This window comes from Sinorhizobium sp. 22678 (assembly GCF_052044265.1).
Classification (GTDB): Bacteria; Pseudomonadota; Alphaproteobacteria; order Rhizobiales; family Rhizobiaceae; genus Sinorhizobium; species Sinorhizobium meliloti_A.
Genome location: NZ_JBQEMS010000011.1, coordinates 104,685 through 161,000, shown reverse-complemented (window position 1 = coordinate 161,000; position 56,316 = coordinate 104,685). Strand labels below are relative to the sequence as shown.

The window sequence follows — 56,316 nt, the reverse complement described above, 5'->3', positions numbered from 1 at the left end:
GTCAGCAAGATTGCAGCGGCTTACCTCGCATCGGTGCTGTCAGACGAGGCGATCAAACGGGTGGGAATCGGATTGGGCCGGACTCTGGCTGCCAGCTTTGCCGAGATGGCTAGTGTCGAGCGCCCGAATTTGGAAGCGGTGTCGATCACCGGATCTCTGACGCGTTCGCTGGCTGCGAATAGAATGGATCCAATCCAGTTGCTCACCAGGAAGATACGTGGCGACGTATACTTCCTCCCGGTGCCTTACCTGGCCAGCAGCGTCGAAGAAAAATCCGTTTTCCTGTCCCAGCCAAGCGTTCAGCAACTGATGGAAAAGGCACGGGCATCGGATCTGTTCGTCGTCGGCATAGGCTCGCTTGGGAGAGAGGACCATTTGTTCGCGAATCAAGTCATCACCGAAGCCGAGTACGACGAACTCGTGCGCACGGATGCGGTCGGCGATCTGATGGGCCGCTTCTTCAACATAGATGGACAATTGTCCGAACTTGAACTCGGCGACAAGGCCGTCGGGATCTCTCCGATCGAGGTTTCGGGCCGCCGGGTCATTGCCGTCGTGTGCGGGGAGACAAAGACCGAAGCGACACTCGGCGTACTGCGGAGCGGACACGTCAATGAGCTTATCATCGACGAGCATCTCGCGCGGCAGGTTCTCGTCGGCAATCAAGGCTGAGCTCAATGGGACAGCAAAGAGCAGTTCTGATCGTCCTGGATTCGCTGGGTATTGGTGGCGCAACTGACGCGGACCGTTACGGCGACGAAGGCTCCAACACGCTCGGCCACATCGTCGAGGAGGCGAGCCATGGCAGAGCCGATCTCGCCGGCATTCGTCAGGGCCCGCTTATGCTGCCCAATCTGGCCGGGTTAGGGCTGTTCAAAGCAATGCAACTTGCCACTTGCGGCGAAGTCTCGAGCGAGCCGTCTCGCGGAGCATGGGGCGTGGGCGTCGAGAGCTCGAAAGGCAAGGACACGACATCAGGTCATTGGGAGATTGCGGGAACTCCGGTCAACGAGGAGTTTCACTATTTTCCCGATCGGGTGCCCACGTTCCCCCCGGAGTTGATCGATGAGATTGCCAGGCGCTTCGGCCTGTCCGGCGTGATCGGAAACAGGCACGCATCAGGCACGCAGATCATCCAGGAGCTAGGAGCAGAGCATGTCGAGAGCGGTAAGCCAATATTCTACACTTCGGCCGACTCGGTGATTCAGATTGCTGCCCACGAAGCGACTTTCGGGCTGGACCGGCTGTACGATCTCTGCCAATTGACGCGGCGCTTGGCCGATCCGCTGGTGGTGGGCCGGGTCATTGCCCGACCGTTCGTCGGGATGGAAGGTGCCTACATACGAAGCCCGAACCGTCGAGACTTTTCCATGCCGCCATTCGATGAAACGCTGCTCGACCGGCTTGTTCATGCGCGCCGGGCGGTGGTCGGTGTCGGAAAGATCAGCGACATTTTTGCGGGGCGTGGGATTTCGGAATCCCGAAAGGCAATTGGGATCGAAGGCACGGTGCTTGCAACGATACAGGCCTTCCGGGGGCTGCGGCCGGGAGGCCTGGTCTTCTCGAATATCGTCGAGTTCGACAGTGAATATGGGCATCGCCGGGACGTGGCGGGTTATGCACATGCTCTCGAAACGTTCGATGCGCTTGTCCCCGATCTCCTGAACGAACTCGGCGAAGGCGACCTGCTCATCTTGACCGCCGATCACGGCAACGATCCGACGTGGCGAGGGACGGACCATACCAGGGAACGAACGCCGATCCTCGTGGCCGGTCCGGCCCTGCGTCCCGGTTGCATCGGCATCAGGCGCTTCTCGGATATCGCGGCGACGATCGGGACCCACCTTGGAGTAACAGCGACCGCCCACGGCACGAGTTTTGATTGGAAAGGGGAAAGCGACCTCCGTGCGTGACACGAGACCTACTGCACGACCGGCTTCAACTTGAGTTTGTCGAGCACGTCCTTCGTGGTGAGCTCGGGGGAGGTGCAGCGTGACATTCCGGAGGTTGCCGGAGATCGAGCCAAATCAAAGGAATCAGAGCACAGTTATCCGGTTATATGCAGATAGGGGCTGCGTTTTTCGCATTGGCTCCATCGGCCAGGACGAGGAGCGGCATCTCATGCCGAATTGCGCGGCGGGCGCTTGCCGGCAAAAAGGTCCGTATGGCTACGCAGGAAACGTGTCATCCGGTCTACGACGGTTCGGATGTCGCGCCTGTAGCGATCCTCGTTGTTCATGACGATCCACTGCCGGTGTCTGAGCGGCTCGATCTCGTCTCCCACCCGCTCGAGCAAGGGATCGAGATCGCCGACGAAACAGGGCAGCACCGCCCGTCCCGCCCCAGCTCGCGCGAGGTCCAGCAATGAGCGAGGCCGTGTGACGGTTGCAACGATCCGGCCCGGCGCATGCTCGTGCGGCCATCTCAGATAGGCCGATATTGCATCCTCTTCGGCGACTGCGACCCAGCGTTCCACTCCGCCCGGCGCGTTCTTCTGCCGGTAGGCGGCATAGGCGACTTCCCCCACCGGCCGCGCCGCAAGATAGCTTTCCTCCGGTTCGAAGGCGCGGATGCCGATATCGCTTTCGCGATAGGCCAGATTCGCTCGCGCCTCGCCGATCGTCAGAGAAAGGCCGAAAGCGTCCCTTTCCGTGCAGATGGCGGGAAAATTCTCGGCAATCAGCCAGGAGACCCATGTGCCGGCCGCGATGCGGACAACGGTCGCCCCCTCGCCCTCCTTCTGCCAGCTTGCGACCTTGCGGGCCGCCGCCTCCATTTCCTGCAGCTGTTCGAAGAGAAAGCGGCCGTCTCCCGTCAGCGTGTAGCCGGTCTGGCTGCGGATGAAGAGCGAGCGGCCGGTGCGCTCCTCGAGCTCCAGCATCCGGCGGCCGACCGTCGCGGGGCTGAGCCCCGTCGCCTGCGCCGCCCCGGTCAACCCGCCGGTACGCGCCACCGTGACGAAGCAGCGGTATATGTCCCAGTCGGTGTTTTTCATAGCTGAAAAACATATAGGGAAATCGGCTGTATGTAAAACAATTCCGGATGCATAAAAAAGGGGATGCCCAAGAATGAAGGAGCATCACCATGGATATGATGGCAATGGCACTGCTGTTCGATATGGCTTCGAGGAACCGTCCCTGGGACGAGAGGTTCGAACCCCCACCGCAGAGCCGTCGGCGGCCCTTCGCGAAACGCCTGCTCGCGGCAGTGTTCCGCAAGCGGCAACCGGCGGAGACAAGCGATGGTTGCGGCGGCAGCTTTACTGTTTCCTGCGCCGGCGGCGCCAAATGAAAGCGCCGCGCATGCGGGATGCGCGGCGCCCTTCGAAGCGTTTAAACCCGATTAGGCCGCCCGGTAGCTGTGGTCGGCTGCGGCCGCCGGCTCGAGCCGGAACTGCTCGACGAGCATCATCAGCGTATCCGCCTGATTGGCGAGCGCCCGGCTGGTGCCGGTCGCCTCCTCGACCATCGAGGCGTTCTGCTGCGTCATCTGGTCCATCTGGTTGACGGAACCGTTTACCTCGTTCAGGGCCGCAGCCTGATCGCGGCTGGCCGTGGCGATCATCTCGACATGCTGGCTGATCGTGACGATCTCGGCGCTGATCGAGGCGAGCACCGCGCCCGTTTCCTTGACGAGACGTGAGCCGGAACTCACCTCTTCGGTCGATTTGTCGATCAGCCCCTTGATCTCTCGCGCCGCCTCGGCCGAGCGCTGCGCCAGTTCGCGTACTTCCTGCGCGACGACGGCAAAGCCCTTGCCCGCCTCGCCGGCACGCGCCGCTTCGATACCGGCATTGAGCGCCAGAAGGTTGGTCTGGAAGGCGATATCGTCGATCACTTCGATGATCTGCTCGATCTGACGGGAGGCCGCCTCGATGCGTCCCATGGCGGCGACGGCGCTGGTGACGACCGTTGCCGAACTGTCGGCGCTCCGCTTCGTATGAGACACGGCCTGGTTCGCCTCGTGCGCCCGCTCCGCCGAGGAGCGTACCGTCACGGTGATCTGGTCGACGGCCGCGGCAGTCTCCTCGAGCGAGGCGGCCTGAGCCTCCGTCCGTTTCGACAGCGCGTCGGCGGACCGATGCATGTCGGCGCCACCCTGCTGGATCGCCTGGGCATTGGCGCGAATCTGCGCCAGCGTGTCCTGAAGGCGGACGAGCGATCCGTTGAAGTCCAGCCGCAACTGTTCGAGGCGGCCGGCGAAGGGCACCTCGATCTGACGCGACAGGTCTCCCTGGGCCAGGCGTCCGAGTCCGGCTGCGAGCTCGCTCACCGCAAGATCGATCTGCCTGTCGAGCTCGCGCTTCTCCGCATCGTTGCGGCTGCGCTCGGCTTCCGCGCGGGCACGCTCTTCGGCGCTTTCCGCCTCGATGCGCACCTTGGAGAGCGCATTTTCCTTGAAGACGCCGAGAGCACGCGCCATGTCGCCGATCTCGTCGCGGCGCGTGCCGCCGTCGATCGACGTATCGAGCGCGCCGTCCGCCAACCGCCGCATGGCGGCCGTGATCTGGCCGATCGGCTTTTTCAGCGTGAGCGTGAGCGCGATACCTGCCAGAAGCGCGATCACGACGCCGGTGATCGTCGCCGCAACGGAGATCTGATTGGCTTCCGCGCGTTCGCTGCCGGCGGCGACCTTCTGCTGCTCGGCAAAACCGGTGAGATCGCTCCAGATCTCGTTGATCGCGGCGCCCGCGGCCTCGAATTCGACAGTGCGCTTATCCGAGATCTCGACCAGCGCAAGGCCATCCTTCTTCATCCCCTCGATGATCGGCAGAAGTGCGCCGGCGGCCTGATCGAAGAAGGTCATGCCGCTCGCGATGCCGCGCAGAGTGGTGAGGTTGGACTGGACTGCAAGGAACTTGTCGAGGAGTTTTTTGCGGCTTTCCTCGCTCGTCGTTCCGAGAAATGCCGCGGCGGCGATCTGGATGTCCGTAAGCGATGTGGAGAGCCTGCGTGTCGCGGTCAGCACCGACTCGGTGCCCGCGATCTTGCCGTCGAGCTCGCTGAATATCTGCGTCGCCTCGCGCATCTTGCCGACCGAAGCTGCCTCCAATCGGAAACTGGCGGTGCGGAAACGGTCGACATATTTGGAAAGGCCGGCGAGCGTTTCAGGGCCGGGCGGCGCCTTGATAAGGGCGCCGATCGTCCCGGAAGCAGAATTGACGGTTTCGGCAAGAGATTTCTCGCCCTTCGGCAAAAGCACGAAGATATCCCGTTGCGTGCGGCCTATGGCCGGGTAGTGGCCCTCTGCGACCTTGAGCTTCTCCTCGACCGTTATCGCCCCGCTAACCTCGGTCGCGAATTCGGCATAGAAGCGGCTGGCACGCATGAGTTTTTCGGCGTTGCGCAGCATCGTCTTCGCCGCATTCTCGTCCTTGCGCACCGCGTATTGCAGCCGGTTCGCCTCGTCGTTGATCTTCGCCTGTTCGGCCGCCAGGCGCTCCAGACCGGCCCTCGTCTCGGCCCGGAGCTTCTGCTCGCCTTCATGCAATGTCCAGAGCCCGTCGATGCGCGTCTCGATGTCGCTGGTCGCGGCAATGGCGGCAGCCAGCTCGTCTTGGCCGTTTCCGCCCGCAACCTGCGCCGCAGTTTCGGCCAGAACTTCCTTCTGCGTGACGATTGCATCCTTGAGCATCCGGCGACTTTCGTCGGTCGTCCGCTGCAGGAAGCTGTTCATCTGGGCATAGACGTCCTTGAAGCCGCTCAGCGTCTTGAGGACGCTGTTCGAAATCTCCATGCGGCCCTGCAGCAGTCCGGAGGCATAGAGTCCGGTTATCCCGACGGCCGAGATGCTGACGACGAAGGGCAGGATGAAGAACAGAACCTTCGTCTGAATCTTGAAGCGGGCAAGTATCCTGTCGATGAGCATGGAAAACACCTTGGCTACAGCGCGCGTTCGCCTCCCCGATGGCTCGAAGCGCTCCGGGGCGCGTCAGGTGAACGCACCAAAGGCGCTCGGGCGCCACCCGATGCGCAAACAGGCTGATGTTTTTCGGAAAGTCATGCGGCGCACGCCGCCAGCCCGCCAGCAGTCATTGCGGGACCGCGCAGCCGGCTTGGCGGCGAGGACCTGGCGGTGCTCATTTGCTCGCCATAATCGTTTCAAACGATTAAGAATTCCATAAGCGGAATTGGCCCCGTGCGGACGGAATACCGGTCCCCCGGCGTATCGACGGGGCTCGTCGGAAGCGACGCTTTAAAGCCAGGAAAAGAGAGCAACGGCCGTGACGGCAAACAGAGCGAGCGTCGCGAGGTAAGCCGTCAATTCGTTCTGCCCGCGGCTTTTCTCTGCGCGGGCTATGGCTATTGCACGGGGACGGCGGCGTTGCTGGTTCATGGCCTCTTGTCCTTGTCGCTGCAGCACCGAGCGTCTCGGGCGCGCAAAGGTCGCTGCAGCACTACGAGTTGCCGGCAAAGACGGTCTGCCTTTGCCGTTACGATCATGGTGCATCCATCCTGCGGCTGAAGAAAGTCCCCGAAATGGAAACAATGTGGTTTCCGCTTGTTGACTTCCGCTGCCTTCGCGGCTGTCGCGCCATGATAAACAGGTTCAGTAATTTCCGTTATATTTCCCTTAAGAATGGCTGAAGAAGCAAATCACCAATTTTGCCGCACGGTTACACGTCTTGACCGGCGACGAAGCCCGACGCCCAGGCCCATTGGAAATTGTAGCCTCCGAGCCAGCCGGTCACGTCGACACACTCGCCGACGAAGTAGAGGCCGGGGATCTCGTTTGCCTGCATGGTCCGGGAGTCGAGCGCACGCGTATCGACGCCGCCGAGCGTGACCTCGGCCGTCCGGTAGCCTTCCGATCCCGCCGGCTTCACCGCCCAGGCCTGGATGGAGCTGGAAAGCGCGTCGATCGCCTTGTCGGAAAGGTCGGCAAGCATGCGCCCCGTCAGCTTCGCTTCGTCCGAGAAGAACTGCGCGAGCCGGCGCGGCAGGATGTCGGCAAGTGCCGTCTGGACTGCCTGGCGGCCGTTCGTCCGGCGCATTCCCTTGAGGATCGAGGCGATATCGATGTCCGGCATCAGCCGGAGGACGATCTCCTCACCCTCACGCCAATAGGATGAAATCTGCAGGATAGCCGGCCCGCTCAAGCCGCGATGGGTGATGAGGACAGCTTCGCGGAAGGCGGCCTTCCCGAACCGCGCCTCGGCATCGGCCGCGACGCCGGCAAGCACGCCGAGCTTGGTGAGCTGCGCCTGGTCGAGTGTCAGGGGAACCAGTGCCGGGCGGGTTTCGACAACTGGCAAGCCGAACTGCTCCGCGATGCGATAGGCAAGACCCGTCGCTCCCATTTTCGGGATGGACTTGCCGCCGCTTGCCACGACCAGCGAGGCGGCGTCGACCGCGCCGGCGCTGGTCGTCACACGGAATCCGGAGGCGGTCCTCTCAACCTCCCCGATGCTGGTTTCGAGCCTCAGTTGCACTCCCGCCGCCCTCATCTCCGCCATCAGCATGCGGATGATGTCCTTGGCCGAATGATCGCAGAAGAGCTGGCCGAGCGTTTTCTCGTGCCAGTCGATGCCATGGCGCTCGACCAAAGCGACGAAATCCTGCGGCCGGTACCGGGCAAGCGCCGACTTGCAGAAATGCGGGTTGCCGGACAGGAAGTTCCTGGGGGACGCATGGATATTGGTGAAATTGCAGCGGCCGCCGCCGGAGATGCGGATCTTCTCGCCGGGCGCCCGGGCGTGGTCGATGACGAGCACCCGGCGCCCGCGCTTGCCCGCCTCGATGGCGCACATCATGCCGGCGGCGCCCGCCCCGATGATCACCACGTCCTGCATTTGCGCCACGGAAGCTCCCTTCTGTTTCCGTATCCTCCTTTCCGGTGAGCAGGGCGAAAGTCAATCGCGTGCATCTAGCTAATTGCCGAACTGCGGCTATGATTGCGCTATCCGAAGCCAAACCCGGTGATTTATGTCTTCCAAGAGAAGTGTTGCCCAAGAGACAGCAAAGGTCAGCAAGAGTTCGAAAATACCCCTCGCCCTGCATGCCGCCCGTGGCGTGAAGACCTGGACCGAAGCGGTCGACTGGCTCAAGATCCGCGGCATCGAAGATATCGAGTGCATCACGCCCGACCTTGCGGGCGTTGCGCGCGGCAAGATGATGCCGACGTCCAAGTTCACGTCCAATACCTCCCTCGCCTTGCCCTCGGCGATCTACCGGCACACGATTTCCGGCGAATATCCGGAAGAGACCGGGCAATTCCGCTATGATTCCCGCGACAGCGACATCAAGCTCGTTCCGGACCTGTCCACCCTTTCCATCGTTCCGTGGGAAAGCGACCCGACGGCCCAGGTCATCTGCGACATCGTCGGCTCCCAGGGCGAGCAGATCAGCTATACGCCGCGCAACGTGCTGAAGCGCGTCATCGAGCTCTACCGGCAGAAGGGCTGGAAACCGGTGGTCGCACCGGAGATCGAATTCTATCTCGTCGCCCAGAACGACGATCCGGACTATCCGCTGCGGCCGCCGAAGGGCCGGTCCGGCCGCTCGATCCTCGGCGGCCAGGGCTATTCGATTGCCGGCATCAACGAGTTCGACGAGCTCATCGACGACATCTACCATTTCTCCGAAAAGCAAGGCCTCGAGATCGATACGCTGATCCACGAAGAGGGGCCGGCCCAGCTTGAGATCAACCTCAGGCACGGCGATCCGATCGAGCTTGCCGACCAGGTCTTCCTTTTCAAGCGGACCATCCGCGAAGCTGCGCTGAAGCACGGAATCTATGCGACGTTCATGGCGAAGCCCATGCAGGGCCAGCCCGGCTCCGCCATGCATATCCACCAATCGGTGATCGATATCGAGACCGGCCGCAATATCTTCTCCAATCCCGACGGCTCACCCTCCCAGGCGTTCTTTTCCTTCATAGGCGGCATGCAGCTTTACGTGCCTCGGACGTTGTCGATGATGGCGCCCTATGTGAATTCCTATCGGCGCCTCACGCCGGACATGTCCGCGCCGGTCAACACCGCCTGGGGCTATGACAACCGGACCACGGCGTTCCGCATCCCTGTCTCGGATCCGGTCGCCCGGCGCATCGAGAACCGCCTGCCGAGCTCGGATGCCAACCCCTATCTGGCGCTCGCGGCCTCGCTCGGCTGCGGCTATCTCGGCATCATCGAGGGCCTGCAGGCGACACCGCCCACTGAACACACCGCCAATGAGGGCGAAATCGAACTGCCGCGAGGGCTGCTCGAGGCGGTTTCGCTGCTCGAATCGGCTCCCGCGCTGGCGGAGGTCTTCAGCGCCGAGTTCATCGCCATCTATGCCGGCGTGAAGCGCGGCGAGTTCGAAACCTTCATGCAGGTCATCAGCCCGTGGGAACGCGAGTTCCTGCTCCTGAATGTCTGATCCGGAACAGGTTTCCATGACCTGGCAAAGCCCGATTTCGCCCGGATATTCCTGGTACGAGGCGACGACTCCCGAGCGGCCCGCCTTCCCGGTCATGCCGGGCTCCCGCAAGGCCGACGTCGCCATTATCGGCGGCGGCTATACCGGCCTGCAGGCCGCCTGCAATCTCGCCCGGAGCGGGACGGACGTCACCCTGATCGACGCCTGCCGCTTCGGCGACGGCGCCTCGGGCCGCAATGGCGGGCAGTTCGGCACCGGGCAACGTGTCTGGGCCGACGAAACGGAGGAGGTGCTCGGCCGCGAATGGGCGCAGCGGCTCTTCGATATGGCCGAGAACGCCAAGCGCTATGTCCTGGGATTTGCCGAAGAGCACGCGATCGACATCGAATTCATGCCGGGCCAGCTCTCGGTCGGCCACAAGGCAAGCCTCGAAAGGGACTATCGCAACCACGTCGAGGCGATGACCGAGCGCTACGGCTATCCGCACCTTTCCTTCATGGATCGCGAGGAAACCGTGAGCCGGCTCGGCTCCAGCCATTACCACTTCGGTATCCGCGACACCGGGACCGGCCACATCCACCCGATGAAGCTGGTTGTGGGGCTCGTCAGACAGGCGGCGCTCGCCGGCGCCCATCTCTACGAGGGAACGAAGGCGCTCAAGATCGAGAAGAAGGGCGGCGCGGTCGTCATCGAGACGACGAGCGGCACGATCACGGCCGACCGGGCGCTGATCGCCTGCAACGGCTATATCGGCAATCTCGAGCCCGTGACCGCGAGCCACGTCATGCCGATCCGCTCCTTCATCGGCGCGACGACGGTGCTGCACGGCCATACTGGGATTCTGCCGGGGGGCGAATCGGTCGACGATTCGCGCTTCGTCGTACGCTATTTCCGAAAATCGAAAGACGGGCGGCTGCTCTTCGGCGGGCGCGAGGCCTACACTGCCGACAATCCGCGCGACATTTCGGCGCACATACGCCGGCAGATCTGCGAAATCTACCCGGATCTCGCCGATGTGGAGATCACTCACGCCTGGGGCGGCTCGGTCGGCATCACCATGCCGCGCCAACCCTTCTGCCGCGAGGTCATGCCGGGAGTCACCACGATCGGCGGTTACTCCGGCCATGGCGTCATGCTCGCCAATTATTGCGGCAAACTCTATGCCGAGCTCGCGCTCGGCAAGTCCACCGAACTCGATCTGCTGAAGCAGCTCAAAATACCGGCCTTCCCCGGCGGAACGCGGTTCCGCTCGGCACTCCTGTTTCTGGCGCTCAGCTGGTACTCACTGCGCGACCGGTTCTAAAGGGAAGGCCCTCCGAGATTCCAGACGGTGGGCGCAAAGTCCTTGAAATGCTGCATATTTCTGTTCCCCGGGCGGTGATGATATAAGGAACGGTGTGTCGGCAGCCGTGCGGCCAGCCATTTTGTTGCGGTGCACCCTAGCCATTTTAAATCGATTAGATTATACCAGCCCAGACCTCAACGAGATCGAGACATCCCATGAGCAGCCAGATCATTCCCGTCGAACCGTTTGACTATGTGGTGTTCGGGGGCACCGGCGATCTTGCCGAGCGCAAGCTGCTGCCGGCACTCTACCACCGTCAGATGGAAGGCCAGTTCACGGAACCGACGCGGATCATCGGCGCCTCGCGCGCGAGCCTTTCCCATGACGAATACCGCAAGTTCGCGAGCGACGCCCTGAAAGAACACCTGAAGGCCGGGGAGTTCAACGAGGCGGAAGTCGAGAAATTCACCTCACGTCTCTACTACGTCTCCGTCGACGCCAAGTCCGAGCAGGGCTGGGACGATCTGAAGAAGCTCCTGGAAGAAGGCAAGGACCGTACCCGTGCCTTCTATCTCGCCGTCGGACCGGCGATCTTCAGCGATATTTCCGAAAAGATCCGCGATCACAAGCTCATCACAAGGAACACCCGCATCGTCGTCGAGAAGCCGATCGGCCGCGACCTCGCTTCCGCGACGGAGCTCAACGACACGATCGGCAAGGTCTTCCGCGAAGAGCAGATTTTCCGCATCGACCACTATCTCGGCAAGGAGACGGTGCAGAATCTGATGGCGTTGCGCTTTGCCAACGCACTGTACGAGCCATTGTGGAATTCCGCCCACATCGACCACGTTCAGATCACCGTTTCCGAAGCCGTCGGGCTCGAGAATCGCGCAGGTTACTACGACAAGGCGGGCGCGCTGCGCGACATGGTGCAGAACCACATCCTCCAGCTCCTCTGTTTCGTCGCCATGGAGGCGCCGACGTCGATGGACGCGGAGGCCGTGCGCGACGAGAAGCTCAAGGTGCTTCGCGCGCTGAAGCCGATCACCGCCTCCAATGTCGAGCAGGTGACGGTCCGGGGCCAGTACCGCGCGGGCGCATCGTCCGGAGGCCCGGTCAAGGGCTATCTCGAAGAGCTCGAAGGAGGCGTTTCCAACACGGAAACCTTCGTCGCGATCAAGGCCGAGATAAGCAATTGGCGCTGGGCAGGCGTGCCCTTCTATCTGCGTACCGGAAAGCGCATGGCGGGCCGCATGTCGGAGATCGTCATCACCTTCAAGCAGATTCCGCACTCGATCTTCGATCAGAGCGCCGGCCGCATTTCGGCCAACCAGCTGATGATCCGCCTGCAGCCGAATGAAGGCGTCAAGCAGTCGCTGATGATCAAGGATCCCGGACCGGGCGGCATGCGGCTGAGGAACGTGCCCCTGGACATGAGCTTCGCCGAGGCCTTTGCGGTTCGCAATGCGGACGCCTATGAACGCCTGCTGCTGGACGTCATCCGCAACAACCAGACCCTGTTCGTGCGCCGCGACGAAGTGGAAGCGGCCTGGCAATGGATCGACCCGATCCTCAAGGCCTGGGAAGCAACCGGACAGCAGGTGCAAGGCTATACCGCCGGAACCTGGGGTCCGAGCCAATCGATCGCGCTGATCGAGCGCGACGGCCGTACTTGGAACGATGCGATCTAGGGCCGATCATGAGCGCAAACATGCACATATTCGAAAATCCGTCCGCATTGGCCGAGGCCCTCGCGGACGACGTCGGTGCAAGGCTCGCCGCCGCGATCGCTGCGAGAGGCACGGCGAGCTTCGCGGTATCGGGTGGCTCGACCCCGAAGGCCTTTTTCCGGTCGCTGTCGCGTCGCGAGCTCGATTGGTCGAAAGTGACGGTCACCCTCGTCGACGAGCGTTTCGTGCCACCGGAAAACGAGCGCTCCAACCATCGCCTGGTTGCCGACAACCTGCTCAAGGACGGGGCTGCGCAGGCGCGTTTCGTTCCGCTCTATCACGCGGCCGAGACTGCGGAAGCGGCGGCGGCGATCGCGAGCGACAGGACGGCAAGTCTCGGCGCACCCTTCGATGTCGTGGTGCTCGGCATGGGCACGGACGGGCATACGGCCTCGTTCTTTCCCGGGGGGACGCGCCTTGAAGAGGCGCTCGACCCCACGACGCCGCGCGGCGTGATCACCATGGAAGCGGAAGGGGCGGGCGAACCCCGCCTCACCTTCACCTTCTCCAGCCTGCAGGATGCCGGCTATCTGGTGCTGCATATCGAAGGCAGCGGCAAGAAAGAGGTGCTTGCCCAGGCCCAGGCGCCCGGCGACGAGGCAGAGATGCCCATCCGGGCCGTGCTTCGGCGGGCCACATCGCCGCTGCAGATATACTGGGCGCCCTGAGGCGACCCGGAAAGCGCCGCAACGCTCCCCGCACGCTGTGGCGCTCAAAGCCGATGATCGATGAAGAAAGGAGTCGCAAGACTCCGGAAGAGGGATGTGTCCATGTCCGCCGATTCCCGCATAGCCGCCATTACCGCCCGCATCGTCGAACGCTCGAAGCCGTACCGCGAGCCCTACCTCGATCGCGTCCGCAGCGCTGCGACGAACGGACCGCACCGGACCGTTCTCGGCTGCGGCAATCTTGCGCACGGATTTGCGGTCTGTTCCCCCGCCGAGAAGGTGGCGCTTGCGGGCGACCGCGTCCCCAACCTCGGCATCATCACCTCTTACAACGACATGCTTTCGGCGCATCAGCCGTTCGAAACCTATCCGGCACTGATCCGGGAGGCCGCGCACGAGGCGGGCGGCGTCGCTCAGGTCGCCGGCGGCGTTCCGGCAATGTGCGACGGCGTCACCCAAGGGCAGCCCGGCATGGAGCTGTCGCTCTTCTCGCGCGATGTCATCGCCATGGCGGCCGGCATCGGCCTGTCGCACAACATGTTCGACGCGGCCGTCTATCTCGGCGTCTGCGACAAGATCGTGCCCGGACTCGCGATCGCGGCGCTCACCTTCGGCCATCTGCCCGCGGTCTTCATCCCCGCCGGACCGATGACCACGGGCCTGCCGAACGACGAGAAGGCCAGGGTTCGGCAACTCTTCGCCGAAGGCAAGGTCGGCCGCGACGAGCTCCTGGAGGCGGAGTCCAAGTCCTATCACGGCCCCGGCACCTGCACCTTCTACGGCACCGCCAATTCCAACCAGATGCTGATGGAGATCATGGGCTTCCACCTGCCCGGCGCCTCCTTCATCAATCCCGGCACGCCGCTTCGCGACGCGCTGACCAGGGAAGCGACGAAGCGGGCGCTTGCAATCACCGCGCTCGGCAACGAATTCACGCCCGCCGGTGAGATGATCGACGAGCGGTCGATCGTCAACGGCGTCGTCGGCCTGCATGCGACCGGCGGCTCGACGAACCACACGATGCATCTCGTCGCGATGGCCCGCGCCGCGGGGATCGTGCTTACCTGGCAGGACATTTCGGAGCTTTCCGATCTCGTGCCGCTGCTCGCGCGCGTCTATCCGAACGGGCTGGCCGACGTGAACCATTTCCACGCCGCAGGCGGCATGGGCTTCCTCATCGCCCAGCTCCTCAGGAAAGGCTTGCTGCACGACGACGTCCGTACCGTCTACGGGCAGGGGCTCAGCGCCTATGCGATCGACGTGAAGCTCGGCGAGAACGGCAGCGTCAAGCGCGAGCCTGCGCCGGAGACGAGCGCCGACCCGAAGGTGCTCGCGACCGTCGAGCGCCCGTTCCAGCACTCCGGGGGCCTTAAGATGCTGAGCGGAAATATCGGCAAGGCGGTCATCAAGATCTCCGCCGTCAAGCCGGAGAGCCACGTCATCGAGGCTCCGGCCAAGATCTTCAACGATCAGGCGGAACTGAACGCCGCCTTCAAGGCGGGAAGGCTCGAAGGCGATTTCGTAGCCGTCGTGCGCTTTCAGGGGCCAAAGGCCAACGGCATGCCGGAACTGCATAAGCTGACGACGGTGCTCGGCATCCTGCAGGATCGGGGCCAGAAAGTCGCGATCCTCACAGACGGGCGCATGTCGGGCGCCTCCGGCAAGGTTCCGGCAGCGATCCATGTGACCCCGGAAGCGAAGGAAGGCGGCCCGATCGCACGCATCCAGGAGGGCGACATCGTCCGCATCGACGCGATCAACGGCAAGGTCGAGGTGCTCGTCGAGGACATCGCGCTGAAAACGCGCGTGCCGGCGCATATCGACCTCTCCGACAACGAATTCGGAATGGGCCGCGAGCTCTTCGCTCCGTTCAGGCAGATCGCCGGCGCGGCCGACCGCGGCGGAAGCGTGCTGTTTCATTAGGGCCCGTTGCGATTCATTTCGAGTTTATGACGGCTTCTGCGAGATCGATAATGGCGTTGAAGCTCTGGTTGGTTTTGTCGGCCCGTATGGCGATGCGCGTCTCATAAGACGCGCGGCGCTGTAGGAAACGTTTTGGAGGACTGCGACGTCTCCTCCCCTCATCCCTGTGCTCGTCACAGGGATCCAGCAGCGCCGCGTCTGCGGCGCGGAAGAGCCTTTCCAGCCCAAGGACTTGGTCTGGCTGGATTCCTGTGACAAGCACAGGAATGAGGGACCGGGATGAGCGGTTGCTACAACCCTCACTTGCGAATATGCGAGGGAATGGTCAACCCGTCACGCAACGAAAAGTTACGTCTTTTTGAGACGCGCCGAGGGACCGCACCTCTCGACCCTCATCCCTGTGCTCGTCACAGGGATCCAGCAGCGCCGCGTCTGCGGCGCAGGAAGCGTTCTTTCAGCCCAAGGACTTGGTCTGACTGGATTCCTGACAAGCACAGGAATGAGGAGCCGGGGGATGTACGGCTCCTACAGCATTCGCTTGCGAATATGCGAGGGGATGGTCAATCTGTGACGCAATGAAACGCGCCGAGGGCGGTGGCTACTCTGAACTGTCTGCGCCGGCGACAGCGCTCCTTGCATTCGCGATCTACGCCGTTGGCCTGATGTTTGCGCGACGCGAGTGGTTTTTTGCAGCCGAGTAACCTGCCGAGACCATCCGCGCACCGGTTCCCCCTGCCCCTTGGGACCGGAGGGCCGCGTCATTCTCAGCGATAGATGTCGAGCGTGCGGTTCCGATGGTTCGGATGGGTGCTGTAGACGAAGATCCGGTTGAGGTCCCGCTCGCTCAGGAGCCGCAGGAACCGCGCCTCGATGATGTTGTTGGCATGCACCCGCCTCAGGAGGCAGCCGATCAGGGGGATGCGGGCGCTCGGTATGTCGAGATAGAAATTCTGCGGCAGCTGGAACTGGGTCAGAATGCCGATCAGGGCGCTGCTCCTGGAGAGCTTGATGATCTCGCAGCGGCGCGACGAGAGATTCTGCATACCCTTTTCGGTGAATTCGATCCGCGCCTCGTTCCGCGTGTCTTCCATCGGGAAATTCGCCTCCCGATCGTACATGAATGACTCTTCCTTGTTGAGAAAGTGCCGGTTGATCACGGGGGCTGCACTGCTCATCGAACTCGCCTTTTCGCATTTCACTGCGACGACGCTAACCCATGAAATTTAACAGAGGGTTCAGGGCTGCAGGCCGAAAATGCCCCCGGCCCTGCAGCCGAACTACGCCCGATAGCTCTGTCCTTTTGTGTCGAAGAGATGCAGCTTCGCCTTGTCGGCCGTGAACCGCACCTTGTCGCCGCGGCCGACGCGGGCGATCCCCGGCATCTTGGCGATGATCGGCTCGTTTTCGACCAGTCCTTCGATGTAAAGCAAGGTCACCTCGCCCAGCGCCTCGACGATCGAGACCGTGCCCTCGAACAGGAAATCGTCGGTCTCGGTCACCTGCAGGTCTTCCGGGCGCACGCCGAAGCTTGCCGTCTTGCCGTTTTCGGAGGCATTCGTCGGAATGTCGAGCGTCACCGATTTTCCGCCCGCGAGCGTGACGGCGGTCTGTTGGCCGGTCGCGGTGATCGTCGCCGGGATGACGTTCATGGCCGGGGAGCCGATGAAGCGCGCAACGAAGAGATTTGCCGGCCGCTCGTAGAGTTCGAGGGGCGCCCCGACCTGCTCGATGTGACCGGCGGAGAGAACCACGATCCGGTCGGCCAGCGTCATCGCCTCCACCTGGTCATGGGTGACGTAGATCATGGTGGTGTCCGACAGCCGCTCGCTGAGCTTGGCGATCTCGATGCGGGTCGCCACCCGCAGCGCGGCGTCGAGGTTTGAGAGCGGCTCGTCGAAAAGGAAGACCTTGGGATTGCGGCAGATCGCCCGGCCGATCGCCACGCGCTGCCGCTGGCCGCCGGAAAGCGCCTTCGGAAGCCGGTCGAGATATGGGGTGAGCTGAAGCATGTCCGCGGCTCCACGCACACGGCGGTCGATCTCCTCCTTCGATTCCCTGGCGATCCGCATGCCGAAGGCCATGTTGTCGTAAACGGTCATATGCGGATAGAGCGCATAGGACTGGAACACCATGGCGATGCCGCGCTTGGAAGGCGGCACGTCGTTGACCCGCTCGCCGTCGATGAACATGTCGCCGCCGGTTATTTCCTCGAGCCCGGCGATCATGCGCAGAAGCGTGGACTTCCCGCATCCGGACGGTCCGACGAAGACGACGAACTCGCCTACCTTGATGTCGAGATCGATGCCGTGAATTACGTCGACGGCCCCGTAGGACTTGCGGATATCTTTCAGCAGCAGGCCTGTCATGGCACCCTCCCTCGGTTCTCAGGCCAGGCGCGCGAAAAACGCGCCCCTGGCCGGCAGCTTGACCTCGTGATCCAGTATCCCCGTGACGAAGCCGTGGCCCTCGAGCGGCTCCAGCCGCTTCATCGGCAGTTCCTTCGTCGCAGCTTCGTCGCTCATGTTGAACAGGCAAAAGATTCTCTCATTGCCATGGCTGCGCAGGAAGCCGAGCAAGGAGCCCCTGGTCTCGACGAATTCGATCTCGCCCTTGGCCAAGGCCGGATGCGCCTTTCTGAAGGCGAGAAAGCGGCGGTAGTGATGCAGCACCGAGGCCGGGTCGCCCTCCTGCACGGCAACCGCCCGCGGAATGTGGCTCTCGGAAATCGGCAGCCACGGCCTCGCGCTGCTGAAGCCGCCATCGGGCAGGCTCTCCCATACCATCGGCGTGCGGCAGCCGTCCCGGCCCTTGAAGTCGGGCCAGAACTGAATGCCATAGGGATCCCGGAGATCCTCATAGGCGAGCTCCGCCTCGGCGAGCGCAAGTTCCTCGCCCTGATAGATGCAGACGGTACCGCGCAGCGACATCAACAGGCTGGCGAGCAACTTCGCATGCGCGTTATGATCGGTAACGCCATCGGCCCAGCGGCTGACGTGGCGGACCACATCATGGTTCGAGAAGGCCCAGCAGGCCCAGCCCTCAGGGGCGGCCCTCTGGAAGTCGCGCAGAACCTCGGCCACGCGCTGCGGCGTCAGCCGATCGGGCGCCAAAAACTCGAAGGCGTAGCACATGTGCACCTTGTCGCCGCCCGAGGTGTATTCGCCTGCGATTTCGAGGCCGCGCTGGCTGTCGCCGACCTCGCCGACGGCGGCGATCGCCGGGAACTCGTCCATCACCGCGCGGAAGCGCTTCAGGAACTCCAGGTTCTCCGGCCGGTTCTTGTCGTAGATATGCTCCTGATAGTTATAGGGATTGACCGCCGGCGCAGTCGAGGCGTTCCGGCGCTCCGGAACGAGCGCGGGGTTGTCGCGCAGTTCGCGGTCATGGAAATAGAAGTTGATGGTGTCGAGCCGGAAACCGTCGACGCCGCGCTCCAGCCAGAAGCGCTCGACGGCAAGCAGGGCCTCCTGAACCTCCGCGTTATGCAGATTGAGGTCGGGCTGCGAGGTGAGAAAGTTGTGCAGATAATATTGCAGGCGGGTCGGATCCCACTGCCAGGCGGAACCGCCGAAAATCGACAGCCAATTGTTGGGCGGCGTGCCGTCCGGCTTCGAATCCGCCCAGACATACCAGTCCGCTTTCGCATTGCTGCGGCTGGAGCGGCTTTCGACGAACCAGGGATGCTGGTCGGAGGTATGTGACAGCACCAGGTCGATCATCACCCGGAGGCCGAGCCGGTGGGCCTCGGCGATCAGCGCATCGAAGTCTTCGAGCGTCCCGAAGATAGGATCGACATCGACATAGTTCGAGACGTCGTAACCGAAGTCCCGCATCGGCGACGTGAAGAAGGGCGAAACCCAGATCGCGTCCGCGCCGAGCCCCGCAATGTGGGGCAGACGGGCGGTGATCCCCTGCAGATCGCCGATGCCGTCGCCATTGGTGTCCTGAAAGGAGCGCGGATAGATCTGATAGATCACCGCGCCGCGCCACCAATCCCTGTCGGGCTCGAGGAGTGAGCTCGTCGTTTCGTTCATTGTCATGCTGTTCAGGATTCCTTGTCTGAAATCGATCAGCCGCCCTTGACCGACCCAGCCAGCAGGCCGCGCACCAGGTAGCGTTGCAGGGCGAAGAAGACGATCAGCGGAACGACGATAGTGATGAAGGCGGAGGCGGTGAGAATTTCCCAATTGCCGCCGCGCGAGCCGAGGAGATTGACCAGACGCCCGGTCAGCACCAGCTTGTCGTCCCCCGCGCCGAGGAAGACGATGGCGACGAGAAGGTCGTTCCAGGTCCAGAGAAACTGGAAGATGGCAAAGGAGGCGAGCGCCGGAAACGACAGAGGCAGAATGATCTTGACGAAAATATCGAAATCGCTGGCGCCGTCGACGCGCGCCGATTCCATGATCTCGCGCGGCAGGCCGGCCATGTAGTTGCGCAGGAGATAGATGGCGAGCGGCAGGCCGAAGCCGGTATGGGCGAGCCAGATGCCCATATAGGTCTTGGCGGACACGCCGAAGAAGGCGCCGACGCCGTTATAAAGCTGCAGGAGCGGAATGAGCGACATCTGCAGCGGCACGACGAGAAGACCGACGACCACGGCGAGCAGGATCGCGCGGCCGGGAAAGGGCATCCAGGCGAGCGCGTAGGCGGCGAAGGCCGCGATCAGAATGGGAATGACGGTTGACGGTACGGCGACGGTCAGCGAATTCAGGAAGGATCTGCCGATGCCCGCAGCACTCAGGACCTCGGCATAATTGTCGAGCGTGAAGCGCGGTGGCGTGGTGGCCGTAAAGAAGATCCGCTGGCCGCGCGAGCCCTCCATCCGCTGATCCGAAACGATCTCGAAACTGCCGTCTGCCTGCACCGTCAGCCTTTCGCCGTCGTTGAGCTCGGCCGTTTCGCCGGGTTTGAATTTGGTGGGTTCGCGGCTGGAAAATCCGAAGGCGGAAACCTCGCCCCGGCTCTCCAGCAGGTTCCCGGAAATCACGAACTTGCCGTCGCGCTCGACCTGGTTCTCGGCCGAGGGCGCGCGGGCGACGGCGTTGCGCGACGAGCTGGAAAGAGCCGTCCACCAGCCGGAAACGGCGAGCTGGTCCTTGTCGCGCAAGGAGGAAATCAAAAGGCCGGCCGTCGGCAGGGTCCAGAGCAGGACCAGAAGCAGGACGGAAAGATGCACGGCCCAGGTGAGTGGAGAACGCCTCGACGGATTCATTTCAGTGCCCCCCGGATTCCCTGGTCGCGTTGCGGATGTTCCAGATCATGATCGGGACGACCAGGATCATGATGACCACCGCGATTGCCGCGCCCCGGCCGAAGTCGCCGCCGCCGCGGAACATCCAGTCGAACATGAGGTTGGCAAGCACCTGGCTCTGCCATTGCCCGTTCGTCATCGCGAGCACGATATCGAAAACCTTGAGGACCAGGATGGTGATGGTCGTCCACACGACGGCGATCGTGCCCCAGATCTGCGGCACCATGATCTTGAAGAAGATCTGCCAGCCATTGGCGCCGTCGATGACGGCCGCCTCGATCGTCTCCTCCGGAATGCCGCGCAGCGCCGCCGAAAGGATGACCATGGCAAAGCCGGTCTGGATCCAGATGAGGATGACCATCAGGAAGAAGTTGTTCCAGAAGGGCAGCGTGATCCAGGCCTGCGGCTCGCCGCCAAGCGCGACGACGATGGCGTTCAGGAGACCGATCTGTTCGGAGCCTGCGGCGCGGTAGTCATAGATGAATTTCCAGATGACGGCTGCGCCGACGAAGGAAATCGCCATCGGCATGAAGATCAGCGTCTTGGCGATATTGCCCCACCAGATGCGGTCGGTCAGTGCCGCAATGATCAGGCCGAAGAAGGTCGAAAGCGCCGGCACGACGAGAAGCCAGAGGAAATTGTTGAAGATCGACTGGCGGAATTCGCCGTCATTGATCATCCAGGAATAGTTGCTCAGGCCGACGAAGTTCTGGCCTCCCCGCCCATGAAGGCTCAGCCAGACCGATTGGACGACGGGGTAGACGAGGTAGAGCGTCAGCGCCAGCAGTGCCGGGGCGAGAAACAGCCAGGGACGAATGCTGTTGGCGATACGCAGGTTGCGCGAGGCGACGGCACCGAACTTGCCCTTGGATGGGAAGATCCAGTCGAGAACGAGATTCGTGCTCCAGAAATAGGCTGCGCAGACCAGAACGCCGGCCACCATCGTCAGAATGGCAGCAATCAACTGCTCCATGACACATTCCTCCCGTCTCGCGCCTTCGCAGGCGTCTGCAGGCGCTTTGCATAACGGCCGCTGCCGTTGTTATCGGGCGGCCCTCCAGCCGGAGGACCGCCGAATGAGGAACAGGCAGACGATGCCCCCACCGTCCGGCTGACCGGATCTTACTTGATGGAGTCCCATGCCTTCTGTACGCCGGCCGCGACGTCGGCCGAGGACTTGCCTCCGACGAAGTCGACCATGCCGGTCCAGAAGGCGCCGGCCCCGATCTTGCCGGGCATCAGGTCGGAGCCGTCGAAGCGGAACGTCGTGGCGTTCAGCAGGATTTCACCCTGTTTCTTCAGCGGCGGATTTCCGTAGACGTCGACATTGACGCTCTTGTAAGGCGTGAGGAAGCTCGTCTGCGCCATCCAGACCTCGTGCGCGATCGGGGTCTTCAGGAACTCGATGAAGGCGCGTGCCGCCGGCGTGTCCTTGGTGATCATCGCAAGGGTGCCTGCGCCGAGCACCGGATTGCCGAGCTCCTTTTTGCTTTCATAGGGCGGCATGTAGAAGAAGTCGGCATCCTCTCCGACGACCTTGCCTTCCGGGAAGAAGGACGGAATGAACGAGGCCTGATGGTGCAGGTAGCACTTCGGCGGAGAACTGAAGAGGCCTTTCGGGCTGTCCCGGAAGTCGGTCGACGCCACCGCCGCTGCACCGCCGTCGACGAAGGCGTCATTGCGCGCGAACCAGCCGAACTCCTCCAACGCACCCGTGACCGACGCATCCGTGAACGGTATCTCGTTCTTCACCCATTTGTCGTAGGTCTCGGCGGGCTGGGTCCGCAGCATCAGGTCCTCGACCCAGTCGGTCGCCGGCCAGCCCGTCGCGCCGCCCGAACCGAGACCTATGCACCACGGCTTTTCGCCGTCTTCCGCGATCTTCTCCGTCAGCGCTTTCAGTTCTTCCATGGTCTTCGGGACTTCGTAGCCGGCATCCTCGAAGTTCTCCGGCACGTACCAGACCAGAGACTTGACGTCGATCTTGTACGGGAAGGCGTAAAGCGCCGGCGTTCCGTCCTTGCCGTTATAGGTGGAGAGGTCGACCCAGGACTGGCCTGCAGCATAATTGTCGAGGAGCCATTGCTTGGTGTCGTCGCCGAGCGGCGTCAGAAGGCCCTTGACGGCCAGATCGGCGATGAGACCCGGCTGCGGCAGGATTGCGACATCGGGCGGGCTTCCCGCCTGCGTATCGATGACGATCTGCTGCTCGTAGTTTTCCGAGGAGGAATATTTGAGCTCCACGCCGGTCGCCTCGACGAAATAGGCATAGACGCTCTTGAACAGAGCCTCGTCCTCGCCGCGCCAGGGGCCGAAGATCGTGAGCGTCTGACCCTTGAGGTCGTGACCTTTCTTGAACTCCTCCAGGCTCGCCCAGTTGAACCTGGAATCCTCTCCCGGCTTGAACTTCAGGTCGGCGGCGCCCGCAGTCCCTGCAAGCCCTGCAAGCAATGCGAATGCGGCCACGCCGATCAGCAACGATCTCTTCACCTCTTGTCCTCCCCAAAAAGAAGCCCGGGCGGACGCCTCGGGCGAATGTCAAAGCGCGAATTCATGGCTCCGCCTAGGAGAAGCATTCAAAGCGCTTTGAGCTCGCTAACACTCCATCGCTGCAGAGAAAGAGTCAAGAGCTTTCCTTCTCGTCCGGAATCGTGCGGGATTTTTGCTCTGCGGCAACGTTTTGCGGCGCAAGATGCTGGTTTTTCGCTTTTTTGAACCCGATCCCGATGATACAGGACATCAGAGGTGCTTGCCGAAGCAAGAAAAATGAAAAAGATATTCAAAGCGCTTTGGAAGGGATTCTCGCCATGCCGGTCAATCTCAAGCAATTGGCGGAACTGCTCGGTCTGTCCCAGACCACGGTCAGCCGGGCGCTGAACGGCTATCCGGAGGTCAATGCGGAAACGCGGGCGCGGGTGCTGGAGGCGGTGCGCGAGACGGGTTACAGGCCCAACCGCGCCGCACAGCGCCTCGCGACCGGAAAAGCCTATTCGATCGGGCTCGTCATGCCGATCGCATCGGGAATCGATTCGGACATCCATTTCGGTGAATTCCTGGCGGGGCTGGCGGAGGAAGCGGTCGAGCACGATTTCCACTTCGTGCTGAACCCCAGTGCGCCCGAAGACGAGGAGGCGACATTCCGCCGGCTTGCGGCGAGCGGCAATGTCGACGCTGTCTTCACCGCCTATATGCGCGCAAACGATCCCCGCATCGAGATGCTGAAGGCTCTTTCCATTCCCTTCGTGGTGCATGGCCGCTCCATCGGCGGTCCCCGGGACTATCCCTTCCTCGACGTGGACAATACCGGCGCCTTCTACGACGCCGCCAGGCTTCTCATCCAACTCGGCCACAGCCGCATCGCCCTGATCAACGGGCCGGAACACCTCACCTTCTCCATCCGCCGGAAGAAGGGGCTGGTGCGCGCGCTTGCGGAAAAGGGCCTCAACCTCGACGATGCGCTCGTCCATCACTCTGCGATGACCGACGAGCATGGCTATCGGAGCATGCAGCGTTTCCTCAAACGGCCGAACCCGCCGACCGCCGTCCTTTGTTCCAGTACCGTGCTGGCGCTCGGCGCGGTGCGCGCGATCAACCAGGCCGGACTCACTATCGGCACCGACATCTCGCTCATCGCCCATGACGACGTCCTGCCGATGCTGAAGCCCGAGAACTTCAGCATACCACTGACGACGACGCGCTCCTCGCTTCGCGCAGCCGGTGCACGCATCGCCAAACGGCTGATCGGCGGCATACTCAATCAGGCAGACTATCCCGAGCAGGAGCTTTGGCGCGCCGAACTGATCGTGCGCGCCTCGACGGGGCCTGCACCGAACACGTAGAGCCGCGATCGTTACGCCGCTTCACCCCCTCCCCAACCCCTCCCCACAGGTGGGAGGGGTTGGGGATGGACTGTCTAGTCCCAAGCGGCAGTCAGAATTTCGGAGGCTTGCGGCCGGCCATGCGGCAGGCGGCGATGATCGTGTTCGCCATCAGCATCGCGATCGTCATCGGCCCGACGCCTCCCGGGACCGGCGTGATTACGCCTGCGACCTTCGCACACTCCTCGAAGGCGACATCGCCGACGAGCTTCGTCCTGCCCTCGCCGCGTTCTGGCGCCGGGACGCGGTTGATGCCGACGTCGACCACCATGGCACCGGGCTTCACCCAGTCCGCCTTGACCATCTCGGGGCGCCCGACCGCGGCCACCAGGATGTCCGCCTTGCGGCAAACGGCCGCGAGATCCTTGGTGCGCGAATGCGCCGTCGTGACCGTTGCATTGGCCGCGAGAAGCAGGGCGGACATGGGCTTGCCGAAGAGGTTGGAGCGGCCGATGACGACGGCGTCGAGCCCGGAAAGATCATCGCCGTAAGTCCGGCGCACGAAGACCATGGCGCCGGCCGGCGTGCAGGAGACGAGCCCGCCTTCGAGATCGCCGGTCGCCAGCTTGCCGGCATTGACGACATGCAGTCCGTCTACGTCCTTTTCCGGAAGGATCGACTGGATGATCGGTTCCGAGCGGAGGTGTTTCGGCAAAGGCAGCTGCACGAGAATGCCGTGGATGGACGGATCCGCATTGAGCTCGGCGACCAGCGCCGCGAGTTCCTCCTGCGACGTCTCCTCCGGCAGCGTATGCTGAACCGACAGGAAGCCGCATTCCTTCGCCATCCTGCTCTTCGCCGACACGTAAGTGTGGCTCGCGGGATCGTCCCCGACGATGACGACCGCGAGACCCGCGCGCACGCCGGTTTCGCTTTCCAGTGCGCTCGTGGCGGATTTCACGGTTTCGATGACCGAAGCAGCAACGTCCTTGCCATCAATCACAGTCGTCACGGCGTATCTCCCGATTAGTCCCGAACGCGGCACACTCTAGATCAAGCCGCATCCGGCGATTGCCTGCATGCGCCCTATGCTGTTCCAAACGCATAATTGCAAGTGCCCCGCGCGTATGGAAGCGCCATCCGCTTCGGTGCGGCAATTTCCTTGCACGATGAGAGACAGCCCCGGATCCTGGGTGGCGCATCCACGATTCCGGCTTTTGCATTGCCGAGACCGGGCGTAAAATCCTCATTCGAAAGGCCGTTTTGGATTCAACCTCTGTTTAGGAAGATTTGCTGTACTCATTGCATCGAATCGGCGCGGGCTTTGACGATGACGTCGGACGGCCAGGACAGTTTCATTCATTTTCAGACGAAGCTGGAAGACGCGTCGGATATCGAGTTCGTCGTGATCGTGCCGACGTTCCGGCGTCCGGATCATCTCGTCAAGACGCTGAAGACCATCGTCTCGCAAAGGCCCGATGTCCCCCTCGCGACCATTGTCGTCGAAAACGACGCGGACGGATTTGCCGGCGCGCGGTCGGCAAAAGACTTTCTAAGCGGCCATTCTTTCGATTCCGCCGTCGTCGTGGCACGCCGCCGCGGATATGCCCATGCCTGCAATGCCGGACTGACAGCCGCTCTCGAGCTCTTTCCGAGCCTCGGCTTCGTGGCTCTCATCTATGATGACGAGATAGCCGCTCCCGAATGGCTCGATGGTCTGATGGCGGTGCAGGAAGCCCATGATGCGGACATTGTCGGCGGTCCGCAGCTTCCCGTCCTGGGGCATCCCCAGGAGCAGACGTGGAAGCGGCACCCCGTCTTCGCACCTCCCTACCACGGGAGCGGGCCCGTACCCGTCCTCTATTCCGCAGGCAACGTCCTGATCACGCGACGGGTGCTCGACGGCATGCCGCAGCCGTTCCTGGATCCGGCGCTCAATATCGTCGGCATCGGCGACGCGGATTTTTTCGACCGGTGCAGGGCGAAAGGCTTCTCCTTCGCCTGGGCTGCGGATGCCTGGGTGGCGGAGTCGGTTCCGGCGCATCACACGACGGCTTCCTGGACGCGTGCCCGCAGTCTCGAGAAAGGTGCGATCTCGACGCTGATGGAGCACCAGCGCGATGCGACTTTCTCCGGGCGATTGAAAACCCTCTGCAGGTCCCTATGGCTGCTGGCCTCATCGCTGCCGGTAGGCCTCAGGCTCTGGAGAGAGACCGGCCTTGCCGCGGCCAGCCTCTATCCTCTCCACGTCGCGATCGGCCGGCTGACCGCCTGGATCGACGCGGCCGATACGCGGGACGGTAATCGCGACAGGGACTGACGCTGCGCCGGCAAGGCGCGCCGCACTATCGGCGTCAGTGCGCGCTGGTCGCCTGCACCGCGCTCTCCGGAAGTCGGTCGGAAGCCGCCTGGCCGTTCCTGTCGAGGATCGGCACCGGCTTCTGATACGGGCGGTTCTGGCTGTTGGCGACGCGTTCCACGTCCTCTTTGGTCAGATATTCAAGCTGCTCGACCAGAACTTCCGAAATGACCTCGCTTCCGAGCTTCCTGTTGAGGCCATCCTTGACCGCAACCTTGAAGCCGGGCAGATCGAACGTAGCGGTATCGGCGACATCGATGAACTTCGAGCCCACCAGCATGTCGTAGAGCTCGTCGGTGACGAGCTGGCGCAGAGGCGCATGCAGCTTGGCGATACCTTCCCGCGATGCCGAGAAGGAGAGCTTCGCAAGGAAGTAACCCTGCACCGCACCGTCCTTGATGGACGGGATCGTTATCATCTCACCGGGGACATATTCCTGCGACGCGCGCCGGTCCGCCTCCGCATCCGAAACCACCGGCGCCGAGGCGTGCTGCATCGAAAAATAAACCGACCCGAGCGTGACGGCGCAGACCCAGACCCCGGTAAGGACAAGCTTCAACATCAGAAATCGCTGTAGCGGAATTGTGCTTCGGTATAGATGCCGTCCGCATCCGCGTCCTGGGCGGCGGTCTTGAGGAGGTCGACGACGGAGCGGACCGCTTCCAGGTGCGCCGCCACCTTTTGCGCGTTGACCTGCAGCTTGCTCCTGAGATGGCGCGTCTGCGCGGCGAAGGCCGGCGAGATCTCGCCGGGTCCGGCGTCGCGATGAAGCATGGTCAACTCGTAGAGGCACCGGCTCTTGTGGGCGTTCGAGGTCTTGAGGTCGAATTCGGGGTCCGCACCGATACGGCTGTTCTCATTGTCGATGATCATCTCCAGTCGGCCGAGAACATTTTGGATCCGCAGGTCGTTGGATGCCACAGCTTCCATAATCAACTCCCATATGCACTATCGCAGGGCGCGGGCGGAACGATGCCCAGGCATTCTTTCGCCCGCTTGTTTCCATTGGTATGAATGTATTTCGCCAGGCCGCTTCGCGGTCCGGGCGACGGCATCAGGCCTGCTTCTTCTTTTCGTCGTTGGGCAGGAAGGACGAGAGCGCCTTGCGCTCATATTCCTGGACCATGCCAGCGGCGAGGTTCCGGCTGTCGCCGTCGAGCGAGGCGTTCACCCGATCGGTCGCACCGTCGCCTACCATCTGATCGGCGATGCCGATCCCGCCGCCCTTGGCGAGCACGTCGCCGATCTGCTCGGCCATCATGCTCTTCCAGATGTCGCCGGAGGTGCCCTTGCCGAAGACGTTCTCGCTTTCGCTCGGAAGCATGGATTTCACGAAATTCTGCAGGACCATCGCCTCGAATTTCCGATAGGTCTCCGGGATCTTCTTCGCTTCGGCGCGATTGCTGATGTCTCCAAGCCCGCTCGATCCTTCGGAAGAATTAAGCACCGAAGAAACGTGCGCCGCGAAGCCATCGCCGTTTTCTGCGAGGCTGGTCGCCTGGAAAGCGGCGCGATTCGCCTTGAGCCGCGCCTGCGCCTCCTGGACCTCAGCCGGATCGGCCGCGCGGACGACGTCCATCACCAGATCGCTGGGCGGAGAAATAGCCATGTCAGATCCTCTCAAAGCCGAAGCCGGCATCTCGTTTGCCGGGCAACGCGATGTTCGTGAAGCGGAAAGCCACCCTTGCTGGCTCTCCGGTTGAAGCATTATCACCCGTCAACCTTACCGGAGGCTGGCGCCGCCCGAGACGTGCTGGTCGATCAGGTCGAGGATCGAATTGTCGGCGGCCTCGCGGTCCTCCGACAGCCGGGCGTCCTTCATGTGTTCCTCGAGCCGGTCGCCCTTGGCGCGTTCCTTCATCATGCGGGCTTCATGCACCTGCTGGATTCCGAGCAGCATCTGGTCCTTCTGCACGAGGCGTCCGAGTTGGGAGGCATAGTGACCTGAAAACACGCGATGCATCGGATGGGCCGACCCCATGGCGTCGACCACGACGTCGATCGTTCCGGCAAGTTCGGTCCGCTGCCGGGCGGTCTCGGCCACTTCGCTTTCGGCCATCCGCTCCAGATGCCGCTGGACGGCGACCAGGCGTTTCAGCTTTTCCGACCGCGCCTTCATCGAGCTAGCCACCCTGCATGACGGGCGCGAAGCCGTCGGCGAACAGACGCAGCATCGCGGCGATGCCGAGATAGAGAAGGAACAGGCCGCCCATGATGAGGTAGGGCTGGGAAATGAAATAGACCGGGATCTGCGGCGCCAGCTTGTTGACCATGCCGATCGCCACGTTGAACAGCAGGCCGTAGATCACGAAGGGGCTGGCGAGCCGGAGCATGATCATGAAGGTCTGACCGAGCGAATTGGTGAGCGTGATCAGCGTGCCCTGCGGGTCGAAGGCGGCGCCGATCGGCATAACCCGATAGGACTGCGCGATCGCCTCGAAAATCACATGGTGGAAATCCAACATGAAGAGAATCATCAGCCCGGCAAAACCGATCATGCTGGTGAGCTGGTTTTCTGCCGTATCCTCCAGCACATCCGCCGTCGGCGGCGGGCTGAACCCCATCAGCATGGTCATTGCGGTGCCGGCAAACTGCAGCCCGAGCACATAGTAGCGCGCGACGAGCCCGATCACGGCGCCGATGGCGGTCTCGGTCGCGACGAGATAGAGATAATTGTGACCTTTGCCCGTCACCTGTGGATAGATATCCGTCCACATGATCGGCAGGATGGCCATGGAGAGCGCCACCGCGATGAACAGCCTGATCTGCATGGGGACGCGCGCCGTCGAGAAGCCCGGCATGATCATGACGCAGCCTCCGATCCGGCAGAAGGCCGCAAACAGCGCCAGGACCGTGCCCTCGGGGTCGGTGATCATGAAATCGAGCCGATGATCTTGATCTCGAGTCCCTTGGCGAGCTCGACATGCGAGAGCACGGGCAATGTGGCGAAGAGGCGTTCGATGATCATGCGCACATAAGACCGGGATTCGGGCGAACTTACCAGTACGAAGGGCATGCCGCGATCGAGATGTTCACGGATTACCTTCGTCGCCTGCTCGCTGAATTCCTCGAGATGGCGCGGATCGATATCGAACTCGACGATCTCACCCTTGGCGTCGCGCTTCAGCGCCTGGTGGAAGACCATGTCCCACTTGTTGCCGAGCCTCAGCACGCGCAGCACGCCGTTGTCGGCGAGGTCGCCGCAGAGCTGCTGCGACATGCGCACCCGCACATGTTCGACGATCTGCTCGGTCTTGCGCACGTGCGGGGCCAGCTCCGCCACGGCTTCGAGAATCAGATGCAGATTGCGGATCGAGACGCGTTCGGCGAGCAGCAGTTTCAACACCGCCTGCAGGCCGGAATAGGACATGTGCGAGGTACAGATCTCGTCCGCGAGCTTGCGGTATTCCGGGTCGAGCCGTTCGATCAGCACCTTCACGTCCTTGTAGGAGAGAAGCTGCGGCAGGTTGTTGCGGATCACTTCGCTCAAATGCGTCAGCACCACCGACACGTTGTCGATCGGGTGGAAGCCCTCGCGCTTCAGGTCTTCCGTGAACGTCTCGAGGATCGACACCGCCGGCATGCCGAAAGCCGGTTCCCGGATGTCGTCGCCGGGCACGCTCGGCCGCCGTCCGCCGCCGGTAACCACCAGCACTTCGCCCACGCGGACCGTGTTGGAGGCGATCGTGGTGCCGTGGATGCGGACATGATAGGCCTTGTCGGGAATGGTGATGTCGTCGGAGACCTTGATCTCCGGAACGACGAGGCCGTATTGGAGGGCGAACTTCCGGCGCATCTTGCCGACGCGGAAGGCAAGCTCCTGATGCGCGCCCAGCAGCCTGGTGGAGACCTGCTTGCCGAGCAGCAGCTCGATCTCCGCGGTCTTCAGCACTGATTTGACCGAATCCTTGTCGCTTTCCTTGCTCTGCTGCGCCTTCGCCGCCTCCTCGTCCCGTTTTGCCGCCTTCTCGGCCTCGATCTGCTTCGGAATGAACCAGCTGAGGAAAGCCATGCCGCCGCCAAGCGCCGCAAAGGGAAGGAAAGGCAGGCCGGGCGTGACGGAGAGCAGGACGATCAGCCCGGAGGCGACCATCAGCGCCCGGGGATAACCGCTGAGCTGGCCGACGACCGCCTGGTCGGTGGAACCGGCGGTGCCGCCGCGCGAGACGAGCAGGCCGGCGGCGAGCGAGACGATCAGTGCCGGGATCTGGGAGACGAGACCGTCGCCGACGGAAAGCTTGACGAACACGTCGGCCGCTTCGCCGATCTCCATGTCGTGGCGCAGGTAGCCGATGATGATGCCGCCGAAGACGTTGATCGCGGTAATAATCAGGCCGGCGATCGCATCGCCGCGCACGAACTTGGATGCACCGTCCATGGCGCCGAAGAAGGAGCTCTCCTCCTCCAGCTCGCGGCGGCGGCGGTGCGCTTCCTTCTCGTCGATCAGGCCGGCCGAGAGGTCGGCATCGATCGACATCTGCTTGCCGGGGATCGCATCGAGGGTGAAGCGGGCGCCGACTTCGGCGATACGCGTGGCACCCTTGGTGATGACGATGAAGTTCACCGTGATCAGGATGAGGAAGACGATGAGACCGATCACGAAGTCCCCGGACATGACGAGGCTGGCGAATCCGGAGATGACCCCGCCGGCGGCGCCATGGCCCTCATGCCCGTGGGAAAGGATGACGCGCGTGGTGGCGATGTTCAGCGCCAGGCGGATCATGGTCGAGATCAGCAGAATCGTCGGGAAAGACGAGAAATCGAGCGGCCGCTGGATCCAGAGTGCGACCATCAGGATCAGCACCGAGAACGAAATGGAGAAGGCAAGCCCGAGATCGATCAGGAAGGGGGGAATGGGCAGGAACAGGATCGACAGGATCATCACGATCCCGAGCGCAAAGCCGATGTCCCGGCTCTTGGGTGCAAGTTTCGGGATTGTCAGCGTCGCCTGTTGTGCCATGTCTCTTCCGTCTCTTCATGAGAGGCGGGCAGCGATCGTAAGATCTGCCCAAGGGTATGGCAGAGTCCTAGAGGGCCAAGCTTGCGCGAAGGTGGTATCCGGGGGAGATGCCCGGCAGGGCAGAGCGGGGTATTTCGCCGCTCCCCGAGCTAAAACCCGCTCTGTATTCGCGAGAACACGATATCTGTGAAGATCGAAATCTGCGCGCCGACGAAGGGCGCCGAGATGGCGGCGGTGACCATCACCGCGAGGATCTTCGGCACGAATGTCAGCGTCATCTCCTGAACCTGGGTCAGCGCCTGGAGGAAGGCGATGCCGACCCCAACCACCATTGCGGCGAGAACGGCAGGGCCCGAGGCCACGATCACTGTCCAGATCGCCGCCTGTACGATGTCGAGGGCATCTGCCTCATTCATGGGAACTCACTTCATTATGACGCCCGGACCGATAACGAGCTCCTTGCCCGTATCGAGCACCGCGATGATTCCATCGGAGTATAGTTTCACCTCCTTGACGACGCCAGTGGTCTTGCCGTCCGCGCTGGTGACCGTCCTGCCGATCACGGCGTCCGCCTCGCTGAGCGCGGTGCGCTGCAGCAGGCTTTCGAGGTTCTTGTTGGTCTTGATCGTCTGCTCCACCTGCGAGAAGGTCGCAAGCTGCGCGATCTGCTGCGTCGCGTCCATCGGCTGCGTCGGATCCTGGTTCTTCATCTGCGCCACGAGCAGCTTGAGGAAGCTCTCGTAGTTGAGCGTCGCCGCGCTGGCGTCGCCCGCCGAATCCGTGGCCGAAACCGTTGGCGTGTAGCTGTTGGACGTGTTGTTGACGCCGCTCACCGCCATGGCGCAATCTCCTTGCGTATCTGTTCCACCGTCGCAGGCGTCAGTTCCTGCGCGTTGAGGATCTGGTCCTCGATCGGATAAAGCCCCCGGATCGCCTTCAGCGCCTCGAAGGCCCGACCCTGCGTGACCAGCCCGTCGATTCGCTTCAGCTCGGCCAGCACCTCGTCGTGCTTGAAGCAGTTGAGCAGCATGACGATCGACTTGCGGAACATCGCGGTCGACTGGTCCGCGCCTTCCGGATTGATCAGGATCATCTGGGCGATGAAATAGAGCTGGCGCAGCGGTGTCGTCGCGTCTTCGGGCTGCAGGACGTGGTTTTCCAGCAGGAAGGTCACGTCGTTCAGGAATTCGATCGCGACCTTGCGGTCGACGCGCAGCACTGCGCCGTTTACAAAGATCCTTTCGCCCGATTTCAGCGAAATACGCAGTGTGCTCTTCATTTCAGTCCATCCCTGATGATGGTGGTTATGTCGATAATGCCCTGGAAATTGGAAGACTCGCGTTTGCGGATCTTCTCCGTCTCGTTCAGAATCCAGATTCCGATCGAAATGAGGTTGGCGCGCAGCTCTTCGTTGAGCTGGTTGTCCGGCGCGCGCAGATCTTCGATGAAACGGATCCAGAGACGCCGGGTGAAGTAGACCGCTTCGATCGCCTCCCGGGTGTATCCGTCCTTTTCCTTCGCCGCCTGCAAGAGCGCGATGGAACGATCGAGAACCTGCTTCTCCCGATCCTTGGAAACGGCTACGCCTTCCTCCATGATCTCGGCGTATGCAAACTGATACATTCAGACATCCCTCATGCTTGTCCGCATCCTCTAGTCATTAGAGGAAGTCTATCAAACTCAACCGCTGGATCCGCGCCGTCAGTGTGTAGGAGGTCTCTACCTGCGTCAGCAGCGTGTTCATCCGTGTCGAAGCCTCGTAGGTGTCGACGCCTTCGAGATCGGTAATATGTGTGTTGATCAGCTTGATCTGGGCCTGGAGGGAGGTATTCGCCTTTTTCACGCGCGCTTCGGAAATACCGAGAGTGCTGCGCTCCGCCGTGATCTGCGTATTGGCCTGCTCGACATAGCCGAGCGCGGTCTCACCGATATAGGCCCGGACTTCGGAGCTGACATTTTCGTCCATCAGTTCCAGGGCGATCACGCTGGCGAGAGCGAATTTCCGGAAGCCTTCCGTCGTCGCATTCGTGGAGCTCTGCACCACTTCCGTCGTGCTGATGCGGCTCGTCATGTTCTGGCTCGAGGCCTTGGACCAATCCGTGGCCCATTGCGCATCGCTTGCATAAAGCGGCTCGAGCGTGTTGGTGATGAAGTCCTCCATCTCGGCCTTCGTGAAATCGCTCATGGAGGCAATGCCGTTGGCCGACATGTAGGTGGCGAGCGCGGTGTCGAAGGTCGACTTCGACGCAGCGCCATAATCCTCGAAAGGCCTCACGTCGGTGTTGATGCCGGCAAAGAGAAATTCGCCGTTGAAGGACAGGTTCGCCGCCGAAGAGAAGGCCGACATGGCGCTCTGTATTTCGGTCTTCTGGATCGCGAGCTGATCGGCGGCATCATTGCCCTTGAAGGTGACGAGGGTGTTGCGCACCTGCTGCGCCGCTTCGGCCATCGTGGCGAGAGCGGATTGCGAGGCGGCAAGCCGCTGGGTGACGACGGAATTGGTATCGACGAGCGTATCGAGCCGCGCCAGCTCGCGCTGCAGGCTCACCGAGCGCGCCGCCGAGGAACCGAGCGCCAGGCCCACATCCGCATGGCGCCCGGTCGTCACCTCGGTCTGCAGCTTCAGAAGTTCCGCCTGCCCCTGTTGGATGGTCAGCCGCATGGCGTTCTGAACGGCCAGGTTCGAAACGAAGGACGTCTTCATGATTACCTCACGGCTTCGAGAAGCGACGCCATCATGGCGTCGACGGTGCTGATCAACTTGGCCGAGGCCTTGTAGGACTGTTCCAGATCGAGAAGCAGCGACAATTCCTCGTCGATGCTCACCCCGGTCACGCTGCCGAGCGCCTCCTGCGTGCGTGCCAGCAGCGCCGCCTTGTTGTCATCGGCCCTGGAGGCGCCGCTGCGTATCTGCTCGAACCAGCCGACGGAAGACGCGGCGAATTCCATGATCGAGCTCGTGGCGTCGAGCCCGGTCGCGCCGTCGAACGCCATGTCGCCGTCCAGAGCGGTGATGAGTCCGTCGAGCAGGTCCGTAAAACCGGCATTGCCATCCGGGTTCGAAACGACCCCGTTGAAGCCGCCGTCGCGCAGGAGGAAGGGGTTGGCCTTCGCTGCGGGATTGACCGAAAGGCTCGCGGCGATCCCCGGCTGGACGGCGCCCGCAACCGGTACGGTTCCGCCCGACCAGGTGAAGAGCCCCGGCAAGCCGCCTTCCCGGAAGAGGGTGACGAGGCCGCGCGCCATCTCGTCGAGCTGCGATTGGAACTTCGGAGCGATGTCGTCGCGCAGCTGAAGCAGGCCCGCGAGCTTGCCCTGGGCACTGGTATCGGCGCCGCTGCCGGCAGACAGCGGCACGCCGTCGATGAATATGCCGTTGCCCGTGACAGTGGCATCGTAAGCACTCTTCGGCGCAAACGTGACCTCTCTCGGAAGCGTCTCGAAGAGAACGGTGCCGCCCGAGGTGTAGATGACGGTATCGTTGTTCGCCCGCGTGACTGTGGAAATGCCGACAAGCTCCGATATCTGCTTCAGGGTCTTGTCGCGATCGTCGAGCGCAGCGGTCGCGTCCGTGCCTGCGGCCGTCGCCTGCTTGACGGCGTTGTTCGCCGTCTCGAACTGCGCGAGAAGGCGGTTCAGATTGGCGACCTCCTCGGCGATTTTCTTGTCCGAGTCGAGACGAAGGTCCTGAACGGCGGCCGACGTCTTGCTGATCGAGTTGGCAAGGTCCGATGCATCCGACACCACCGTGGCGGCGATCGTCGCATTGCCGGGCGTCGACGCGAAAGTCTGCAGGCTGTTGCGGAAGGCCGAGAGATAGGTGGAGGGCGACGACTCGTAATCGTTGCCGCCGAGCGCCGATTTCATGATCTCCAGCCCGGACAGGAGACTGCTCTGCGCGGAGGACTGCGAGATGCCGATCAGGTTCTGCTTGAGGAGCGCCTCGTTCTGCGCCCGATAGATCGAAACGATCTGGGCGCCGCCCGGGGTGGTCCCGAGCATCGCCATCCGGCGCGAGTAGTCCGCATTGCCGGAATTGGCAATGTTCTTCGAGACCGTGGCGGTTTGTTGCGCCGTGGTGCTGAACGCGGATTGCGCGATGGCGATTGCAGAAGACAGCGACATGCCGGGGACCGTTTTTCTCAGTGCACTCCCGGGAAGAGCCCGTAATGGGCCTTACGTCCGGAAGTACGTAGTTTCGAAGTTGGAATTACCGCTTCAGATTGACGAGAACTTCGAGCAGTTCCGAACCGGTCTGGAAGACCTTGGAGTTTGCCGTGTAGTTGCGCTGCGACTCGATCATCGCCGTCAGTTCCTCGGCGATATCGACATTCGAGCTTTCGAGCGCGCCGGAGAGGATCTCGCCGAAATCGCCCGAGCCGGCGAAGCCGGTGATGATGACGCCGGAGTCGACGCCCTGCGAATAGACGTTACCGGATTCCGGCTTCAGCTTGTCCGGGCTCTGGACATTGGCGAGCGCGATGCGATAGCGCGGATCGAGCTCGCCGTTCTCGTATTTGACATAGACGATGCCGTCGGAGTCGATCTGGTAGCCGGCGACCTTGCTCGGCGCGTTGCCGTCGATGTTGCCGCCGTCGGCATTGAAGGCGTAGCCGAGCTGCGTCGTCTTCGTCAGATCGATAGTGAGGGCCGAGAGGTTCGCCCCGGTGCCGGGAAGAGCCGCCATCGCCGATGTCGTCAATGTGGCAGGGGTCGCGGTAAGGGATCCGTCCGGGTTGAAATTCAGCGTCTGTGTGCCGAGGACCGTTGACGACGTCCGGTCGACGACCTCGACGGACCAAGCATTCGCCCCGGTTTTCTCGTAATTGAAATCCAGAATGCGGGTATTGCCCTGGCTGTCATAGACGACGAGCGAAGTGGTGGAAACATCGCCCACCGCCGCGCCCGAGGGCAGGTTCGCGCCCATGGAACCCTTGGTCGAACCGGTCGCGATGAGCCCATCCGAAGCGAGATTGACCCTGGTCAGGCCATCGAAACCGTTGACGACGACGGTCGGGTCGACGCCGGCCTCGTATTCGTAGCCCATCAGCGTGAAGCCGGCGGCATTGACCAGATTGCCTTGGCTGTCCGGAACGAAGGAGCCGGCGCGAGTCAGATATTCCTGGCCGTTGGCGCCTTCGACGATGAAGAAGCCGCCGCCGTCGATCGCCAGATCGCTGGCCGAGGTGGTGAAGGTCGTCGCGCCCTGCTGCGAGATGCTGTAGCGCACCTCCGTCTGCACGCCGCCTGAATTATAGGATCCGTTGCCCGACGGCAGGATCATCGATGAGAATTCCGTCGATGCGCGCTTGTAGCCGGTCGTGTTGGCGTTCGCGATGTTCTCGGCGACTGTGCTGAGCCGGTTGGACTGGGCGTTCATGCCGGACACGCCCGTTCTCATGGTACCGTAGAGACTCATATCGGATCCTCATTTCCTTGTTGCGGCGACACTAGAGACCGGGCCTTGCGTGAACCTGTCTTGAGCTGTTCTCGCCCTGCCGTTTCTGCGCTCAATTCCAGTCGATGCAGTAGCCAAGGAAACGCTTCGAATCGATCGGGTCGAAGCCGAGCTTCTTGCGCAGTTTCTTGCGCAGCTTGCTGATGTGGCTTTCGACGACATTCTCTTCGACGTCCTCGTCGAAGATGCCGTAAATCGCGTTGAATATCTGCGACTTGGACACCCGGCGCCCGCGGTTGGCGACGAGATATTCGAGAATGCGCCGTTCGCGACGGGGAAGCGCGAAGACTTCGCCATTGATCTCCGGATCGCGCCCGTCGGCGAAAACGCGGATGGGACCGATATCCGTGAAGTTGGCGATGGCCGTCAAACGTCGGCGGATCGCTGCGACGCGTGCGAGGATTTCCCTCGGATGCACCGGCTTGCGGACCACGTCGTCGACGCCGCAGTCGAAGAGCGCAAGCGTGTTTTCCAGCGACGGCGTGTCGCTCATGGCGATGACCGGCGCACGGGAGCGATCCCGGATCACGCGCGGCAGCGTCAATGTGCTCTCCCCCTGCCCGATCAGGAAGGCTTCGACAGCGTCGATATCGGAATCGGCGGCGGAGCTTACCCACTCGCCGAACTCCCTCGGATCGAAGCCCGTCGAGGGAATGCCCTCGCGGCCGAACAGGGACGCGTAGCCGTCCTTCACAAGAGCTCTATCATCAACCACCACGATCATTCGCCCGCCTCCGAATCAGTATGGATGCCACATTGAGACAGAGGTACGAATCCCGGGAGTCGCGAACAACTAGAGGAAGTTAATGGGGGATTTTAATAGTTGATTAAGAATTCCGTGCCGATTTGGCCTATATCTAGTAGGTGATCGTTAACCTTACCACTAACATGGTGTTGAAAAGTTAACGCGATATGCCGAAATCGCTTGCGATCACAATCTGTCCGCATTGTCGCCACAATGAGGCAGCGGCTGCGGCAATGCAACCATAAGTCGGTTATCGGCAAAACTGCTGCGCGTTCGGCGTCCACTTGCCATACCCGGTCGCGACCAGGTTTGCGATGACGCGGCAGACGTATTTTTTCTGCGCCGCGTCGTTGTTGGGGCCGGCGTGATAGCGAGCGACCGCCATCGTCCAACTCTCGTGCCGGGCGCGCAGATTGGACAGGAAGCGGGCGGCATATTCGACATTCCTGCGCGGATCGAGCATCTCCTCGGGAGAGCTGAAATGCTCGCCGTGAAAGTGGTAGTTGATCTGCATGCAGCCGAGATCGATGAGCTTGGCGCCCTCGGCACGCGCCGCGCCGAATCGTGTGAGAACATCCTGGACGCTTGCCCCGAAATAGGCCTTGCCTTCGATGTTCATCGCATAGGGCTGCAGGGACCCTTTGCGGCCCGTCTCGGTCAATCCGACGGAATATAAGATCCCGGTCGGCACGCCGTATTTGGAGGCCGCGGACGCGATCTCGCGCTCGCACACGCCTGCGCTCGCAAGGGCGCTACATGTAGACGTGGCCAGAGCGAGAACGCTCGGCACCGTCAACCATATCGTCCGTAGCATCATTGCCCGCCCACCTTTCCGCCGCCGCTCGGCCGCCATCCCGCGGCTGACGCCCCTGTCCATCATCACCTGCCCGCTCACGGCCCTCGTAGCCGAGCTGTGACTGAGCCTGGGCCTGAGACTGGGACTGAGACTGAGACTGGCCACCGCCGCCATTTGCGGAATCTCCGCCGCCGTTGAAGACGATGTTCACCTGGTCGACCGCAAATCCTTGCGCCCGCAGGGCCTTCACCAATTCGCTCTGGTCGTCGCTGAGCTGGCGGAAGGCCTCACCGGTTTCGACCTTCAGATCGACCTGCAGCTCGTCGTCCTTCAGTCTCAGTGTCGCCGTCACCATGCCGAGGTCGACCGGATGCATCTGGATCTTCAGCGTATTGAGCGTCTTGCCGGCCTGGCTCCAGGCTTCGGGCTTCGTCGTCGCGGCGCTCGATTGCAATGCCTCGGCCCATCCGCTATCGCGGGCGATCGCGCTCGTCACCGACGTAGCGTTCTCGTTGAGCGCAAGGCCGAGATAGCGGCGCGCCTCCAGAACGGTCACGGTTTCCACTCCGGATTTGACCGACGATCGGCTGTTCTCCACGACTGCCCGCTCGCCATCCCGCGAAATGCTCATGGAAACGGCTTGCCCCTTGCCGTCGGCACGGGCGAAGCGGAAAAGCCGGTCCGGCTCGCCGTCGCCGTTCACCTCCCCGATCTGCGGATGCTCGCCGTCCGCCACTTCCGGCGATATGCCGCCTACCGTCTTTGCCAGACCGTCCAAGCCTTCGCGAACCGCCGGGGCGGGCTTTGGCCTGCCTTCCGGCTGCGAAGCCGCGGCCACCGCCGGTGCGGCGCCGGCGAGCATCGACAGGAGATCGGAGACGGTTCCGCTGGCAGGGTCGCCGTTCTCCCCGCCTTCCCTCGCCATTACGACCGACGCTTCATCAACGGTCTCGCAGGAGGTCTGCACCGATCCACGCGAGCGGCTCACCGCCCGCTCCGCCGGCTGGTCGATTTCCTCTTGGCCACCTTCACGTTCCCGCGACAGATGCGGCGTGCCGGCAGGGTGGCCGTGCTGCGATGATTTCGTCGCTTGGCCCGGTGTCACGATCGAGCGCCCGGAGGCGGGCCGAGCGCCGGGCGCCGCAGCATCCGCCATGAATGCCGCATCATCCGCGCCAAAGCCGTCGACCTTCGTCACAGCCGAGGCGTTGCCGCCGTTCGCGACGGGGTCCCGTCGCGCGTCATCGGCAGATGCCTGGCCGCCTTGCCCCTGCGTCCTGCGGCGGCCTGCATCGGCGATCGCCTCGCCAAAGGCCCCCGGTTCGGCCTCCGGCTGACCCCGAACACTCAGCAACTGTGCCGGCCTGTTGGCGGCAGGCGCGCGCAAACTCTCGTCAAGAGGCCTCATTGTCCTTCCCTCTTCAGCAGCGCATCGATCTCGTCGATCTTCGAACGACCGCTGGCTAGAAAGCCTTCGAGCACCGGATCGCCTGGAGCGGCGATATCGGCTTCGGCCGTCCCGGCCTCGGCCGGCATCTCGGTTGGCCGGTCGGACGACCCCTCGAAAGGCTGCCCGAAGGGGCTCATGCCGCTTCCGCTTTCCTCCGCAACCAGCTCGCTTTGCTCCCCGGCCGGTCTTTCCGCTATAGGCCCGGGTGCTTGCGCCGGGCTTTCTCCCAATGGTGGCCGCACCACCGCATCGGCTACGGCCTTGGCCGCCTCGCGCAGGGCGCGGTCGCGCGGGGACAGGTTTTCGTCGGGGATCGCTTCGAGGGCTTCGGCGGCCGAAAAGACATCTGCGGACGGCACGGCAGCCAGCCCCTCGTAGAAACTCGCAAGCACCTGCGATCGGGAACTGTCATCCCCTGCCAGTTCCTCGGCGCGCCTGGAGGCCAGCCGCGCCAGGGCCTGCTTGCCGGCAATCGCGGCGCGGCGCGCCACCCGCAGATAGACCTCGCGCTGGCGCGCACTGTCCATGAAGGAGAGTACCTCCGAGACGCGCCCATCGGCCGCCTCGTCGAAATGGGCGACCGCCAGCTCGACGAAGACATCGGCAAACTGGCTCGCATAGGGTGAGGTCAGAAAGCGCCGCGCGTAGTTCAGCGCATATCGAAAGCCCTTCTCCGGAAGGCCGGCCCGCGCCGCCAGCGAGACCGAACGGCGAAGGGCAGCCTCCTCGATGATGGTGCCCGGTGCCGTCAGGCGCGCCCAATCGTAATGTTTCATCGCCTCGACCGGATCCTGCTGCGACATGGCGTTGCCAAGGATCAGGAACAGATACGGACCGATGCGTGAATTCTTGTATTCCGGGGCGGCCTTGGTGAGATTCTCGACGATCAGAGGGCCCTTGCCGTTCAGATAGTGCCTGAGCGCATCGGTCACCCGCGAGTCGAAATTGCCCTCGATGTCGCGGTCTGCCAGGAGGTCGAGCGTCGCCGGATTGCCGCCGCTCATGACATAGACGAGAGCCGCGTCGACATTGCGCGGATCGCGAAACGCCGAAGGATCGGCGGCCCTCAGCCGCTCGTCGATCGCGCCGAGCATGAAGCGCTGCATCTCGATCGCCGAATGGTCGCCGAGCACCACCGAATCCTGCACATATTGCAGCGACCTTATCATCTTGTAAGGCGTGAGCTCCTCATTCCCGCTCGCGCGGGCAGGGCCAAGCGCGAGGGGAGCGGCAAGGGCCGATGCCGCAAGAATGGTGCAGAGCCGCTTCAGCATTTCTCAGCCCTGGCCCGACTGCAGGAGGATTTCGATCCGCCGGTTCGCAGGCGCATAGGGATCGTTCGGCACCTGGAGCCGGCGGTCGGCAAAGCCGCTGATCTGCTTCACGCGCTCCTCCTTCAGGCCGCCGCGCACCAGCATGTAATAGGCGCTCTGGGCACGTGCCGCCGAAAGGCGCCAATTATCGTAGGTGCCATCCTTGAACGGCCGCCCGTCGGTATGGCCGCGAACGGCCACAGCGCCCGGTCGCTCGGCAAGCAGCCTGCCGATCTTTTCCATCGCGAGCACCAGTTCCTTTTGCGGCACGGCGGACCCGACCGCGAACATCGGCGCATCCGTCTGCTCGCTGATCGTCACCAGCAGGCCGCCCTCGGCCGGGGTTACGGCGAGGCTTTCGAGAAGCCGCCCGGCTTCGCCCCCGAGTTCCTTTTCGATTTCGGCCTTCAGGGCTTCGGCTTCCTTCTGCGGATTTTCAGCCGGCGCTTGGTTCTCGGGTGCATCCGCGGCCTTTGCGCCCTCCGCGCTATCCGGCGCTTTCGGCCCGGAGGCGGCTTCGCGGGTGCTGTGTGCCGCTGACGCCATGTCGCTTTCGGCCGTGTTGCCGGCGTCCTTCACTTCCACCTGCTTGGTCCAGAAGTCCGGGTCGAAGGGATCGCGATAGGCTTCGCCCCCGGCGGCTCCGGTTGACGGCCCGGACTGGGCCGCCCCGCCGTCGCCCTTGACGCTGATATTCGCCTCGTGGCCCACTTCGCGGGCGATCTCGGACAGGACCGAGTAAGGATTCTCGAAGAAATCGGCGTCCGAATATTTGGTCTCTTCGCCCGAGGTCGCCGTCAGCTGATCGCCGGTCTTGGCCGAACCGCCCGACTTGGCCTGTTCGCCGTCGACCTTGGAGCGCTGCTGCGTCTGTTCGCCCTGCGCATCCTTGGCAGGATCCTTGAGGCCCTTCTCCGCCGGCTTCTGATCGGTCAACTGCACCGGATTGAAATAGGCGGCGATCGCCGCCTTGGTCTCCTCGTTCGCGGCGTTGATCAGCCACATGACGAGGAAGAAGGCCATCATCGCGGTCATGAAGTCGGCATAGGCGATCTTCCACCCGCCCCCATGATGGCCGTCGTGGCTCTCTGCCGAACGCCGGACGATGATGATTTCGTTCTTGCCGTTGTGATTGCTCTCGTCGTTCATGCCAGAACCTTGCGAACAGTATCGGACCACGCGGCCATTCGCGTCACCAGTATCGCCTCGCCCATTTCGACGGTCAGGTCGACATCATCGCTTTCGACGTGACGGAACGCGGTCGCTTCGGGCAGCAGGGCCTTCAACGCCTCGAAAAGCGCAAGCGGGCCCCGCACCGTGATCGCGATCCCTTCACCGGCGGCGAGGCCGTGCCGGACCATGCCGGCCAGGTTCTCGACCGCGCGCTTGGCGAGCGCCTCGTCCATGACCGGAGCGAGGACGCGCGCCGCCTGGTCGCCGAGCGCGAGCGCCAGCCGATCCGCCATTTCGCCGAAACCGGCGGCGATCCTGGCGGCTGCCTGTTCCTCGAGGCGCTGCTTCAGGGCGTCGGTCTCTTCTGCGTGGCGCGCCTTGAGGTCGGCGATCTCTTTCTGATGCTCGAGAGCGAGTTCGGCACTGGCCTCGGCACGTCCTTTCGCAAAGGCTTCGCTGCGCTCGGCGTCGATATCGATCTCGGGCATGACCGGCTCCGCCCATGCACGGTTCTGCGAAAGGTCGGTGTCGAGATCCGGAAAATATCTCGGCGTTACCCGCGTCAGCTCGATCTTCGGCGGGCTGAAATCCTTGAGATAGCGGGACAGCGACGCGCTCATCGGCGCGCCTCCCGGCTCACCTCGGCGAAGGCCGATATTGCCAGCCGCATCTGCAAAGGCTCGCTTGCGGCCCGGAAATCCATAGAGCCCGACACGTCTTGACCGTCTCCTTAGGCCCGTTCGCCCGAATGGCGACGGACCGGCATTCTTGATTCTGCAGCGGTTCGCGGAAGGCGAAGCGCGATGCAAGCGGCAGCCGGAGTGGTTTCCGGCCGGCAATTTCCAACATGACTGCGAAGGAAGGCTATCCGGTCAAACTTGTGCGAAGGTGTTGGACCGCGCCAGGGCAATAGCGCGGTCCAACCTTTCTCCGACCGATGCCGATGACCGGCGGCACGGCGGAAAGCGATGTCGTCACTCCTGGAACAGGCGGAGAATGTTCTCGGAGGTGGTGTTCGCGATCGAAAGCGACTGGATGCCGAGCTGCTGCTGCGTCTGCAGCGCCTTCAACCGTGTCGATTCCTCGTTCATGTCGGCATCGACGAGACGCCCGACGCCCTTGTCGATTACATCCATCAGATTGGCGACGAAGCTTTCCTGCATCTCGATGCGGCTGGTGATGGCGCCAAGCGTGGCGGCGGAGTCGGTCAGCTGGCTGATGAGCTCGTCGACGACGCTGATCATGTCGCCCAATTGCGCAGCGGTCGTTGCGTTGTCGATCTCGATCTCGGTCGCGCCCGCGGGAGCTGCACCTGCATCGATGAGATAGTAATTGCGCGCCACGCCTGCCGGGGTGGATTGAAGCGCGTCCGCATCGACCGCCTTGGTGAGCATGCCGCGTGCCGGATCGGTGACGTCGATCAGGACGGATTTCGCGGTGTCGTAATTGAGCGTCGAGACCGTAACGCTGCCGTCGGCGCTGCGGTTGAAGGAGGCGACGATGGATTTGGTGCCCAGTGCTGCTGAAGCACCGTTATAGAGCCAGTTCTCGCCGGAAAAGGAGGCGGACTGCGCGGCCGAGTTCAACTGGCTCTTGAGCTCGGCCACTTCCTTGTTGATCTTATCCCTGTCGACGCCCGGCTCGCTTGCCGCGACGAGCTTGGCTTTGATCTCGGTCATCACGTCGATGACCGTATCCATCGCCGAGTAGAAGGTATCGACCTTGGCGGCGCCGAGGCCCAAGGCGTCGTGGACCGTCGACAACGCGGCATTGTCCGATCGCATCGTGGTTGCGATGGACCAGTAGGCGGCATTATCGGCGGCAGTTTCCACGCGAAAGCCGGAGGAGATGCGGCCCTGAGTGGTCTCGAGATTATGGTTGATCGCGCGCAATGTCTGCAACGCCGCCATGGCGGCGGGGTTGGTCATGATGCTGGTCATTGGTGGTCACCCTGGGGCTGTGCTGCCCTGGTTGGGGAAATCGGACCATTCCGGAAAGCCGGCAACGACGGTGAGGCGTCATGCGCGCTGACACCTTTTTGCCCTGGGTGACAGACCGCCGTTCTTAACGAACCATTAACGAAGATGGTTAAGAAAAGGTTAACGGCGTTAACGAACCAATAACAAACATGAAGGATTCATTAATCCGGCAAGTCTGGCGTAAGGTCGCCGCCAAAATGCAAAAACCGCGGCCCTTTGCGAGCCGCAGTTTTTCTCCTTCAGAGCGGGACGAAGCCGCCCCCTAGCCGGGGCGCCGCTTACTGACGGAAGAGTTGGAGGATGTTTTCCGAATTGGTGTTGGCGATGGAGAGCGACTGGATCGCGAGCTGCTGCTGTGTCTGCAGCGCTTTCAGCCTGGTCGACTCCTCGTTCATGTCGGCATCGACAAGGCGGCCGATGCCCGAATCGATCGAGTCGGTGAGCTTCGATACGAACTCTTCCTGCATGCCGATGCGCATGGAAATCGAGCCCAGCGCCGATGTGGCGCTGATCAGATCCTCAAGCGCTTCATCGACGCCCCTGATCAGCGCATCGAGGTTTGCTGCCTGCGCGGCGTTGGTGATGTCGATATTCTCGATCGAGGCAGGTGCAGGTGCGCTGGTAACCGGCCCCGCCAACGTGTCTACGACCCAGGAATCGGCGGTAATGGGAGCTGCAGCGGTCGTCACGGCAGCGACTTCCTGACCCGGCGCGGCGGACGATGCAACTGCTTCGACCCAAACGCCCTCTACCTTGACATAGTTCACACCTCCGGCAAGGGCGTAGTTGCCCTGGAATACCGCGCCGCCGGCGATGAGGTCGTCGACCGTGTAGGCCGCAACCGTATGTTCGGCGACGACGCCGCCTATGTTGATCGAAAGCGTTACGCTGGACTCGGAGACATCGTAAACCTTGTCCAGAATCCCGTTGTTGCCAACGGTATCGAAGAGAACGGAGCTGCCGTCGAGAACATAGTCGATCGTCTTTACGGACACGACGCCCGAGGAATCGCGGACGAAGGACCCGACTACGCTCTTCGTCACAGGCGTGGTGATATCCGCCTGGAGCCAGTTTTCGCCGCTGAAGGAAGCGGCCGTCGCAATGCTCGTCAGCTGTTGCTTGAGCTGTTCGATCTCTTCCTGGATCTTGGCCTTGTCGACGCCGTCTTCGGTCGCAGCGACGAGCTTGGCGCGAATTTCCTTCACCACCTCGACGGCATTCTCCATCCCGGCATAGGCCGTGTCGACCTTGGCCGCACCGAGACCCAGGGCATCCTGAACGGCGGAAAGCGCCATGTTGTCCGATCGCATCGTGGTGGCGATCGACCAATAGGCGGCGTTATCGGACGCCGTGCCGACGCGGAGACCCGAGGAAACGCGAGCCTGCGTTTCCTCCATGTTGGAGTCGATGCCGCGGAGCGTCTGGAGTGCAGCCATCGCTGCAACATTGGTGAGAATGCTGGTCATTACGGGCCCCTTTGAATGGCTAGTTGGAAAGGGACATCCCGGCCACCCCGGGGAAACGAACGCGAGGCATCATGCCGTTAACCGCTTCTTCGTCTTGGTTAACCGTTCGTTGCGTTGAGCCCACTTAGCGCGGTTATGGTTAACAAAGGCTAAACGCTTATTCGCCGAGGAAACGAAGAAAGGGGCCACGCTCGATGAGCGTGGCCCCTTTGAAGTTTCGGTCAGGGTTCGGTCGCTCGGTTCGCGACCGCCTTTCCGTGTCGGATTAGCGGAAGAGCGTAAGGACGTTTTCCGAAGCCGAGTTGGCGATCGACAGCGACTGGATGGCGAGCTGCTGCTGAGTCTGCAGAGCCTTCAGGCGGGTCGATTCTTCGTTCATGTCCGCGTCGACGAGACGACCGACGCCCGAGTCGATCGAGTCCGAGAGCTTGTTGACGAAATCGCTCTGCAAGTCGATGCGCATGGCGATCGAGCCGAGGTCGGCGGCCGCGCTGGTCATGTCTGTCAGCGCAGCGTCGACACCGCTGATCAGGGCGTCGAGGGCGGCTGCACCCATACCGACGATGTTGATCCCGGCAACGGACTGACCGGCCGAAACGTTCGTGGCAGGGCCGTTGTCGACATCCACAACCCAGCTGTCCGCGGTGATCGTGCCGGCTGCCGTCGTGGTCGCGGCAAGCTCCTGACCGGTGGCACCGGTCGCGGCGGTCTCGGCGCGGACCCAGACGTTGTCGACCTTGACGTAGCTGTTACCGCCCTGAAGAGCGTAGTTGCCCTGGAATTCCGCACCGGCCTGCGTCAGGGATTCGAGCGAGTAGGCGGCAACCGTGTGCTGCGCTGCGACACCGTTGGTGTTGATCGTCAGCGTGACGCTTGCCTGCGAGACGTTGTAGACCTTGTCCAGGATGCCGGTGTTACCCACCGTATCGAACAGAACCGAGTTGGTGTTGAGGCTGTAATCGACCTTCTTGACGGATACGGCGCCGCTTGCGTCACGGACGAACGAGCCGACCACGCTCTTGGTGACGGCGCCGCCGCTGAGGTCCGCCTGCAGCCAGTTCTCGCCTGAGAAGGAGGCCGCTTCGGAAATGCTCGTCAGCTGATCCTTGAGCTGATCGATTTCTTCCTGGATTTTGGCCTTGTCGACGCCGTCTTCGGTAGCGGCGACGAGTTTTTTCTTGATTTCCTTCACGACTTCGATCGCCGATTCCATACCGGAGTAAGCGGTATCAACCTTGGCGGCGCCGAGGCCGAGGGCGTCCTGTACGGCGGAAAGAGCCATGTTGTCGGAGCGCATGGTGGTCGCGATCGACCAGTAGGCGGCGTTGTCAGCGGCTTGTCCGACGCGCAGACCGGAGGAGACATGCGCCTGCGTCTCTTCCATGTTGGAGCCGATGGTACGCAGAGTCTGGAGAGCGGCCATGGCCGCAATGTTGGTGAGAATGCTCGTCATGGTTTAGTGCCCCTTGATGGCTGATGAGAAGGGACATTCCGGTTCCACCGGCGAAAGACGGTCAACGTCATGCTTGCTAACCCGCTGTTTTGCTGGAGTCAGCCCGTCCTTTCGATGCGCCTAGATAATCCTGGCTTGGTTAATGAAGCCCTAAGCCGCTCCAGACTTTTGTAAAATTTCAACCTTTACGCGTACGCGCGCGTGCCATAGCATGTTTAAGAATTGGTGAAGTGCCGCTTGCCGGAGAAGCAAAACAAAAGAAACCGCGCCCGGTCTTCGGGCGCGGTTCGAGGACCCGAGTGCAGACAAAAGCTTGCCTGCATCCGGCTATCGCGTGTCTTCTTAGCGGAAGAGCGACAGGACGTTCTGCGAGTCGGAGTTGGCGATCGACAGAGCCTGAATGGCGAGCTGCTGCTGAGTCTGCAGGGCCTTGAGGCGGGTCGACTCCTCGTTCATGTCCGCATCGACGAGACGGCCGACGCCCGAGTCGATCGAGTCAGAGAGCTTGTTGACGAATTCGCTCTGCAGGTCGATGCGCGAGGAGATGGAGCCGAGCGAGGCGGCGGCGCTGGTCATGTCTGTCAGCGCAGCGTCGACACCGCTGATCAGGGCATCGAGCGCAGCAGCCCCCATGCCGACGATGTTGATGTTCGCGACGGACTGGCCGGCCGAAACGTTGGTGGCAGGGCCGTTGTCGACATCGACAACCCAGCTGTCCGCGGTGATGGTGCCGGCTGCCGTCGTCGTTGCGGCAATTTCCTGGCCCGTGGCGCCGGTCGCGGCGGTCTCGGCGCGAACCCAGACGTTCTCGACCTTGACGTAGCTGTTACCGCCCTGAAGGGCGTAGTTGCCCTGGAATTCCGCACCGGCTTCGGTGAGGGATTCGAGCGAATAGGCGGCAACAGTGTGCTGCGCTTCGACACCGTTGGTGTTGATCGTCAGCGTGACGCTTGCCTGCGAGACGTTGTAGACCTTGTCCAGGATGCCGGTGTTACCCACCGTGTCGAAGAGAACCGAGTTGGCGTTGAGGCTGTAGTCAACCTTCTTGACGGATACGGCGCCGCTCGAGTCACGGACGAACCCCCCGACCACGCTCTTGGTGACGGCGCCACCGCTGAGGTCCGCCTGCAGCCAATTCTCGCCGGAGAAGGAGGCCGCTTCGGCAATGCTCGTCAGCTGGTCCTTGAGCTGGGTGATTTCTTCCTGGATCTTGGCCTTGTCGACGCCGTCTTCGGTGGCGGCAACGAGCTTGGCCTTGATTTCCTTCACGACTTCGATCGCCGATTCCATACCGGAATAGGCGGTGTCGACCTTGGCAGCACCGAGGCCGAGCGCGTCCTGAACTGCGGAGAGAGCCTGGTTGTCGGAGCGCATGGTGGTCGCGATCGACCAGTAGGCGGCGTTGTCGGAGGCCGAGCCGACGCGGAGGCCCGAGGAGATGCGGCTCTGCGTGTCTTCCATGTTGGAAGAGATCGAGCGCAGCGTCGAAAGCGCCGCCATTGCGGAGTTGTTGGTGAGAATGCTGGTCATATTCGTTGTCCCTACGAAATACTGATTGGGGGGACATACCGGACTTAAAAACGCTACCGGTCCCGACGGTCCGGCATCATGCCACTCGGCTCCGCTCAACTCGTGATGGATACCAAACCCGTCGTGTGAGGACGAAATTCGCAGCCATTCATTGCCAACTGTTTAACCGGAGAAGACTCATCCGGCCTCGGCGAAAGCGTGGTTAATCGCCTGTAAAATCCTATGCTTAACGGAGTCTTGTAGAGGCACGCTGCCCGCGCGCGCGCCGCCTGCGCCACATCAGATAAACGAGCGCACCAGGCTGCCGACGAGCAGGTTCCAGCCGTCGATCAGCACGAAGAACAGAATCTTGAAGGGCAGCGAAATCGCCGTCGGGGGAAGCATCATCATGCCCATCGCCATGGTGATGGTCGCGACGATCAGGTCGATCACGAGGAAGGGCAGCATGATCAGGAAGCCGATCTCGAAACCGCGGCGGATCTCCGAGATCATGAAGGCCGGCACGACCGCGCGCAGGTCCACCTTCTCGTCGACGACGACGGTCTGGCCCTTTTCCCGGGCGATGTCGATGAAGAGCTGCAGGTCCTTGTCGCGGGTGTTGGCCAGCATGAATTCGCGGAAGGGCTCGGACATCCGCTGCATCGCTTCCGTCTCGGAGATCTCGTTCTTCAGGAGCGGATCGATGCCGTCGCTCCAGGCGCGGTCGAAGGTGGGCGCCATGACATAGAAGGTCATGAACAGCGCGAGCGACACCATGATCATGTTGGAGGGCGTCGTGGCGAGCCCCATCCCCGAGCGCAGGATCGCGAAGGCGATGACGAAACGCGGGAAGCTCGTCACCATGATCAGGATACCCGGGGCCACCGAAAGGACGGTCAGGAGGCCGAAGGTGCGGATGATCCACGAGGCGACGGATCCGTCGACCGGCGTGTTCAGGATATCGGCGGGGAAGCTCTGAGCCCCGGCAATTCCCGACATCGCCATCATGGCGATTATGAAGGTGGCAAACCGGAGCATCAGCGAATCATTGGATGACGAAGGTGCGGAACATCACATTCGTTACGCGGCCCTCGGAGCGCAGGTCAAGCCGCTCCTGGATGTCATCCCGGAGATATTGAAAGCCGCGCGGCCCCTGGATCTGCTGCAGCGACACGGTCTTCAGATAGGCTGCAATGTCCTGGTGTATCGTCTCCGCCAGCGCAACGTCGGGAGCGCCATCGAACTGGAGCGCGACCTCGAGGCGCACCCAGTTTTCGGCCGGATAGGCAAGGTTCGTCGTAATGGGATCGAGCTGCACGATGCCGTGTGCCGCCGCGGTGATTTTCGGTATGTCCTCCTCGCCGGTCGCGTTGGCGGGAAGCTCGACCGCGACTTCCGTTTTCTCGGACGGCGGCGGCGCGAGGAGCATGCCTGCAAGCCAGCCGCCGCCGCCGGCGACGAGCGTCAGTACCACCACGGCCGCGATGGTCGTCAGCCGCGAGCGGGCCTTCGTTTCTTTGCTCTCGATTTCTTCCATTTGTACTTCCGGCCAGTCAGAGAGGCGAGACGAGATCGACGAGCTGCTGACCCCACGGCGGCTGCTGGACCTCCGTCAGGCGGCCGCGGCCGCCATAGGAGATGCGGGCCTCGGCGATGCGGTCGTAGGATATGACGTTGTCGGCGTCCACGTCGCGCGGTCGGACGATGCCTGCGACATTGAGGATGCGCAGCTCGTGGTTGACGCGCACTTCCTGGGAGCCGCTGATCAGCAGGTTACCGTTTTCGAGGACGCCGGTCACGACCGCGGCGACCAGCAGCCTGAGCTTCTCCGAACGCTCGGTCTTGCCGTCGCCTTCGGTCTTGGTGTTGGAGCCGTATTCGAGATCGCCCGACCAAGCGAAGTCGCTCGTCTGGGATTGGCCGCTGGCGCCGAGATTGAAGCCGCTCGAATTCTTGCGGCTGCGGTCCGTCTCGTTTTCGAAGGAGGCCTTGTCGTCGATACGGATGTCGACCGTCAGAATGTCGCCGATATTGATCGCGCGCGCATCCTTGAAGAGGGCCGCCTGCTGGTCGTTCCACAGGGAGTAGCCGTTGGTGACGTGGCGCGGCTGCTTCGGATACATGGCAAGCTGCGGCGTCTGCGTATATTGCAGGCCGCTGCCGATCGGGCTCATAGCCGGCGCCCGCCCTATCTCGTTGAAGGCCTGATTCTGGCAACCCGCCAGGAGCCCTGCGGCCAGTACGGCCGTGATGCGCGTTCTCATGATGGCTCCTTGGAGGTATTGGGGTCGCTCGCGCTCGAAATGATGTTGGTCAGCACCGCTGCCCTTTCGTCGCTCATCTCGCTCAGGATCAGCGACGACTGGCGTGGCGGCAGCCGCATGACGATCGCCGCCGCGATCTCGGGACGCACCATTTCGAGCTTGCCGGCGGCGGCATCCGGCTTCATCGTCTTGTAGATGTCGACGAGGCCGAGCTCCGCCTGTTTGAGGAAATCATTGCGGCGCTTAAGCCAGTCCTCGTATTCCTCCCGGCGCGCCTCCAGCGTCGCAATCCGTTCGTCGACATTCGCTTTCAGCTTCTCCAGGTCCTGGCGCTGCAAAACGTAGCGCTGGTCGCGCGCGGCGTCGGCGATATTGGTGCAGAACTTTTCGATTTCGCTCGCGGTCGCGCTGTCGGCCGGCGGCGACGTGACGTCCTGCGCGAAAGCACCGGGCATCGAAAGCATGAGCGCGGCGGCGACCGAGCCCAGGAGAACGCGGCGTGCCTGGCCGAAAAGACGATTGAAGTTTCCGGTCATTGCAGAACAAGCTCCGCCTGTAGGGCTCCCGCCGATTTGATGCTCTGGAGGATCGCGATGATCCCATCCGGCTTGACGCCGATGCTGTTCAGGCCCGCGACCAGCGAACGCAGGCTGGAGCCGTTGAGGATGGCGACCGTGCCGCCGTCGGCCTGCGCTTCGATCGTGGTGTTGGGCTCGTAGGCCGTCTGACCGCGCGAGAACGGCTCCGGCTGGACGATCGTCGGCGTCTCGCTGACCTGCACCGTCAGCGTACCGTAGCTGACGGCCACTTCGGCGACGCGGACGTCCTGGCCGATGACGATCGTGCCGGTGCGCTCGTTGATGACCACCCGGGCCGGCGCGTCGGTCTCGATCACCAGGTTTTCCACGTCGGCCATCAGGCGCGCGAGATCCGCCATCTTCGGCTTCTGGACCAGGACGGACTGCGAGTCCAAGGCTTCGGCAATGCGGCCGCCAAATTGGGCCGCGGCATATTTGTTTATCGCCGCGGCCATGCCGACGGCGGTGGAAAAGTCCGGGTTGCGCAGCTGTAGCACCAGGTTGAAGCCGTCCTTGAATTTCGACGGCAGTTCCCGCTCGATGATGGCGCCGTTCGGGACCCGTCCCGCCGTGGTCACGCCCTGGCTCAATTGGGCGGCTTCACCTTGCGCGTTGAAACCGCTGACGACCACCGAGCCCTGCGCCACGGCGTAGATCTGGCCGTCGGCGCCCGAAAGCGAGGTCATGACCAACGTCCCGCCGCGCAGCGAAGTCGCATCGCCCAGCGAACCGACGGTCACGTCGAGCCGACTGCCGGGGCTCGCGAAGGGCGGGAGCGTGGCGGTGACGAGCACCGCGGCGACGTTGCGCGTGCGCGAGTCCCCGCCCTGCGTGGAAATGCCGAGGTTCTGCAGCATGGCGCGGATCGACTGATCCGTGAATGGAGACGAGCGCAGGCTGTCACCGGTGCCCTGCAGGCCCACCACCAGGCCGTAGCCAATGAGCTGGTTGTCCCTGCCCGACTGCAGGGACGCGACGTCCTTGATCCGCGAGGCCGCATAGGCAGAGGTCAAGCTCGTGGCGAAGACCACCGCGAGCGTCAGCAGCCACTTGCATGCATTGATGTTCATTTCGCCACCACATGGATCGTGCTGTCCGCCATCACCGTCCCGGAGACGATCACGCCCGTATCGACGTTGCGCACGCGGATCAGATCGCCGACCGCGGCATCCTGAAGCGGCGAGCCGGCGGCCGTTATCGTCAGACCGCCATTCTTGAAGACGAGACGAACGGTGGAGCCGCGCTCGACCGCATATTGCTCGCGCAACGCCGAGGCCAGGATGACCCGCCCGGGAAGAAGGGTCCGCTTGGTCACCATGCCGTCGACCTCGTCGATCGAGCGCACATAGCCGTCGCGCAGGTCCGGGTTGGTCACGTCGACCACCTCCAGCATGCTCGCATCGAGCTTTTCGCCGGGATAGATCGTCTGCTTCGGAATGACGGCCGTCGGCGGCTCGGCAAGAGCTGCGGCCGGCGCAAGCAGGCAACCCGCCATTGCGGCAAACAGAACGGCACGCGCCGGCTGCGCGAGGCCGCCTGATACTGCTTTTCCTACGGGGGATCGGCGAAACATCATGTTTGCCTCCTCTTCCTGTTACCTCAGGTTCTTGCTCACCGTGGCGGCCATTTCGTCCGCGGCCTGGATGATCTTCGAATTCATCTCATAGGCACGCTGGGCCGAGATGAGGTCGGTAATTTCCTTGACCGGGTCGACGTTCGAAGATTCCAGGTAGTTCTGCTTGATCTGTGCAAAGCCCGGATCGGCCGGCGTGCCGACGATCGGATCCCCGGACGCCGGCGTCTGCCGGAACAGGTTCTCGCCCATCGGCTCGAGGCCCGCCTCGTTGACGAAGTTCGCGATCGTCAGCTGTCCGACTTCCTGCAGTTCCGTGTCGTTGCCGATCCGCACCATCACCTGGCCCGACGAGGTGAAGACGATCTCGGTCGCGTCCTGCGGCACGGTGACGCCCGGAACCACGGTATAGCCATCGATGGTGACGAGCTGGCCCGTAGCATTGGTGTTGAAAGCCCCCGAGCGGGTGTAGACCGTCTCGCCATCCGGCGTCTCGATCTGAAACCAGCCGCGGCCGACGAGCGCGAGGTCGTAGTCGTTGCCGGTATTGACGAGGCTGCCCTGGATATGAAGGTTGCGCACGGCGGAGGTCTGGACGCCCAGGCCGATGATCGCGCCTTCCGGCACGATCGCCTGGTTCGAGCGGTTGGGGACGCCCTGCGCCCGCTCGGTCTGGTAGAGCAGGTCCGAAAATTCTGCGCGCGCCCGCTTGTAGCCGGTCGTGTTGATGTTCGCGATGTTGTTCGCGATGACTTCGAGATTCAATTGCTGGGCGTTCATGCCCGTGGCGGCGATGGAAAGGGCCTTCATGTGTCTTTTCCTCAGATCTGCATGCGCGCGATTTCGAGATAGGCGGTGACCACCTTGTCGCGGATGGCGATTGCGGTCTGGAGAGACTGCTCGGCGCTCATGACGGCATCGACGACTTCGCGGGTATTCGCTTCTCCGCGGATCGCCTGAAGCGAGACCCCCTCGGCCGACTTCATCGAGCGGATGGCGTCCGTGGTCATGTTGCCGAGGACTTCGGCGAAGCTCCCCGCCTGAGGCGCGGCCGCGCCGGCACCCGGCATAACGAGCGAGGCGGAAGAGGCCGGGCCGGCACCTTCGGTCTCCCTGATGGTCGAAAACGCCCCTAAGGACTGGATTGCGTCGATCATTATTGCGAAGCCCTCAACAGGTCGATTGTCTGGGAGATGAGATCGCGAGACTGCTTGATGGTCTGCAGATTGGCCTCGTAAGCGCGGTTGGCCTCGCGCATGTCGGCCATCTCGATCAGGATGTTGACGTTCGGCAATTTCACCATGCCCTTTTCGTCGGCGGCCGGATTGCCCGGGTCGAACTCGATGTTGAAATCGGAATCGTCCGTGCCGAGGCGTTCGACCTCGACGAGGGACGCGCCGCTTGCCCGGTCGACCTCCGCGGCGAAGCTGATCGTCTTGCGGCGGAAAGGATCGGCGCCGGGGGCGTCACCGGTGGAGCGGGCATTGGCAATGTTTTCCGAGACGATGCGCAGGCGCGTCGATTCCGCCTGCAGACCGGAGGCGGAAACCTTAAGGGCGGAGGTCAATGGATCCATGGTCGCTTACTTCCGTACCGTCATGAGAATCATCCGGTGAAAGGACTTCACCAGCCCGGCATTGAGCTCGTAGTCGCGCTTGATCGCGCCGGTCTTCATCAATTCCTCTTCGAGCGCGACCGTATTGCCGGATTGCTGCACCGCCACATCGTCGAGAGCGCTGACTTCGGTCACATGGGCGGCTTCCGGGCTCTCGGTGAAATGGGCGCGATGCGTCGCGGCCATTTGGATGCCGGTGTTCTGGAGCACGCTTTCGAAGGGCTGGACGTCTTTCGCCCTGTAGTGCGGCGTATTGGCATTGGCGATGTTGCCCGCCACCACGTTCTGGCGGACGGTGAGCCACTGGGCCTGCCGCGACGCGAGTTCGAAAAGCTGAATCGGTTCCATCAAGAGCTCCTGCTGATGATGGCGAACCTAGGCCGGTAATCTTGCGTGGGACTTGTCGAGGATGCGGAAGGAACCGTTTCGGGCGTCTCATAAGGCCCGTCCCCGACCCCTCCCCACAAGGGGCGGGGCTATTTCTGCCGCACCCTCGCGGCCCGAAAAGCCCCTCCGGAGGGGTTGGGAAGGGTCTGGACGTCCTTCGCCACGCCTCGGCAAAGGCGCTACTTCGCCGCGAAAATCTCGCCCTTGGACGTGATCATCACCCAGCGGCCGTCGCGCTCCTCGAAGGTCGCAAGCCGGCTGTTGTCCGGCAATACCGAACCGATACGGACGATATACATGCCGCTGGCATCCTCGATGAGCGCGCGGCCATTGGCGACGTGCATGAGTTTGAAGCTCTCTTTTGCGGGGAACGGCTGATCGGGAGCCCCCATGTCCGTGCCTTCGGCGGGATCCTGGTCGAGTCCCGGCACCGTCGCGGTCGTCAGGCGATCGACCGCGGCGGCGGTCTCCTCGTCCATGTCCGTCATCGCCAGCGGCGACACCGAGAGGATCTGCCGTTCCGGGCGCTCCGGCAGATCGCGCGTCGTTCCCTGCCAGAGCGAAGGCATCGAGAATTTCTCCGGATGCAGATAGACGTACCAGGGCAGCAACGTCGCGCAGGCAGCCATGGCCAGGCCGATCGCGCCGAGTATCCTGTCGATCAGCGGCATCCCGGTTTCGCGGCGGCGTTGGCGCACGATCTCGTCTGCATCGAAGTCCGTCAAGTTCATCCCCTTCCGCGCAGGCCGGCGGCGCCCGGCTGATTGCCCATCGCGGCTGCCTTCAGCGCGTTGGCGAGGTCCGTGAAGGCGTCGAAGGCGGGCCGTTCGCCGGGCATCTGCTTCAATACGTCGTAGATGACCGGCACCTGCTTGATCGCCATGTCGAGATCGGCGTCGCCGCCCGGCCGATAGCCGCCGATGAGCCGGAGGTCCCGGGTTTCCTCGAAGCGGTGGATCAAGGATTTCAGCCGGGCGACCAGCTTCTCCTGGTCCGGCGTCCAGGCCTTTCTGGCAAGGCGCGAGATGGAGGCGAGCGGATTGACCGGCGGGTAGCGCCCCTCTTCGGCAAGGCTTCGGTCGAGGACGATGTGCCCGTCGAGAATGCCGCGCGCCGAGTCGGCGACCGGGTCGTTGTGATTGTCGCCGTCGACCAGGATCGAAATGATCGCCGTGATCGTGCCCGTTCCCTCGGCGCCGGG

At 62.7% G+C, this 56,316-nt stretch carries 54 protein-coding genes and 2 pseudogenes (1 of these 56 cut by a window edge); 10 read left to right on the top strand and 46 right to left on the bottom strand.

All coding sequences use genetic code 11. The features are described from left to right. On the top strand, nt 1-672 hold the 3' portion of the coding sequence (locus ACTJKL_RS18240; RefSeq protein ID WP_324762935.1) for a sugar-binding transcriptional regulator. It extends 300 nt beyond the left edge of the window; the window shows 672 of its 972 coding nt (coding positions 301-972); its start codon lies beyond the left edge, outside the window; its stop codon occupies nt 670-672. A gap of 5 nt (nt 673-677) precedes the next feature. Beyond that, entirely contained in the window at nt 678-1,913 is a 1,236-nt protein-coding gene (locus ACTJKL_RS18235; RefSeq protein ID WP_440853470.1) for a phosphopentomutase, read from the top strand. Nucleotides 1,914-2,119: 206 nt separating this feature from the next. On the opposite strand, the gene ACTJKL_RS18230 is transcribed toward ACTJKL_RS18235, so the two are convergent. After that, nucleotides 2,120-2,995: a LysR family transcriptional regulator gene (locus ACTJKL_RS18230; protein WP_440853469.1), complete on the bottom strand. Its 876-nt coding sequence runs from the start codon at nt 2,993-2,995 to the stop codon at nt 2,120-2,122. Between the two features lie 89 nt (nt 2,996-3,084). Here ACTJKL_RS18230 and ACTJKL_RS18225 point away from each other — a divergent pair, with 89 nt between their 5' ends. After that, on the top strand, nt 3,085-3,291 hold the full coding sequence (locus ACTJKL_RS18225) for a hypothetical protein (protein WP_100669521.1): 207 nt from the start codon (nt 3,085-3,087) through the stop codon (nt 3,289-3,291). Nucleotides 3,292-3,342: 51 nt separating this feature from the next. Here ACTJKL_RS18225 and ACTJKL_RS18220 read toward each other — a convergent pair whose 3' ends face one another. From ACTJKL_RS18220 to ACTJKL_RS18210, 3 genes are all read right to left on the bottom strand, one after another. Further along, nucleotides 3,343-5,868 carry a methyl-accepting chemotaxis protein gene (locus tag ACTJKL_RS18220; protein WP_440853468.1) on the bottom strand — a complete coding sequence of 842 codons (2,526 nt, stop codon included), beginning with the start codon at nt 5,866-5,868 and terminating at the stop codon, nt 3,343-3,345. Between the two features lie 327 nt (nt 5,869-6,195). After that, the gene (locus ACTJKL_RS18215; protein ID WP_010968761.1) at nt 6,196-6,336 is read right to left on the bottom strand and encodes a hypothetical protein; all 141 of its coding nucleotides are present in this window, start codon (nt 6,334-6,336) and stop codon (nt 6,196-6,198) included. A gap of 280 nt (nt 6,337-6,616) precedes the next feature. After that, nucleotides 6,617-7,801 carry a BaiN/RdsA family NAD(P)/FAD-dependent oxidoreductase gene (locus ACTJKL_RS18210; RefSeq protein WP_440853467.1) on the bottom strand — a complete coding sequence of 395 codons (1,185 nt, stop codon included), beginning with the start codon at nt 7,799-7,801 and terminating at the stop codon, nt 6,617-6,619. A 124-nt stretch (nt 7,802-7,925) separates the two neighbouring features. Here ACTJKL_RS18210 and ACTJKL_RS18205 point away from each other — a divergent pair, with 124 nt between their 5' ends. The 5 genes from ACTJKL_RS18205 to edd all read left to right on the top strand — a co-directional run bounded on the left by ACTJKL_RS18205 (nt 7,926) and on the right by edd (nt 14,968). Continuing rightward, nucleotides 7,926-9,362, top strand: a complete 1,437-nt coding sequence (locus tag ACTJKL_RS18205; protein WP_003527057.1) for a glutamine synthetase family protein — start codon at nt 7,926-7,928, stop codon at nt 9,360-9,362. A gap of 16 nt (nt 9,363-9,378) precedes the next feature. After that, on the top strand, nt 9,379-10,665 hold the full coding sequence (locus ACTJKL_RS18200) for an NAD(P)/FAD-dependent oxidoreductase (RefSeq protein ID WP_440853466.1): 1,287 nt from the start codon (nt 9,379-9,381) through the stop codon (nt 10,663-10,665). Between the two features lie 197 nt (nt 10,666-10,862). Next, a complete protein-coding gene (zwf, locus tag ACTJKL_RS18195) occupies nt 10,863-12,338 on the top strand; it encodes a glucose-6-phosphate dehydrogenase (protein ID WP_018094259.1) in 1,476 nt (491 codons plus the stop codon). An 8-nt stretch (nt 12,339-12,346) separates the two neighbouring features. Next, nucleotides 12,347-13,045, top strand: a complete 699-nt coding sequence (pgl, locus tag ACTJKL_RS18190; protein ID WP_324762927.1) for a 6-phosphogluconolactonase — start codon at nt 12,347-12,349, stop codon at nt 13,043-13,045. A gap of 102 nt (nt 13,046-13,147) precedes the next feature. Continuing rightward, nucleotides 13,148-14,968: a phosphogluconate dehydratase gene (gene edd, locus ACTJKL_RS18185; RefSeq protein WP_440853465.1), complete on the top strand. Its 1,821-nt coding sequence runs from the start codon at nt 13,148-13,150 to the stop codon at nt 14,966-14,968. Nucleotides 14,969-15,732: 764 nt separating this feature from the next. Here the strand turns inward: edd and ACTJKL_RS18180 are convergent. The 6 genes from ACTJKL_RS18180 to ACTJKL_RS18155 form a co-directional block, all read right to left on the bottom strand. Then, the gene (locus ACTJKL_RS18180) at nt 15,733-16,143 is read right to left on the bottom strand and encodes a hypothetical protein (RefSeq protein WP_275596750.1); all 411 of its coding nucleotides are present in this window, start codon (nt 16,141-16,143) and stop codon (nt 15,733-15,735) included. A 102-nt stretch (nt 16,144-16,245) separates the two neighbouring features. Beyond that, nucleotides 16,246-17,334, bottom strand: coding sequence for an ABC transporter ATP-binding protein (locus ACTJKL_RS18175; protein ID WP_440853464.1), 1,089 nt, complete (start codon nt 17,332-17,334; stop codon nt 16,246-16,248). 18 nt (nt 17,335-17,352) lie between these two features. Next, nucleotides 17,353-19,008: a beta-galactosidase BglA gene (gene bglA, locus ACTJKL_RS18170; protein ID WP_440853463.1), complete on the bottom strand. Its 1,656-nt coding sequence runs from the start codon at nt 19,006-19,008 to the stop codon at nt 17,353-17,355. 29 nt (nt 19,009-19,037) lie between these two features. Further along, nucleotides 19,038-20,180: a carbohydrate ABC transporter permease gene (locus ACTJKL_RS18165; protein ID WP_100669541.1), complete on the bottom strand. Its 1,143-nt coding sequence runs from the start codon at nt 20,178-20,180 to the stop codon at nt 19,038-19,040. Nucleotide 20,181: 1 nt separating this feature from the next. After that, on the bottom strand, nt 20,182-21,192 hold the full coding sequence (locus ACTJKL_RS18160) for a carbohydrate ABC transporter permease (RefSeq protein WP_003529835.1): 1,011 nt from the start codon (nt 21,190-21,192) through the stop codon (nt 20,182-20,184). Between the two features lie 149 nt (nt 21,193-21,341). Further along, nucleotides 21,342-22,709, bottom strand: a complete 1,368-nt coding sequence (locus ACTJKL_RS18155; protein ID WP_440853462.1) for an ABC transporter substrate-binding protein — start codon at nt 22,707-22,709, stop codon at nt 21,342-21,344. Between the two features lie 317 nt (nt 22,710-23,026). Here ACTJKL_RS18155 and ACTJKL_RS18150 point away from each other — a divergent pair, with 317 nt between their 5' ends. Then, nucleotides 23,027-24,058 carry a substrate-binding domain-containing protein gene (locus ACTJKL_RS18150; RefSeq protein ID WP_440853461.1) on the top strand — a complete coding sequence of 344 codons (1,032 nt, stop codon included), beginning with the start codon at nt 23,027-23,029 and terminating at the stop codon, nt 24,056-24,058. Between the two features lie 91 nt (nt 24,059-24,149). Here ACTJKL_RS18150 and folD read toward each other — a convergent pair whose 3' ends face one another. Further along, entirely contained in the window at nt 24,150-25,049 is a 900-nt protein-coding gene (folD, locus tag ACTJKL_RS18145; protein ID WP_324762920.1) for a bifunctional methylenetetrahydrofolate dehydrogenase/methenyltetrahydrofolate cyclohydrolase FolD, read from the bottom strand. Between the two features lie 318 nt (nt 25,050-25,367). Between folD and ACTJKL_RS18140 the strand changes: the two genes are divergently transcribed. Continuing rightward, nucleotides 25,368-26,357: a glycosyltransferase family 2 protein gene (locus ACTJKL_RS18140; RefSeq protein ID WP_440853518.1), complete on the top strand. Its 990-nt coding sequence runs from the start codon at nt 25,368-25,370 to the stop codon at nt 26,355-26,357. Between the two features lie 34 nt (nt 26,358-26,391). Here the strand turns inward: ACTJKL_RS18140 and ACTJKL_RS18135 are convergent, their stop codons facing one another. The 35 genes and pseudogenes from ACTJKL_RS18135 to fliI all read right to left on the bottom strand — a co-directional run. After that, complete coding sequence (locus ACTJKL_RS18135; protein ID WP_275596755.1) at nt 26,392-26,958, bottom strand: hypothetical protein; 567 nt, start codon at nt 26,956-26,958, stop codon at nt 26,392-26,394. Next, a complete protein-coding gene (locus tag ACTJKL_RS18130; protein WP_003529850.1) occupies nt 26,958-27,326 on the bottom strand; it encodes a hypothetical protein in 369 nt (122 codons plus the stop codon). Before ACTJKL_RS18130 ends, ACTJKL_RS18135 begins: the two co-directional genes overlap by 1 nt. A gap of 124 nt (nt 27,327-27,450) precedes the next feature. Further along, the gene (locus ACTJKL_RS18125) at nt 27,451-28,005 is read right to left on the bottom strand and encodes a rod-binding protein (protein ID WP_018094248.1); all 555 of its coding nucleotides are present in this window, start codon (nt 28,003-28,005) and stop codon (nt 27,451-27,453) included. Between the two features lie 101 nt (nt 28,006-28,106). Then, nucleotides 28,107-28,515, bottom strand: a pseudogene (locus ACTJKL_RS18120) (hypothetical protein). Between the two features lie 4 nt (nt 28,516-28,519). Then, nucleotides 28,520-29,272, bottom strand: a complete 753-nt coding sequence (gene fliR, locus ACTJKL_RS18115) for a flagellar biosynthetic protein FliR (protein WP_440853460.1) — start codon at nt 29,270-29,272, stop codon at nt 28,520-28,522. Next, nucleotides 29,269-31,356 (bottom strand): flagellar biosynthesis protein FlhA, encoded by a 2,088-nt coding sequence (gene flhA / locus ACTJKL_RS18110; protein ID WP_440853459.1) that lies wholly within the window; start codon nt 31,354-31,356, stop codon nt 29,269-29,271. Before flhA ends, fliR begins: the two co-directional genes overlap by 4 nt. A 149-nt stretch (nt 31,357-31,505) precedes the next feature. Further along, on the bottom strand, nt 31,506-31,772 hold the full coding sequence (gene fliQ / locus ACTJKL_RS18105; RefSeq protein WP_018094245.1) for a flagellar biosynthesis protein FliQ: 267 nt from the start codon (nt 31,770-31,772) through the stop codon (nt 31,506-31,508). Nucleotides 31,773-31,778: 6 nt separating this feature from the next. Then, nucleotides 31,779-32,195: a flagellar hook assembly protein FlgD gene (gene flgD / locus ACTJKL_RS18100; RefSeq protein ID WP_003529859.1), complete on the bottom strand. Its 417-nt coding sequence runs from the start codon at nt 32,193-32,195 to the stop codon at nt 31,779-31,781. Next, complete coding sequence (gene flbT, locus ACTJKL_RS18095) at nt 32,186-32,635, bottom strand: flagellar biosynthesis repressor FlbT (RefSeq protein ID WP_003529861.1); 450 nt, start codon at nt 32,633-32,635, stop codon at nt 32,186-32,188. The genes flgD and flbT overlap by 10 nt, the downstream gene beginning before the upstream one ends. Further along, entirely contained in the window at nt 32,632-32,979 is a 348-nt protein-coding gene (gene flaF / locus ACTJKL_RS18090) for a flagellar biosynthesis regulator FlaF (RefSeq protein WP_003529863.1), read from the bottom strand. The genes flbT and flaF overlap by 4 nt, the downstream gene beginning before the upstream one ends. A gap of 37 nt (nt 32,980-33,016) precedes the next feature. Then, nucleotides 33,017-34,060 (bottom strand): flagellar hook-associated family protein, encoded by a 1,044-nt coding sequence (locus tag ACTJKL_RS18085; protein WP_440853458.1) that lies wholly within the window; start codon nt 34,058-34,060, stop codon nt 33,017-33,019. A 2-nt stretch (nt 34,061-34,062) separates the two neighbouring features. Beyond that, on the bottom strand, nt 34,063-35,481 hold the full coding sequence (gene flgK / locus ACTJKL_RS18080) for a flagellar hook-associated protein FlgK (protein WP_440853457.1): 1,419 nt from the start codon (nt 35,479-35,481) through the stop codon (nt 34,063-34,065). An 85-nt stretch (nt 35,482-35,566) separates the two neighbouring features. Further along, on the bottom strand, nt 35,567-36,775 hold the full coding sequence (locus ACTJKL_RS18075; protein WP_324762915.1) for a flagellar hook protein FlgE: 1,209 nt from the start codon (nt 36,773-36,775) through the stop codon (nt 35,567-35,569). A 91-nt stretch (nt 36,776-36,866) separates the two neighbouring features. Beyond that, nucleotides 36,867-37,538: a transcriptional activator Rem gene (gene rem / locus ACTJKL_RS18070; RefSeq protein WP_018094240.1), complete on the bottom strand. Its 672-nt coding sequence runs from the start codon at nt 37,536-37,538 to the stop codon at nt 36,867-36,869. 271 nt (nt 37,539-37,809) lie between these two features. Then, complete coding sequence (locus ACTJKL_RS18065) at nt 37,810-38,373, bottom strand: transglycosylase SLT domain-containing protein (RefSeq protein ID WP_440853456.1); 564 nt, start codon at nt 38,371-38,373, stop codon at nt 37,810-37,812. Then, nucleotides 38,312-39,763 carry a flagellar hook-length control protein FliK gene (locus ACTJKL_RS18060; protein WP_440853455.1) on the bottom strand — a complete coding sequence of 484 codons (1,452 nt, stop codon included), beginning with the start codon at nt 39,761-39,763 and terminating at the stop codon, nt 38,312-38,314. Before ACTJKL_RS18060 ends, ACTJKL_RS18065 begins: the two co-directional genes overlap by 62 nt. Continuing rightward, complete coding sequence (gene motC / locus ACTJKL_RS18055; protein ID WP_440853454.1) at nt 39,760-41,079, bottom strand: chemotaxis protein MotC; 1,320 nt, start codon at nt 41,077-41,079, stop codon at nt 39,760-39,762. Before motC ends, ACTJKL_RS18060 begins: the two co-directional genes overlap by 4 nt. A gap of 3 nt (nt 41,080-41,082) precedes the next feature. Further along, nucleotides 41,083-42,267, bottom strand: coding sequence for a flagellar motor protein MotB (locus tag ACTJKL_RS18050; RefSeq protein ID WP_440853453.1), 1,185 nt, complete (start codon nt 42,265-42,267; stop codon nt 41,083-41,085). Next, on the bottom strand, nt 42,264-42,911 hold the full coding sequence (locus ACTJKL_RS18045; protein WP_100669573.1) for a hypothetical protein: 648 nt from the start codon (nt 42,909-42,911) through the stop codon (nt 42,264-42,266). Before ACTJKL_RS18045 ends, ACTJKL_RS18050 begins: the two co-directional genes overlap by 4 nt. A 354-nt stretch (nt 42,912-43,265) precedes the next feature. Continuing rightward, nucleotides 43,266-44,231: a flagellin N-terminal helical domain-containing protein gene (locus ACTJKL_RS18040; protein WP_440853452.1), complete on the bottom strand. Its 966-nt coding sequence runs from the start codon at nt 44,229-44,231 to the stop codon at nt 43,266-43,268. 317 nt (nt 44,232-44,548) lie between these two features. Next, nucleotides 44,549-45,736, bottom strand: a complete 1,188-nt coding sequence (locus tag ACTJKL_RS18035; protein WP_100669577.1) for a flagellin N-terminal helical domain-containing protein — start codon at nt 45,734-45,736, stop codon at nt 44,549-44,551. Between the two features lie 265 nt (nt 45,737-46,001). Then, nucleotides 46,002-47,189, bottom strand: coding sequence for a flagellin N-terminal helical domain-containing protein (locus ACTJKL_RS18030; RefSeq protein WP_440853451.1), 1,188 nt, complete (start codon nt 47,187-47,189; stop codon nt 46,002-46,004). 342 nt (nt 47,190-47,531) lie between these two features. Next, nucleotides 47,532-48,719, bottom strand: coding sequence for a flagellin N-terminal helical domain-containing protein (locus ACTJKL_RS18025; protein ID WP_440853450.1), 1,188 nt, complete (start codon nt 48,717-48,719; stop codon nt 47,532-47,534). Between the two features lie 279 nt (nt 48,720-48,998). Further along, nucleotides 48,999-49,736 (bottom strand): flagellar type III secretion system pore protein FliP, encoded by a 738-nt coding sequence (gene fliP, locus ACTJKL_RS18020; protein WP_018094231.1) that lies wholly within the window; start codon nt 49,734-49,736, stop codon nt 48,999-49,001. Nucleotides 49,737-49,743: 7 nt separating this feature from the next. Next, nucleotides 49,744-50,235 (bottom strand): flagellar basal body-associated FliL family protein, encoded by a 492-nt coding sequence (locus ACTJKL_RS18015; RefSeq protein ID WP_440853449.1) that lies wholly within the window; start codon nt 50,233-50,235, stop codon nt 49,744-49,746. Nucleotides 50,236-50,251: 16 nt separating this feature from the next. Beyond that, a complete protein-coding gene (gene flgH / locus ACTJKL_RS18010) occupies nt 50,252-50,962 on the bottom strand; it encodes a flagellar basal body L-ring protein FlgH (protein ID WP_003529888.1) in 711 nt (236 codons plus the stop codon). Further along, the gene (locus tag ACTJKL_RS18005; protein WP_440853448.1) at nt 50,959-51,498 is read right to left on the bottom strand and encodes a MotE family protein; all 540 of its coding nucleotides are present in this window, start codon (nt 51,496-51,498) and stop codon (nt 50,959-50,961) included. Before ACTJKL_RS18005 ends, flgH begins: the two co-directional genes overlap by 4 nt. Continuing rightward, nucleotides 51,495-52,610 carry a flagellar basal body P-ring protein FlgI gene (locus ACTJKL_RS18000; protein ID WP_100669587.1) on the bottom strand — a complete coding sequence of 372 codons (1,116 nt, stop codon included), beginning with the start codon at nt 52,608-52,610 and terminating at the stop codon, nt 51,495-51,497. Before ACTJKL_RS18000 ends, ACTJKL_RS18005 begins: the two co-directional genes overlap by 4 nt. Next, nucleotides 52,607-53,116: a flagellar basal body P-ring formation chaperone FlgA gene (gene flgA, locus ACTJKL_RS17995; protein WP_440853447.1), complete on the bottom strand. Its 510-nt coding sequence runs from the start codon at nt 53,114-53,116 to the stop codon at nt 52,607-52,609. Before flgA ends, ACTJKL_RS18000 begins: the two co-directional genes overlap by 4 nt. A gap of 18 nt (nt 53,117-53,134) precedes the next feature. After that, entirely contained in the window at nt 53,135-53,923 is a 789-nt protein-coding gene (gene flgG / locus ACTJKL_RS17990; RefSeq protein WP_018094226.1) for a flagellar basal-body rod protein FlgG, read from the bottom strand. A gap of 11 nt (nt 53,924-53,934) precedes the next feature. Then, the gene (gene fliE, locus ACTJKL_RS17985; RefSeq protein ID WP_440853446.1) at nt 53,935-54,270 is read right to left on the bottom strand and encodes a flagellar hook-basal body complex protein FliE; all 336 of its coding nucleotides are present in this window, start codon (nt 54,268-54,270) and stop codon (nt 53,935-53,937) included. Then, on the bottom strand, nt 54,270-54,689 hold the full coding sequence (gene flgC, locus ACTJKL_RS17980) for a flagellar basal body rod protein FlgC (RefSeq protein ID WP_003529902.1): 420 nt from the start codon (nt 54,687-54,689) through the stop codon (nt 54,270-54,272). Before flgC ends, fliE begins: the two co-directional genes overlap by 1 nt. 6 nt (nt 54,690-54,695) lie before the next feature. Further along, nucleotides 54,696-55,076: a flagellar basal body rod protein FlgB gene (gene flgB, locus ACTJKL_RS17975; protein WP_003529904.1), complete on the bottom strand. Its 381-nt coding sequence runs from the start codon at nt 55,074-55,076 to the stop codon at nt 54,696-54,698. 218 nt (nt 55,077-55,294) lie between these two features. Beyond that, entirely contained in the window at nt 55,295-55,846 is a 552-nt protein-coding gene (locus tag ACTJKL_RS17970; protein WP_338278163.1) for a flagellar protein, read from the bottom strand. Next, nucleotides 55,843-56,316 (bottom strand): annotated as a pseudogene (gene fliI / locus ACTJKL_RS17965) (flagellum-specific ATP synthase FliI); the annotation flags it as partial. The pseudogene fliI and the gene ACTJKL_RS17970, both read right to left, overlap by 4 nt.

Coding starts and splice junctions, on each gene's coding strand:
- flbT (WP_003529861.1), bottom strand. CDS start 32,635: ATGAAGAGCACACTGCGTATTTCGCTGAAATCGGGCGAAAGGATCTTT.
- ACTJKL_RS18215 (WP_010968761.1), bottom strand. CDS start 6,336: ATGAACCAGCAACGCCGCCGTCCCCGTGCAATAGCCATAGCCCGCGCA.
- ACTJKL_RS18135 (WP_275596755.1), bottom strand. CDS start 26,958: ATGTTGAAGCTTGTCCTTACCGGGGTCTGGGTCTGCGCCGTCACGCTC.
- ACTJKL_RS18175 (WP_440853464.1), bottom strand. CDS start 17,334: ATGACAGGCCTGCTGCTGAAAGATATCCGCAAGTCCTACGGGGCCGTC.
- fliQ (WP_018094245.1), bottom strand. CDS start 31,772: ATGAATGAGGCAGATGCCCTCGACATCGTACAGGCGGCGATCTGGACA.
- ACTJKL_RS18060 (WP_440853455.1), bottom strand. CDS start 39,763: ATGAGGCCTCTTGACGAGAGTTTGCGCGCGCCTGCCGCCAACAGGCCG.
- fliE (WP_440853446.1), bottom strand. CDS start 54,270: ATGATCGACGCAATCCAGTCCTTAGGGGCGTTTTCGACCATCAGGGAG.
- ACTJKL_RS18035 (WP_100669577.1), bottom strand. CDS start 45,736: ATGACCAGCATTCTCACCAATGTTGCAGCGATGGCTGCACTCCAGACG.
- flgK (WP_440853457.1), bottom strand. CDS start 35,481: ATGTCGCTGTCTTCTGCAATCGCCATCGCGCAATCCGCGTTCAGCACC.
- ACTJKL_RS18065 (WP_440853456.1), bottom strand. CDS start 38,373: ATGCTACGGACGATATGGTTGACGGTGCCGAGCGTTCTCGCTCTGGCC.
- flgC (WP_003529902.1), bottom strand. CDS start 54,689: ATGGATCCATTGACCTCCGCCCTTAAGGTTTCCGCCTCCGGTCTGCAG.
- ACTJKL_RS18150 (WP_440853461.1), top strand. CDS start 23,027: ATGCCGGTCAATCTCAAGCAATTGGCGGAACTGCTCGGTCTGTCCCAG.
- ACTJKL_RS18225 (WP_100669521.1), top strand. CDS start 3,085: ATGGATATGATGGCAATGGCACTGCTGTTCGATATGGCTTCGAGGAAC.
- ACTJKL_RS18180 (WP_275596750.1), bottom strand. CDS start 16,143: ATGAGCAGTGCAGCCCCCGTGATCAACCGGCACTTTCTCAACAAGGAA.
- ACTJKL_RS18015 (WP_440853449.1), bottom strand. CDS start 50,235: ATGGAAGAAATCGAGAGCAAAGAAACGAAGGCCCGCTCGCGGCTGACG.
- ACTJKL_RS18165 (WP_100669541.1), bottom strand. CDS start 20,180: ATGAATCCGTCGAGGCGTTCTCCACTCACCTGGGCCGTGCATCTTTCC.
- rem (WP_018094240.1), bottom strand. CDS start 37,538: ATGATCGTGGTGGTTGATGATAGAGCTCTTGTGAAGGACGGCTACGCG.
- ACTJKL_RS18075 (WP_324762915.1), bottom strand. CDS start 36,775: ATGAGTCTCTACGGTACCATGAGAACGGGCGTGTCCGGCATGAACGCC.
- ACTJKL_RS18205 (WP_003527057.1), top strand. CDS start 7,926: ATGTCTTCCAAGAGAAGTGTTGCCCAAGAGACAGCAAAGGTCAGCAAG.
- edd (WP_440853465.1), top strand. CDS start 13,148: ATGTCCGCCGATTCCCGCATAGCCGCCATTACCGCCCGCATCGTCGAA.
- flaF (WP_003529863.1), bottom strand. CDS start 32,979: ATGTATCAGTTTGCATACGCCGAGATCATGGAGGAAGGCGTAGCCGTT.
- ACTJKL_RS18045 (WP_100669573.1), bottom strand. CDS start 42,911: ATGAGCGCGTCGCTGTCCCGCTATCTCAAGGATTTCAGCCCGCCGAAG.
- fliP (WP_018094231.1), bottom strand. CDS start 49,736: ATGCTCCGGTTTGCCACCTTCATAATCGCCATGATGGCGATGTCGGGA.
- pgl (WP_324762927.1), top strand. CDS start 12,347: ATGAGCGCAAACATGCACATATTCGAAAATCCGTCCGCATTGGCCGAG.
- flgH (WP_003529888.1), bottom strand. CDS start 50,962: ATGAGAACGCGCATCACGGCCGTACTGGCCGCAGGGCTCCTGGCGGGT.
- ACTJKL_RS18050 (WP_440853453.1), bottom strand. CDS start 42,267: ATGAACGACGAGAGCAATCACAACGGCAAGAACGAAATCATCATCGTC.
- bglA (WP_440853463.1), bottom strand. CDS start 19,008: ATGACAATGAACGAAACGACGAGCTCACTCCTCGAGCCCGACAGGGAT.
- ACTJKL_RS18085 (WP_440853458.1), bottom strand. CDS start 34,060: ATGAAGACGTCCTTCGTTTCGAACCTGGCCGTTCAGAACGCCATGCGG.
- zwf (WP_018094259.1), top strand. CDS start 10,863: ATGAGCAGCCAGATCATTCCCGTCGAACCGTTTGACTATGTGGTGTTC.
- ACTJKL_RS18220 (WP_440853468.1), bottom strand. CDS start 5,868: ATGCTCATCGACAGGATACTTGCCCGCTTCAAGATTCAGACGAAGGTT.
- flgA (WP_440853447.1), bottom strand. CDS start 53,116: ATGATGTTTCGCCGATCCCCCGTAGGAAAAGCAGTATCAGGCGGCCTC.
- flgG (WP_018094226.1), bottom strand. CDS start 53,923: ATGAAGGCCCTTTCCATCGCCGCCACGGGCATGAACGCCCAGCAATTG.
- ACTJKL_RS18160 (WP_003529835.1), bottom strand. CDS start 21,192: ATGGAGCAGTTGATTGCTGCCATTCTGACGATGGTGGCCGGCGTTCTG.
- flhA (WP_440853459.1), bottom strand. CDS start 31,356: ATGGCACAACAGGCGACGCTGACAATCCCGAAACTTGCACCCAAGAGC.
- fliR (WP_440853460.1), bottom strand. CDS start 29,272: ATGATCACCGACCCCGAGGGCACGGTCCTGGCGCTGTTTGCGGCCTTC.
- ACTJKL_RS18230 (WP_440853469.1), bottom strand. CDS start 2,995: ATGAAAAACACCGACTGGGACATATACCGCTGCTTCGTCACGGTGGCG.
- ACTJKL_RS17970 (WP_338278163.1), bottom strand. CDS start 55,846: ATGAACTTGACGGACTTCGATGCAGACGAGATCGTGCGCCAACGCCGC.
- ACTJKL_RS18040 (WP_440853452.1), bottom strand. CDS start 44,231: ATGACCAGCATCATGACCAACCCCGCCGCCATGGCGGCGTTGCAGACA.
- flgB (WP_003529904.1), bottom strand. CDS start 55,076: ATGGAACCGATTCAGCTTTTCGAACTCGCGTCGCGGCAGGCCCAGTGG.
- motC (WP_440853454.1), bottom strand. CDS start 41,079: ATGCTGAAGCGGCTCTGCACCATTCTTGCGGCATCGGCCCTTGCCGCT.
- ACTJKL_RS18200 (WP_440853466.1), top strand. CDS start 9,379: ATGACCTGGCAAAGCCCGATTTCGCCCGGATATTCCTGGTACGAGGCG.
- ACTJKL_RS18125 (WP_018094248.1), bottom strand. CDS start 28,005: ATGGCTATTTCTCCGCCCAGCGATCTGGTGATGGACGTCGTCCGCGCG.
- ACTJKL_RS18140 (WP_440853518.1), top strand. CDS start 25,368: ATGACGTCGGACGGCCAGGACAGTTTCATTCATTTTCAGACGAAGCTG.
- ACTJKL_RS18000 (WP_100669587.1), bottom strand. CDS start 52,610: ATGAACATCAATGCATGCAAGTGGCTGCTGACGCTCGCGGTGGTCTTC.
- ACTJKL_RS18030 (WP_440853451.1), bottom strand. CDS start 47,189: ATGACGAGCATTCTCACCAACATTGCGGCCATGGCCGCTCTCCAGACT.
- ACTJKL_RS18130 (WP_003529850.1), bottom strand. CDS start 27,326: ATGGAAGCTGTGGCATCCAACGACCTGCGGATCCAAAATGTTCTCGGC.
- ACTJKL_RS18025 (WP_440853450.1), bottom strand. CDS start 48,719: ATGACCAGCATTCTCACCAACAACTCCGCAATGGCGGCGCTTTCGACG.
- flgD (WP_003529859.1), bottom strand. CDS start 32,195: ATGGCGGTGAGCGGCGTCAACAACACGTCCAACAGCTACACGCCAACG.
- ACTJKL_RS18005 (WP_440853448.1), bottom strand. CDS start 51,498: ATGACCGGAAACTTCAATCGTCTTTTCGGCCAGGCACGCCGCGTTCTC.
- ACTJKL_RS18235 (WP_440853470.1), top strand. CDS start 678: ATGGGACAGCAAAGAGCAGTTCTGATCGTCCTGGATTCGCTGGGTATT.